Origin of the sequence: Pirellula sp. SH-Sr6A (genome assembly GCF_001610875.1) — a bacterium.
Classification (GTDB): domain Bacteria; phylum Planctomycetota; class Planctomycetia; order Pirellulales; family Pirellulaceae; genus JBKCUI01.
The window spans coordinates 976945-1034615 of sequence record NZ_CP011272.1 but is presented as its reverse complement, the minus strand read 5'-3'; the positions used below and the strand labels follow the sequence as shown (position 1 = coordinate 1034615).

At 54.3% G+C, this 57671-nt stretch carries 44 protein-coding genes (1 of these 44 running past the window's edge); 17 read left to right on the top strand and 27 right to left on the bottom strand.

The genetic code is table 11. From position 1 onward, the window contains the following. Positions 1 to 228 precede the first annotated feature (228 nt). The gene (locus tag VN12_RS03790; protein WP_146675581.1) at positions 229 to 525 is read right to left on the bottom strand and encodes a hypothetical protein; all 297 of its coding nucleotides are present in this window, start codon (positions 523 to 525) and stop codon (positions 229 to 231) included. A 112-nt stretch (positions 526 to 637) separates the two neighbouring features. Here VN12_RS03790 and VN12_RS26370 point away from each other — a divergent pair, with 112 nt between their 5' ends. Both VN12_RS26370 and VN12_RS03785 read left to right on the top strand, forming a co-directional pair. Next, a complete protein-coding gene (locus VN12_RS26370) occupies positions 638 to 919 on the top strand; it encodes a transposase (RefSeq protein ID WP_240491315.1) in 282 nt (93 codons plus the stop codon). Between the two features lie 26 nt (positions 920 to 945). Beyond that, positions 946 to 1821 (top strand): IS3 family transposase, encoded by an 876-nt coding sequence (locus VN12_RS03785; protein WP_240491314.1) that lies wholly within the window; start codon positions 946 to 948, stop codon positions 1819 to 1821. 128 nt (positions 1822 to 1949) lie between these two features. Here VN12_RS03785 and VN12_RS03780 read toward each other — a convergent pair whose 3' ends face one another. From VN12_RS03780 to VN12_RS03770, 3 genes are all read right to left on the bottom strand, one after another. Beyond that, positions 1950 to 2312 carry a hypothetical protein gene (locus tag VN12_RS03780; RefSeq protein WP_146675580.1) on the bottom strand — a complete coding sequence of 121 codons (363 nt, stop codon included), beginning with the start codon at positions 2310 to 2312 and terminating at the stop codon, positions 1950 to 1952. Between the two features lie 1589 nt (positions 2313 to 3901). Further along, the gene (locus tag VN12_RS03775) at positions 3902 to 4579 is read right to left on the bottom strand and encodes a hypothetical protein (RefSeq protein ID WP_146675579.1); all 678 of its coding nucleotides are present in this window, start codon (positions 4577 to 4579) and stop codon (positions 3902 to 3904) included. 307 nt (positions 4580 to 4886) lie between these two features. Next, entirely contained in the window at positions 4887 to 5237 is a 351-nt protein-coding gene (locus tag VN12_RS03770; RefSeq protein ID WP_146675578.1) for a hypothetical protein, read from the bottom strand. 163 nt (positions 5238 to 5400) lie between these two features. On the opposite strand from VN12_RS03770, the gene VN12_RS03765 reads away from it, so the two are divergent. The 3 genes from VN12_RS03765 (at position 5401) to ltrA (ending at position 9459) form a co-directional block, all read left to right on the top strand. Beyond that, positions 5401 to 6723, top strand: coding sequence for an IS110 family transposase (locus VN12_RS03765; protein WP_240491313.1), 1323 nt, complete (start codon positions 5401 to 5403; stop codon positions 6721 to 6723). Continuing rightward, positions 6723 to 6848 carry a hypothetical protein gene (locus VN12_RS26585; protein ID WP_256388109.1) on the top strand — a complete coding sequence of 42 codons (126 nt, stop codon included), beginning with the start codon at positions 6723 to 6725 and terminating at the stop codon, positions 6846 to 6848. Before VN12_RS03765 ends, VN12_RS26585 begins: the two co-directional genes overlap by 1 nt. A gap of 1180 nt (positions 6849 to 8028) precedes the next feature. Then, positions 8029 to 9459 (top strand): group II intron reverse transcriptase/maturase, encoded by a 1431-nt coding sequence (gene ltrA, locus VN12_RS03760; RefSeq protein ID WP_240491312.1) that lies wholly within the window; start codon positions 8029 to 8031, stop codon positions 9457 to 9459. Between the two features lie 96 nt (positions 9460 to 9555). On the opposite strand, the gene VN12_RS03755 is transcribed toward ltrA, so the two are convergent. The 8 genes from VN12_RS03755 to VN12_RS03720 all read right to left on the bottom strand — a co-directional run bounded on the left by VN12_RS03755 (position 9556) and on the right by VN12_RS03720 (position 19679). Continuing rightward, a complete protein-coding gene (locus tag VN12_RS03755) occupies positions 9556 to 9945 on the bottom strand; it encodes a hypothetical protein (RefSeq protein WP_146675577.1) in 390 nt (129 codons plus the stop codon). Positions 9946 to 10068: 123 nt separating this feature from the next. Continuing rightward, positions 10069 to 10311: a hypothetical protein gene (locus VN12_RS03750; protein WP_146675576.1), complete on the bottom strand. Its 243-nt coding sequence runs from the start codon at positions 10309 to 10311 to the stop codon at positions 10069 to 10071. Between the two features lie 407 nt (positions 10312 to 10718). Continuing rightward, positions 10719 to 11135: an Imm63 family immunity protein gene (locus tag VN12_RS25650; RefSeq protein WP_168164201.1), complete on the bottom strand. Its 417-nt coding sequence runs from the start codon at positions 11133 to 11135 to the stop codon at positions 10719 to 10721. A gap of 861 nt (positions 11136 to 11996) precedes the next feature. Continuing rightward, on the bottom strand, positions 11997 to 12215 hold the full coding sequence (locus tag VN12_RS03740) for a hypothetical protein (protein ID WP_146675574.1): 219 nt from the start codon (positions 12213 to 12215) through the stop codon (positions 11997 to 11999). Between the two features lie 176 nt (positions 12216 to 12391). Further along, a complete protein-coding gene (locus VN12_RS03735; RefSeq protein ID WP_146675573.1) occupies positions 12392 to 12628 on the bottom strand; it encodes a hypothetical protein in 237 nt (78 codons plus the stop codon). 551 nt (positions 12629 to 13179) lie between these two features. After that, on the bottom strand, positions 13180 to 13872 hold the full coding sequence (locus VN12_RS03730) for a hypothetical protein (RefSeq protein ID WP_146675572.1): 693 nt from the start codon (positions 13870 to 13872) through the stop codon (positions 13180 to 13182). A gap of 1550 nt (positions 13873 to 15422) precedes the next feature. After that, on the bottom strand, positions 15423 to 17555 hold the full coding sequence (locus VN12_RS03725) for a hypothetical protein (RefSeq protein WP_146675571.1): 2133 nt from the start codon (positions 17553 to 17555) through the stop codon (positions 15423 to 15425). 459 nt (positions 17556 to 18014) lie between these two features. Continuing rightward, entirely contained in the window at positions 18015 to 19679 is a 1665-nt protein-coding gene (locus tag VN12_RS03720; protein ID WP_146675570.1) for a sigma-70 family RNA polymerase sigma factor, read from the bottom strand. Positions 19680 to 20387: 708 nt separating this feature from the next. On the opposite strand from VN12_RS03720, the gene VN12_RS03715 reads away from it, so the two are divergent. The 3 genes from VN12_RS03715 (at position 20388) to VN12_RS03705 (ending at position 27417) form a co-directional block, all read left to right on the top strand. Continuing rightward, on the top strand, positions 20388 to 22805 hold the full coding sequence (locus VN12_RS03715) for a DUF1588 domain-containing protein (protein WP_146675569.1): 2418 nt from the start codon (positions 20388 to 20390) through the stop codon (positions 22803 to 22805). Next, positions 22802 to 24148, top strand: a complete 1347-nt coding sequence (locus VN12_RS03710) for a DUF1552 domain-containing protein (RefSeq protein WP_146675568.1) — start codon at positions 22802 to 22804, stop codon at positions 24146 to 24148. The genes VN12_RS03715 and VN12_RS03710 overlap by 4 nt, the downstream gene beginning before the upstream one ends. A 62-nt stretch (positions 24149 to 24210) precedes the next feature. Further along, entirely contained in the window at positions 24211 to 27417 is a 3207-nt protein-coding gene (locus VN12_RS03705) for an error-prone DNA polymerase (RefSeq protein WP_146675567.1), read from the top strand. Between the two features lie 98 nt (positions 27418 to 27515). Here VN12_RS03705 and VN12_RS03700 read toward each other — a convergent pair whose 3' ends face one another. From VN12_RS03700 to VN12_RS03690, 3 genes are all read right to left on the bottom strand, one after another. Next, positions 27516 to 28046, bottom strand: a complete 531-nt coding sequence (locus VN12_RS03700; protein ID WP_146675566.1) for a helix-turn-helix transcriptional regulator — start codon at positions 28044 to 28046, stop codon at positions 27516 to 27518. A 285-nt stretch (positions 28047 to 28331) separates the two neighbouring features. Continuing rightward, positions 28332 to 29288 carry an AAA family ATPase gene (locus VN12_RS03695; RefSeq protein ID WP_146675565.1) on the bottom strand — a complete coding sequence of 319 codons (957 nt, stop codon included), beginning with the start codon at positions 29286 to 29288 and terminating at the stop codon, positions 28332 to 28334. A gap of 37 nt (positions 29289 to 29325) precedes the next feature. Then, entirely contained in the window at positions 29326 to 29820 is a 495-nt protein-coding gene (locus VN12_RS03690) for an acetolactate synthase (protein ID WP_146675564.1), read from the bottom strand. Positions 29821 to 29979: 159 nt separating this feature from the next. Between VN12_RS03690 and VN12_RS03685 the strand changes: the two genes are divergently transcribed. Next, the gene (locus tag VN12_RS03685) at positions 29980 to 31188 is read left to right on the top strand and encodes a glycosyltransferase family 2 protein (protein WP_146675563.1); all 1209 of its coding nucleotides are present in this window, start codon (positions 29980 to 29982) and stop codon (positions 31186 to 31188) included. Between the two features lie 204 nt (positions 31189 to 31392). Here the strand turns inward: VN12_RS03685 and VN12_RS03680 are convergent, their stop codons facing one another. The 5 genes from VN12_RS03680 to VN12_RS03660 form a co-directional block, all read right to left on the bottom strand. After that, a complete protein-coding gene (locus VN12_RS03680; protein ID WP_146675562.1) occupies positions 31393 to 32406 on the bottom strand; it encodes a YheT family hydrolase in 1014 nt (337 codons plus the stop codon). After that, positions 32403 to 33266 (bottom strand): type III pantothenate kinase, encoded by an 864-nt coding sequence (locus tag VN12_RS03675; RefSeq protein ID WP_146675561.1) that lies wholly within the window; start codon positions 33264 to 33266, stop codon positions 32403 to 32405. The genes VN12_RS03680 and VN12_RS03675 overlap by 4 nt, the downstream gene beginning before the upstream one ends. Beyond that, a complete protein-coding gene (gene obgE, locus VN12_RS03670) occupies positions 33263 to 34270 on the bottom strand; it encodes a GTPase ObgE (protein ID WP_146675560.1) in 1008 nt (335 codons plus the stop codon). The genes VN12_RS03675 and obgE overlap by 4 nt, the downstream gene beginning before the upstream one ends. Positions 34271 to 34502: 232 nt before the next feature. Beyond that, positions 34503 to 34757 carry a 50S ribosomal protein L27 gene (rpmA, locus tag VN12_RS03665; protein ID WP_146675559.1) on the bottom strand — a complete coding sequence of 85 codons (255 nt, stop codon included), beginning with the start codon at positions 34755 to 34757 and terminating at the stop codon, positions 34503 to 34505. Positions 34758 to 34827: 70 nt separating this feature from the next. After that, on the bottom strand, positions 34828 to 35808 hold the full coding sequence (locus VN12_RS03660; RefSeq protein ID WP_146675558.1) for a hypothetical protein: 981 nt from the start codon (positions 35806 to 35808) through the stop codon (positions 34828 to 34830). Positions 35809 to 35983: 175 nt separating this feature from the next. On the opposite strand from VN12_RS03660, the gene VN12_RS03655 reads away from it, so the two are divergent. Further along, positions 35984 to 36808, top strand: a complete 825-nt coding sequence (locus VN12_RS03655; RefSeq protein WP_146675557.1) for an alpha/beta fold hydrolase — start codon at positions 35984 to 35986, stop codon at positions 36806 to 36808. A gap of 4 nt (positions 36809 to 36812) precedes the next feature. Here VN12_RS03655 and VN12_RS03650 read toward each other — a convergent pair whose 3' ends face one another. Then, complete coding sequence (locus tag VN12_RS03650) at positions 36813 to 37991, bottom strand: cysteine desulfurase family protein (RefSeq protein WP_146675556.1); 1179 nt, start codon at positions 37989 to 37991, stop codon at positions 36813 to 36815. 205 nt (positions 37992 to 38196) lie between these two features. Between VN12_RS03650 and dnaB the strand changes: the two genes are divergently transcribed. The 3 genes from dnaB (at position 38197) to fliG (ending at position 41405) form a co-directional block, all read left to right on the top strand. Then, positions 38197 to 39666 carry a replicative DNA helicase gene (dnaB, locus tag VN12_RS03645; RefSeq protein ID WP_146675555.1) on the top strand — a complete coding sequence of 490 codons (1470 nt, stop codon included), beginning with the start codon at positions 38197 to 38199 and terminating at the stop codon, positions 39664 to 39666. A 51-nt stretch (positions 39667 to 39717) separates the two neighbouring features. Further along, positions 39718 to 40230, top strand: coding sequence for a 6-pyruvoyl trahydropterin synthase family protein (locus VN12_RS03640; RefSeq protein WP_146675554.1), 513 nt, complete (start codon positions 39718 to 39720; stop codon positions 40228 to 40230). A 152-nt stretch (positions 40231 to 40382) separates the two neighbouring features. After that, positions 40383 to 41405: a flagellar motor switch protein FliG gene (fliG, locus tag VN12_RS03635; RefSeq protein WP_146675553.1), complete on the top strand. Its 1023-nt coding sequence runs from the start codon at positions 40383 to 40385 to the stop codon at positions 41403 to 41405. Here the strand turns inward: fliG and VN12_RS03630 are convergent. From VN12_RS03630 to VN12_RS03620, 3 genes are all read right to left on the bottom strand, one after another. Further along, on the bottom strand, positions 41402 to 42217 hold the full coding sequence (locus VN12_RS03630) for a segregation and condensation protein A (protein ID WP_146675552.1): 816 nt from the start codon (positions 42215 to 42217) through the stop codon (positions 41402 to 41404). The genes fliG and VN12_RS03630 overlap by 4 nt on opposite strands. 29 nt (positions 42218 to 42246) lie before the next feature. Further along, positions 42247 to 43749, bottom strand: a complete 1503-nt coding sequence (locus VN12_RS03625; protein ID WP_168164200.1) for an outer membrane protein assembly factor — start codon at positions 43747 to 43749, stop codon at positions 42247 to 42249. 105 nt (positions 43750 to 43854) lie between these two features. Further along, positions 43855 to 45225: an outer membrane protein assembly factor gene (locus tag VN12_RS03620; protein WP_146675550.1), complete on the bottom strand. Its 1371-nt coding sequence runs from the start codon at positions 45223 to 45225 to the stop codon at positions 43855 to 43857. Positions 45226 to 45450: 225 nt separating this feature from the next. On the opposite strand from VN12_RS03620, the gene VN12_RS03615 reads away from it, so the two are divergent. Further along, the gene (locus tag VN12_RS03615; protein WP_146675549.1) at positions 45451 to 48822 is read left to right on the top strand and encodes a PVC-type heme-binding CxxCH protein; all 3372 of its coding nucleotides are present in this window, start codon (positions 45451 to 45453) and stop codon (positions 48820 to 48822) included. A gap of 500 nt (positions 48823 to 49322) precedes the next feature. Here VN12_RS03615 and VN12_RS03610 read toward each other — a convergent pair whose 3' ends face one another. After that, on the bottom strand, positions 49323 to 50126 hold the full coding sequence (locus VN12_RS03610; protein WP_168164199.1) for a hypothetical protein: 804 nt from the start codon (positions 50124 to 50126) through the stop codon (positions 49323 to 49325). 131 nt (positions 50127 to 50257) lie between these two features. Between VN12_RS03610 and VN12_RS03605 the strand changes: the two genes are divergently transcribed. Beyond that, complete coding sequence (locus tag VN12_RS03605) at positions 50258 to 51622, top strand: dihydroorotase (RefSeq protein ID WP_146675547.1); 1365 nt, start codon at positions 50258 to 50260, stop codon at positions 51620 to 51622. Positions 51623 to 51629: 7 nt separating this feature from the next. Here VN12_RS03605 and argF read toward each other — a convergent pair whose 3' ends face one another. Continuing rightward, a complete protein-coding gene (argF, locus tag VN12_RS03600; protein WP_146675546.1) occupies positions 51630 to 52556 on the bottom strand; it encodes an ornithine carbamoyltransferase in 927 nt (308 codons plus the stop codon). Between the two features lie 6 nt (positions 52557 to 52562). Continuing rightward, positions 52563 to 53432 carry an acetylglutamate kinase gene (gene argB / locus VN12_RS03595; RefSeq protein ID WP_146679780.1) on the bottom strand — a complete coding sequence of 290 codons (870 nt, stop codon included), beginning with the start codon at positions 53430 to 53432 and terminating at the stop codon, positions 52563 to 52565. Between the two features lie 521 nt (positions 53433 to 53953). Between argB and VN12_RS03590 the strand changes: the two genes are divergently transcribed. Further along, positions 53954 to 56224: a hypothetical protein gene (locus tag VN12_RS03590; RefSeq protein WP_146675545.1), complete on the top strand. Its 2271-nt coding sequence runs from the start codon at positions 53954 to 53956 to the stop codon at positions 56222 to 56224. Positions 56225 to 56257: 33 nt separating this feature from the next. Then, positions 56258 to 57671, top strand: partial view of a secretin N-terminal domain-containing protein gene (locus VN12_RS03580; protein WP_205855178.1) — the beginning only. 1805 nt of this gene lie beyond the right edge of the window; only the first 1414 of its 3219 coding nucleotides appear in the window; it begins with the start codon at positions 56258 to 56260; the stop codon falls past the right edge of the window.

Here is a 57671-nt window from a genome sequence, read left to right as displayed (position 1 = left end):
GTAGCTGCGTCAACGCGAGTCAAAGCGGCCGAGCGAGCACTTGGCTGCAATTCAATTGGTACGCCCGGCACGGGCGTTGGTTTGTGGGTACAAGCCCCTTTGCGAGATAGGAGACTTGGGAAGATTAGTATACCAAATGACCACTACGAAAGTGCAAGCATGTGCGATAGTGTGGGGAGGGTGCCCGGCATTGGGCATTCTTACCCGACTACATGCTTTCCTCGTATGCTAATAGTTTACGGTTTTGGTTTTCCTGGCCATCAGAATCGCAAAGTCAATCAAGCAACCGAATGCGGCTCCTACGATCACAAAAACAGCACCAGTCAGAATTGATCCGAGCATGACAGCAGACCCAAAGCTAGCGAATTCCGGAGTTGGAGGCGGTTGAGTTAGTTCCGCGTAAAGTCCAATTGAAAACTGAAACACAACAAGAACGATTGCGAAAACAATTGCCATACGTTTCGTCCACAGCCAAACGTGTCGATTCACTTCCGCAGGTAAGGGGTTCGCGTCTACGATCGGCATGGAATGAGATTGGGCATTGATTCGTAAAGGTAACGACTGCCATTGGAGTGCTCCCCAAAAGTTGATCCATGAGTTATGAAAGTCTATCGCCGCAAACGGCAGGAGGACTTTGATGACGAGAAAGCGAAATCGGCATTCGGCCGACCAGATTGTGAAGAAACTACGAGACTCTGATGCAATGCTCGCTGCGGGCAAGAGTGTCGGCGAGGTACTACAGGCCCTCGAGATCAGCGAACCGACCTTGTCGCGTTGGAGATCCCAATACGGGGGCATGAAGAGCGAGGAAGCCAAGCGGCTGAAGCAACTTGAGGATGAAAACCAACGACTGAAGAAGTTGGTTGCCGAGCAAGCACTGGACATCCAAATGCTGAAGGAGATCACTAGGGGAAACTGACCAGCCCCGAGTCACGACGAGCCGCCGTGGAACAGCTCCAAGCGAAGTTCTCTGTATCGGAACGTCGTGCCTGTCGAGTGCTCGATCAACCGCGATCGACGCAGCGATTTGTGGGGCAGCCCAAGGATGATGATGCGCGGCTGACGAAGAAGATATTGGATTATGTCCGTGAGCGACCACGCTGGGGTTACCGTCGTATCACACAGTTGTTGCGTCGCAGTGGTGAACTGATCAATGTGAAGCGAGTCTATCGCCTTTGGAAAGCAGCAGGCTTGAAAGTACCAAGAAAAAGCAGACTAAAGCGAGCCACTGGGGAAAAGGCAAACGCTTGTCACTTGCAGCCTGCGGGCTGTAAGAACGACATTTGGAGCTGGGACTTCGTTCAAGCCTCGACGGTTGGTGGCAAGACGATTCGCTTCTTGAACATCGTTGACGAATACACTCGGGTGTGCCTGAGCATCAAGGCAAGCCGGAGCATTACCAGTGAGGATGCAATTGACACGTTGGCGGAGCTATTCGCCATGCATGGAGTACCTAAGCGGATTCGAAGTGATAACGGCCCAGAGTTCATATCAGCGGCGATCAAGCGTTGGTTGTCGTCGCTGGGGATCGAGGTGCTGTACATCGAGCCTGGTTCACCTTGGCAAAACGGAGTCTGCGAGAGCTTCAACAGCAAACTACGAGATGAATACCTGAGCCAGACCGAACTGTTGAGCGAACAAGATGCACGACTCAAGGCGAGGGCTTGGCAAAACGACTTCAACGAGAAGCGTCCGCACAGTTCGCTGGGCTACTTAACCCCCTCGGAGTTCGCGCGTCGTTGTGGAGCTTCGCCTTCGCTCGCTGCGCTCGCTCCAGCGAACCACCACAACGAGATGGCTACGCCATTACCAACTACCTAACCAAACCTTTCATAACTCCTGGTACAGAAAACTGGGGCACTCCACCATCACCGGGCTCGAGATGAAAGGCAACCACTGCCAGACCGCGTTTTCGAGTGCTCAGTGTGCATGACTCTATTTTCTGAATTTTACGGGTTGCTGGTTTCAAGTTCTACGGGTTCTGCCAACCATCTTAGCAATGCGCCGCCTTCGTAGGTCTCAATACTGACAGAATCGAATTTCCGAAGCTGATCGATCGCTGCCGCATCGCCATCGCGTTCCGCGGTACGGATCACGGCAGAGACGAAACGCTTCACTGCTCCGGAGTATCGGATCGAGCTGTCAAACGAAGTGCTAATTCCAGTTGCTGCAGCAGAGATACCTGCCACCATAATGAAAAGCAGAGGAGCAGCTACCCTGCGAAGCCATGGCTTGTTCGATGCCTCGCCCACTATCCACATCACTACGAGTGCAACCGTTAGCAATAGTATGAGTATAGGCAATTCTGGCATCACATTTGCTGACTGTTGTTTTCAAATACCTGCATCACCGAACACGACAGTTGACTCGACGCAAGTCAAATCGGCAGAACTGGGGCTTCGATTGCAACCCATTGTCTACGCCCGGCACGAGCGTTGGATGATGGGGTTCAAATCCCCTTTGCGAGATAGGGCACTTGAGGAGATCAGTATACCAAATGACCGCTACAAAAATGTAAGAATGTACGGGGGTTTGGGGAGAGTGCCAGGCAACGGGCATCCTCACCCGATTTGGATCGCAACCGGGTGGCGATTGGAACGGGCAGCGATCCTTGTCGCGTTGTGAAAGCGAAATAGCACCATTCTCTGTTAAGCGGTATGCTCGATCAAGTCCGGATCCAGTGCCGGCAATCCAGGAATTTGAAGTCATGAAGCGAAGATAGTATCTCCAGCCCATTTCGATAAAGACGTAATCGGTAGTGCAATTAGGTTGACGCGAAATGGATGTCATCAGGTAGTGAACCCACCGCTGATCATGTGCTGGCAGAGATTCGAAGTCGACGGGTACACAATCACGGACTAATGGTGTGGCCTGCGATCCGAACATCGCTCCGTTTTGCATGAACGCACAGTCACAGTGCGGGCAGAGGCATTTAACCTTTCTAGAAGAAAATCGACTATTACATTGAGGGCATGTTACGTAACGCATCTACTCGAACCGGATGTGAGAGTTTGGATCTTCGTTTGTCGGATAACGTCCGCGCTCAACGAGATGCGAGTGTTAACGTAATTGAAAAAAAGGCAAATTATACATTTGCGGTGCAACGCCGTGATCGTCGCTCCAGGTTAGACTCACCAAGGTAACATTTGCAAAGGTCTCTCGGCAAGTCTTGCCAACATCCGGTAACCAGGAAGCTCACGTCCCGATACCAACTGCATCCATGGAAGCAGCAACAGGAGAACCGTAGAAAAGGAGGCGGTGATAGTCAAGCGGTTGTTTGTCAGATTACTTGGAGCATATGTCGCTCGGAAGCGGTCGACGATCATCAATGAAGCCATAAGCACGAAGTTTGCAGCAGGAAAAACAAAAAGCATCGTCACCATTAGGAAGAAGAGGCCTGCGGACAGAGCCGATAGCACGAGTGAAGTAGTCGTTGTGATCTTGAAAGCGGAACCTCCGCGAACTGGAGATCTCGTGGACTTTGGGGAAGCGTATGGATTCACGTACTAGCCAATCTCGACGAGCGAAAAGGATCACTCACGTCGAGCGGGGAAAGCATGGGCTGCTCGAGACGTTGAATGCTTCCGCTGGTTAGCTCATGCCTGCGCTGAACCGACAGGCTCGTGTATGGTTCGATCCCTTAGGAACGTCAGGTAGATGATGAGCGAATGGTACGAGTGAGCGATCAACTCTAACCTAGACCGCATTCTATCAGATCAATTGATCGATTGCACATCAGCCCATGGGACACCGCAGAATTGGGGCAAACCTACAGAGAACAAGTATGGACGTCGCTAGGATGTAAAGTTCAGCGTCTTGAGAAAGCAGGAACACTAATCTCCACTCATTCGCACTAATCAAAAACCGCGACCATCTTGCTGCTTTTCCTTATTAGTGGTGATTAGTGACGATTAGTGTTCTGCTCCCATGCAATCCTAGGAGTTGCCGTCTGTTCGGGATCCAACTCGTTCATCGTCGAGAACAACGGCTTGCGGGATCCAACACGCTCCGGCCACTGGCGATTGATGTTGGCGTAGTAGCTCTTGAGTACAGGGCTCGTCCAAGTCTCGTTGTCGAAGTGCTTGCCTGGAGTTTCGTACTCTTCCTGAACCTTCAGCAGATCGGGCTCGCCGTGCTCATCGATCCATCCGTACTTCCGGGCGATTTGTTCCCGAGGGGCATTGGCAACGTCGACAAGGTACTTCACCGGCTTGGGTATTGACTGGTTCACCGGCATGAATGCCGCTTCGACTCGCTCCCATGCTTCCCACATCGCAACGCTTCCTCGCGGGCTATCAGCTTGCACCGCTGCGGCTCGCATCCAACGAGCAAACTTCAGTGCGAAGTCGTCGAGAGCCATCACAACGCGTTTGGCTTTATCTTCGACCTCGCGTCCGTCGTCAGCCGATGCGTCAATCAATCGCTGCCACTCGAATCGGAGAGATTCGCTGATTCCCTTCACGACTCCACCGTCGAAAGCAATGTTGGGGGTATCGGCCTGGCTCCATGCTTGCAGGGCCTTTTGCGTTCGCTTGAACTGGTCAGAGAGTTCTTTGAGATAGATCTTGGCTTTGGACACGTCGAGGGTACTCCAGGGATTCCACGGTAACTTGGTGAATCAGCCGGTCTATCCTGAGAATCCATCCCTATTGGTCAATAGCAAGGTTTGAACCTCGTGGACTCCAGTCAAAGGGAGTGACTTTTCAGACCGCCAGAAGGATCAATCCATTGCCTCAAGACTGGGAACACGCAGCATGTTTAACGACCCGCGGAAGTCCTTAATTGAACCACTTAATGCCGCTCCATAGGCTCGGTGGTGTGGGGAGGGTGCCCGGCAACGGGCATCCTTACCCGATTCTGTCACGATTGTACTGCACAAACGACCGTCACTCGAGTATAGCTACGTCGTATCGAACGACAGAAGCCGCATGCAAGTAGTGTTTGATGGCAGAAACGATCGCGTAGTCACGGTTACTGCCGTATCCAGATACTTTTAGCAATGAGCAATTCTCTACTGGTACCATTTGCAATCTGTATTTCACGAAGCCCTCAAGAATGTAGTCTCTGAAGTCAGTACCAGCGCTTAGCTGCTCCGGATCGCATTCTCCAACTGAAGTTGCGGAATAGCCAAAACTCAAAGAACCGTCTTCATTGCAAGCGACCAACTTCGCAGCCACATCGTCGATTGTCTCGTGGATCGTGATGTGGGCGAGGAGTTGCGCAGTGCTCTCAGTCATGCCCACGCCTCGATGACTTCAGTGACAGAAAGAATCCATGTAAGTCCTGGGTTTGGGGCGGGAGCCATTCGAATAAAATCTGGCGACTCAGACCCGTGATCTTTGGTCGCTGTAACGACCGTTGTCACATTCTTCCACCCCCAAACCCATGGAGCTAACCAACATGTTGATTCTCGCTCTCGACCTCGGCAAATTCAAGACAATGTGCTGCTTTTTCAACACCAAAACACGCAAAGCTGAATTCCAAGTCGCTGCGACTGAACGCGATTATCTTGCCAAAGTCTTCGCGTCACGCAAAGTCGACCTTGTCGTCATGGAAGCTTGCGGCCCCTCCGGTTGGATCAATGACCTGGCCATCAGCCAGGGACTCAAAACTCTTGTTTGCTCAACCAACGAAGACGCTTGGAAGTGGTCCAACGTCAAACGCAAGACCGACAAAGACGATGCCCTCAAGCTCGCTCGAATGGCCTCGATGAACGAACTTAAGGCTGTGCACATGCCGTCTGAGAAACTTCGAGAATTCCGCTCCTTGGTCAAATATCGCAAGACGCTCGATCATCGCATCTGCAAGATGAAGTGTGCTATCCGCGCGTGGTTCGTTAATCATGGTATCACCATCGACTCGGGCGAGAAGGCCTGGAACACTGGCCGGAAGCGTATCGATTCATTCCGCAAGCCGCTATCGGAATGCGAAGACAAGGAACTGTGGCGAGCCGAACTTGATATCGAACTTACGCAGCTCGATGCACTCACCGCTCAGCATGACCTGGTGGTCAAGAAGCTTGAAGCAATCGGTAAGAACGATAAACGAATCGGACGTATCATGACGATCCCCGGCGTTGGACCAAGAACCGCTGAGATCTTGGTCGCTTGCATCGACGATCCGCATCGCTTCTCTAGCGGCCGCGAAGTGTCTGCCTATTTCGGGCTCGTACCACGCCAATATCAATCCGGTGAGACCGACCGAAACGGTCGCATTACCAAGCGAGGCAACCCATTAGCTCGAACCATCCTGGTCGAATGCGCATGGGCATCGCTGCGATACAATCCATGGGCCAAGTCCATCTACGAGCGAGTCTGCGGCAAGCAACGCACTCGCAAAAAGAAAGCTGCTGTGGCACTTGCCCGCAAGATAGCGGTCTTAGCCTGGGCACTGATGCGAGACGACAAAGACTGGGATCCGAAGCGCATGATTGACGTCACGGAGTCCTTCGGTCGCATGTCGCCTACCCTCAAAGCCACACTCTCCGAGATGAAGCCCAAGGAGAACAGTGACCAACGCAAGAGTCGCCTCCGACGCGAAGCTCGAGCCATTAGAGAGGCTGCGGCTGAGAAAAACGCCAAGGCCAGGCCGGTGAAAACCAAAGCCAAAACGATTGCAAAATCAGACAAGCCACGCAAGACAGCAGCAACCAAGTCTAGTGCAATTAGCAAACAAACACCAACCAAACCACGGCGAGCAAGAAAGCCCGTACCGGCTGCCTGATGCGTTTGACATCGGAGAACGAATGCGCCTTGCTCGCCAATTTACAAAACGAATCATTGGACAACCAGTATCGCGGGCTGATCATTCAGATCGGAGAACGAATTGGACCATGGATTCAACAATAACCCGACAACACCATTTTAACCACGGAGCCAGTGTAACCAGCGATTAACAGACAGCCATCAAGGAGAAGACCTACCCAATCGACTCAACACCCATCAAAACTGACACTGACGGTTCCATTAGGACATGAGCTTCGGCTCACGGAATCGTCAAACACGTCGCCCTAAAGAATGTGTCGTCGAACGGAAGGTAGCTTGCTGCTCACAGAAGCCTCCAGGCAAGCTATAGCCACTGCGGAACAACATCGAATCAAAGATGCTTGAACCGTGTATGGATAACTGAGGGGACGCTACCTGCATCAGCAGGCGCACAAGACCGAAGAGCGTTTACACCTCGAATAGTCGTTTAATCAACATCCTTGTATCGCAGTCACAATCGCCAGGGCCAAGCTCCCTCAAAGCTCTCCAACAAAGGCACCGGTGCCCTCCGCTGCGCCGCTTGTCATTCGCCATACGCTCCGCATGCGCTGCGCCGGGGTGAGCGACCGACAAGCGGCTCCGACGAAGGCACCTACCGGGAACTCTCATGATGTAAAAACAAAAATCCAAAAATCGTGGCGACCGCCACTTGCAAACCCAGGACTTCATAGTCGGCGGCGGTAACCCAGCCGCCGCGTTTGATGTTGATTTAAGTAGCGACACTATCGGCGGCTTGGGTTCACCGCTTGGGTACGCCCGGCACGGGCGTTGGTTAATGGGGTTCAAGTCCCCTGTGCGAGATAGGACACTTGAGGAGATCAGTATACCAAATGACCACTACGAAAGTGCAAGCACACGGTGAGGGCAACTGCGGAAGGGCAACCGACCGTGGGAAGGAAGCCTGCGAATGTATGGGTAAGTATCGAGTCTGTCGATTGCCATCAGTGCATCATTCCCCACTCGAGTGCATTCACACCAAATCTGCGAGGCTACGAACAGAAACATCCTACAAGGCCGGATCAGCGGGCGAGCAAGCACAACATTGCGAAGCCCAATGCCTATCGGTTGATCAGGTAAAGGATGAGCTTGTGCAGAGGAAACCAATGCTCTTATCCGGGGAGATCTATACAGCTCCAGGGAGTAAGTCATCTCGAAGACTGAAAGCCAGGAACGACGCTACGAAAGCAGCGCCGGGCTGTATAGAAGTCAGCAGAGGCCGTAGTACTGACCTTCCAACGCCAATGGAAGCAGGAAGGGCCGAACAATGAAGAACAAGGAAGAGCCATCAATCGACTTGCCGCGAGGGAACCACTCCATGCCAGGAGATCCGAGTTTACCGGAATCCGTACGCATGGAGACCGCAGGTTCAACAGTCCGAACGGATGATGCCGCGACAGCGTCCATTGAGAAACCAGCCTTGAGTTTATTCCCAATGTCTCTCATGGAGGCATTAGTCGAAAACTCCAACATCGAACTGGCTTGGAAGAACGTGAAGGCGAACCGCGGGGCCTCTGGTCCCGACGGGATCACCATCACTGAATTCCCAGCTTGGTTTCGTCCCCGTTGGCATGCCATTCGACAACAGCTTCTCGATGGCACTTGTCAACCGAATCCGGTTCGACGAGTTTCCATCGACAAACCCGATGGCGGCAAACGGTTACTGGGTATCCCAAACCTAGTAGACCGGTTGATCCAACAAGCCATAGTACAAATCCTAACTCCGTTGTTCGATCCGAGCTTTTCGGAATCGAGCTTCGGCTTTCGACCGAAACGCTCTGCTCACGGAGCAGCCAAGCAAGTCCGACGCACCATTCGTCGCGGCTATCGTTACGCCGTGGATATGGATTTATCCAAATTCTTTGACCGCGTGGGGCATGATCTACTCATGTCTCGTGTGGCAAGAAAGGTCCATGACAAAGCGATGCTGCAACTGATTGGTCGTTACTTGCGAGCAGGCGTGATAGTCGATGGGCAACTTCATGCAACAACCGAAGGAACACCGCAAGGTGGCCCTGCTTCTCCCCTCCTGGCAAACATCCTCTTGGATGACTTGGATAAGGAACTAGAGCAACGGGGACTCCGCTTTGTTCGCTACACTGACGACTTCGTGATCTTCACGAGATCCAAGCGGAGCGCCGAACGGGTTTTCGAATCGGTACACCGTTATCTTACACGCAAGCTTCACCTAGTCGTTAACCTGGAAAAGAGCCGAATCGTGTCCGTAGATCAACTCGAGTACCTTGGATTTATCTTCACGGGACTTCGAGCCACGATCAACGTCTCAGCCCAATCCATTCACAAGTTCAAGCATCGTATTCGCGAGATCACTGGGCGCAGCCGAGGGATTTCGATGGCGCACCGCTTGAAAGAACTTGCACGTTATGTGCGCGGATGGATGGGTTACTTCGCCCTTGCCTCGCAACTGAAACTGTTCGCAAGCTTGGAACAGTGGATTCGCAGGCGCATTCGATGTTGTTACTGGAAACGTTGGCGACGAGTTCGCACGCGCATCCGAAACCTCGTTGCACTGGGGGGCCCGCGACGGCAAGCGATTCGACATGGTAAAAGCCGTAAAGGTCCTTGGCATATGTCGAAGACCATAGCGAGCGGTGTAGGACTAACGAATGCGTGGTTAGCGGCCCAAGGGGTTTTAAGCATGAAGACATTATGGGCAGAGCTTGCTCATCTTCGTTGAACCGCCGTATGCGGACCCGCACGTACGGTGGTGTGGGGAGGGTGCCCGGCAACGGGCATCCTTACCCGATTACGTTGTGTTTCGGCTATCGTCCGCTTATGAAATTTCTTCAATGCTAGATTGAGGAAGCATCTTACGAAGTCGCTCGACGCCCTGCCGCGTTAAAGCAGTATTGTACAGTTTGATCTGCGGAATATCCTTAAGTCCTGCCAGTTTATCGATGGTTTTGTCGTTGTATCTCGGGCCATTCATTTGAGCAGAAATGATCTCTCCAAAGTCGTCCGTCTCAACCAGTATTCCCAAGTCAGCGAGCTTCTTGTCGTCATCACTGTCGATCTGAAGTTCTTTCAAATGTGCGTATAGAAATGCACCACAATGTGGGCATACGGTGTCTCCTAGCGGTGTGCACGACGACACGATCATCTGTTTTCCGCAAACGGTGCAGTTAAACGGAAAGCCTTCGGATGTTCTAGTGGAGGTCTCCATTTCGAGCTCGCGAGTCGCGTCTCCTCTTCAACGTAACGACCACCATCACCGAGCATCCGTCAGTGAGGTCTCCAAAATCAAAAACGCCCGATCGGATGCTTCGGTGCATGTGTGTGTTCGCCACTATCCTAAATCGGTCCAATACCGGATCGCATCCATATCCCGATGTACACCGTAACGATACCGATTTTCATCCGGGCATATTAAGCAATTAGGAAGCGCGCGATTTAATTTCTCCAATCCATCTTCGGTTACAAGCGTATCGTGGAGCGACAGCATTCGCAATTGGGAAATCCCCATCAAGATGCTCGCGGCTGCGTCCGAAATGCGCGTATGCCAGAGAAAGATGTACTCAAGTTTCGGCATTCTTGTCAAGCATCGAACACCCTCATCAGTTATGTTCGTGCCACCCAAATCCATCGCTTCACAGTTCCTAAAATGACTCATTGCTGCGAGATCATCGTCGTCTACTGGAAGGCATCTAACGTAGACAGATTGGACAGTTGCACCTAGCGCTCGCAATGTCTGAAACGAGTACGTTCCGCCACGGAATGCAATTCGTAGGCAACCATTGCGCTCCGGTTCCGTCGCAAAGGGCCAAAGAACACGACACTTCCAGCGACGCCAAAATCGAATGCGCAGATGTTCTGGAATCTTTGAGCTCTTGGTAATCATATGGAACCTCACTCAATACGGGCGAACGCTCGAAATCACGCGGTTGCGGCCAAGTGACTCTCCGTCAGGAAACGCGCGCTCCGCAACTCGCTTGCATTTCATTGTTCGTACATTATATCACGAAACGGGTGTTGTTCGAGTACTGTGTCGTATTCGGTTTTCAACCGATTTTCCCAGTCGCGATCGATAGTACCGATCAATTCAATGTGTTTTTGGAAGAACATCCGACGCGAATCCGCATTCGCTTGTCGATGTTCCAATTCAAAACTTGTTGCCATTTCCCGCGTAAGGTCGCGCACAAGCCAGTAGAGAATATCGTCCTCGCACGTGGTGGTTTTCCGTTCATACTCCTCGCCACGTTCCGTTATCACATACGCGAATCCGTTCCCATTGGACTCGATGTGTGGCGAGCCATCATGTTGCGGTGATTCGGCGAATCGCACGTATTCGATTGGCGCATGCAACCGTTGCGCAATCTCAAGGTACGACGATTTCAATGCCGAAAGAGTCTGCATAGTTTGGATGGACGAACTAGTGATTCTCCGGCGCATGCGCCGGAAAAAAAGCCTCCATTGTAGCCAATTTGACTGGCAGAATGGGCTTTGAAACCGATTGAATTGTACCTCACCGTCCAAGGTGTGAAGTTGCTCAATGCCATGGATTATTCCCTTGGAGCGACCGCCGGTTAGTTGTAGGCGCCCCTCATGGGTTTCGGGATGTTGCGGCGGCTCGCTGTACGTCGTGTGGTGTAATGCGACGAAGGTCCTGGGATTACCGAACAGCATCCCGAAAAATCCGGCGCTGAGCCGTCATTCAATGCCTTGTCGTAGTGCAACTCAATTCCAGACGCCGATCCAAGGTTTGATTCGCTATCATTCATGGACGTCATCGACGACGAACGGATTCAAAGCATGAGTTACGTGAGATCGAACCCTGTCAGTCATCTTCCAACTCTCGCGAGTTGGGTAGCCTCGGATGCGAAAGCAGGTTTGGAACTTCGTCGCGGAACGACATGTTGAGGGTTCGACGTACCTTGCGGCAATGTTCGACGATGGGCCGAATGTCGCTTGTATCTACGAACACGAAAAGTCTCCGAAATAAAAAGCGACAATTTACATTAAACCACAAGATACTCGACGAACGCTAGAATTCACGAATTCACAGCACATGATGCAACATTGCCACAGCACGGGCGCGGCCACATGCGCGCAGTTCAATGTGCATGCCCGGCAGTGGCGTGCTTACCCGGCTATCTGACATGATGCGTTGGTGGCGTTAGGCCACTCATTTGCTACGCGATAATTGAGCTAGGAGTTCCGGTGCGATGTTGAAATGCATCTTCGCGTTATCGAACTTTGCTCCTCTTTTGCAGGGACCTACTCTGCTGCAGTTTCAGGGATTGACTTGCTGATCACCATTGATGAGATAAACATCCCAACGATCAACGGCAGGGCGAAGCACAACACTTGTAGGAACTTGGCGGAACCAGTTGACACTGACTCTGCGATGAATGGAAGTACGAAGGACGCCAATATAGCGATCGACCATATGGCGGCATTCGTTCCGATGAGTTTCTTCTTTTGTCCAGATGTCATGAGAGGGATCCTGGATTGTAATATGAATTGAGAGTAAGTATGTCTATTGGTCGGATATTTAGTAAATACCCGGCCGCATGCACCGGAAAACAACAATGCCATTGTAGCCCAGCTGGCAAATCGAATGGGTGGTGAAACCCGTTGATTTGTGCCCCATTGTACCAATCGCGAAGACGTCAAAAACTGTCAGCCGTCTTCCACATCTCTGGCATTCGGTAATCTCCGATGCGACAGTATGTTTGAAACTCGTCGCGGAACGACATGTTGAGAGTCCGGAGAACCTTGCGGCAATGCTCGACGATGGTTTCGCCGATGCTTGGCGTTCTTCGAAGTTCTGATTCGGTGGTCCCTGCGAGTGATTGCACGCTGATGTAACCAAGGTTGTAGAGTAGATCCGCGGATCGGACATCCAATCCGATCTCGTAGATAGTGGCGTTTGCCTGGAGCTAATTCGCGTTTGGCGCCGACCGTGCGATGAACTCCGCAACAATTGCGGCGCATCGTTCCCAGGCTGGACTGCGTTCCCTCAACGCGGCACGAATCTTCTCGAGCGCTTGATCACGTAATTCTTCACGGACTGCATCCGACACGCGACGCTTGATTTTCATTTGATGGTGGTCCCGAGGTGAGTGGCTCGATCGTAATGATTGTCCTCGCATCCTCATCCCTGGATGAGAAGTACTTCACAACTCTGCTGTCACACACTTGGGCAAGCTACCGCCAAAGATTCAAGAACCACGGAATACACGGAACACACCGAAGGAAGGCCACAGCCATTTCTTACTCCCATTCCGTGTTTTCCGCGCGGTCCGTGGTTGAGAATCACCGTCGTGATTTAAGGAAATGATCTTCACCCGACTCGGCAATAGTTCGCGGTAGTCTTACGGTTACCTTCTCGAGCGACTTTGCACTTTAACACGTGAACTTGTTGTCAGGTAGCATTTCAAAAACGTCGCACTCCCAGTCAATAGCCAATTGTGCCTGGTGGCGAGGGCGGTTCTGTGATGTACGAAGGCACTTCGGACTGTGTGTGCACAGTTGCCGAGTTTGGAAGCGAATGACGCTCAAGCAAAATCGGGTCTGCGCCGTTATCCTGCAATTCCCAAATTTCAGTGACGTTTTTCACGACATGTTGCCCAATCCCTCCATTGATCTCTATATCTTTGCCATACGATGCAGTAACACCGAGCCTGCGTTTCCCATTGACAAGGTCGGTTACTTCGATCCCCACATCCCACAGACCTTGCGAGTCTAGAGCGATACCATTTTGCGTGAGATAAGCTTCACGATCTGCCTTCCGATCGCGGATAAAAATTAGATCTGCTTGTCGATTCGGTATTTGGTCCATTACCGACTTCAGAACGCCAACCTTATCCATGGTTCCGAAAAACTGCGATCCTTGCCAGAAGTCCGTCGAAGTTGGTTCCCCTAGTCCATACACATAGAATGGCGTGTCGAGCCTTGGTTGTTTTTCCTCTTGTTGATTCGAAACTGCACGGGCAAGCGAATCAGCTATCGCACGACTTGCCTCACTTCGTTCGCTAGCGAGTTTAGGTGGATTCTCTGACGTGGACAAAGTTGAGGAATTGTCGTCCTGGTTACAGCCGACTAATGCCGTTGAAGACAACAGCATTAGGATGTTAGTGAGTTTCTTCATTGGGAATTTCCCGTTTTCCATAGATCCGGGGTTCGTGCCTGGACGCAAGTCAGCCAGGTTTTTGGGTGGCACTTGGTCAGTTGTGCGTTAACTCATGCCTGCTCTGAACCGACAGGCTCGAGGATGGATCGATCCCTGAGGAACGTCAGGAAGATGATGAGCGAATAGTACGAGTGAGCGAACAACTCTAACCTAGACCGCATTCTATCAGATCATTTTATCGATTGCACATTAGCCCATGGGAAACCGCAGAATTGAGTCAAACGTACAGAGAACAAGCATGGACATTGCTTCAATTTAAAGTTCAGCGTTTTGAGAAAGCAGGAACACTAATCTCCACTCATTCGCACTAATCAAAAGCCGCGCCCATCTTGTTGCTTTTCCTTATTCGTGGTGATTAGCGACGATTAGTGTTCTGCTGCCATCCAATCCCAGAGATGGATTGGTCGCGAAGCCACAGGTTATCGATCACATGTTCGACGTAGCACACGATTGTTTGGAACTCGACGTTAGATCTCGAACGGCCTGTCGCAACTCTGCTGAGCGAACGAAAAGGATCACTCACGTCGAGCGAGGAAGGCATGGACCGCCTGAGGCCGGTTGATCGAGACGTTGAGTGCAACCGCTGCGTTAACTCATGTCTGCTCTGAATCGATAGGCTCGAGGATGGATCGATCCCTGAGAAACGTCAGGCAATGATGAACGAATGGTACGAGTGAGAAAACCGATTGCACATCAACCCAGTGGACACAGCAGAAATGAGTGCAACGTAAAGAGAACAAGCATGGACATTGCTTCAATTTAAAGTTCAGCGTCTTGAGAAAGCGGGAACACTAATCTTCACTCATTCGCACTAATCGAAAGCCGCGACCATCTTGCTGCTTTTCCTTATTAGTGGTGATTAGTGACGATTAGTGTTCTGCTGCCATCCAATCCCAGAGATGGATTGGTCGCGAAGCCACAGGTTATCGATCACATGTTCGACGTAGCACACGATTGTTTGGAACTCAACGTTAGATCTCGAACGACCTGTCGCAACTCTGCTGAGCGAACGAAAAGGATCACTCACGTCGAGCGAGGAAGGCATGGACCGCCTGAGGCCGGTTGATCGAGACGTTGAGCGCAACCGCTGCGTTAACTCATGTCTGCTCTGAATCGATAGGCTCGAGGATGGATCGATCCCTGAGGAACGTCAGGAAGATGATGAGCGAATAGTACGAGTGAGAAAACGCCTCGAACCTTGACCGCATTCGGTCTGATCATTTCATCGATTGCACATCAACCCGTGGGGAACCGCAGAAATCAGTCAAACGGTCAGAGAATAACGGCGACGTTGCTAGAATGTAAAGTTCAGCGTTCTGAGAAAGCAGGAACACTAATCTTCACTCATTCGCACTAATCGAAAACCGCGACCATCTTGCTGCTTTTCCTTATTAGTGGTGATTAGTGACGATAAGTGTTCTGCTCCCATCCAATCCCAGGAATGGATGGGTCGCGAAGCCATAGGTTAGCTTCAGCCAACCCCTTCCCCACAATGCCCGGGGGGAGCTTTACTTCACTTGTGGAGCTTTGTAAGGCTCTGGGCAGAGGGTGTCATTGGCTTGGTTCCCATCACCGTGGCTAAGCTTGAGACAGGCGCTGCCCTTCCAGGAGAGCCCGCCGGGCATTGGAACTTTGACGAGGACCCAATCGTTAGGCGCTAGCGGACCGATGGTAACGGGAGGGCCTAGGGGAGCGTTTCCGGATTGCGCATCCCCGACGCTTTCTATTACGGCAGTTCGTCCACCCACTGAAGTCATCGAGCCTACGTTGCGTATTTTGCCAACAATAACGATGTCACCGAAACCGGACGACCACGGGGTTTGCCCCTCGATCAGTCTCTTTAAGTTCTGGTTGTCACTTTGGGGGACCGTCCCCTCGATACGACCGAGAATCGCCGCCGTTTGTTGTGGCGTGATCGTCGGTTGCGATGGGCAACGAAAAAAGTAGCTCAAGAGGTTTGCGCGGTCCGGTGTGAATACCCAGGGCGGTCCCCCTTTCGGGTTGGGGACGGTCGCGGTCGGGTATCCCGGATCACACACCTTGCCTGGCCACTTCGCGCCCCAATAGTCGGCACCAGGATCGGGAGGCGTATCCGAAAATCCGTCCCCATCCATTGCTTGTTCGGTCAACGTTCCGCTTTTGTTTCGATTCGGATCGTAAATAAAGTCAGCGATTAATTTATCCACGTTCGCTGCCGTGATTTTGGACGGGTCATCTCCGTAAACCAATTGGCTGCCGTCCCCTGGGAAGGTGTGGAAGAGCTGACCGAGGAAGTGCCCCATCTCGTGGCAGAGTCCCGGCGGGTCAATACCGTTTGTCGGCAGCCAAATGTGGGTACCGCCATTGGCTGCCCAGCCATTGGGAGTCTTAGCGTCGGGGCCAAATGCAGAGAATAGGACGATCTTTCGATGAAGCGATGGGCTGGCCGCATGGGCTGCTGCGTTCTTATCGTGATCGACCAGATCCCACGAATTGATTTTCGTGTTCTTCAACTCCTCCCAATCTTTCTCTGGGTCAAAAACAATTCGCAATTGCGCTGGCTCGAACACTTTGTTCGCCATCGCAACGCCTTGTTGTATTTGTGCCTTCGTCATGGTGGAGTGGCGTTGGCCATCATTGTCGGCGCAGGCGACAACGTGAAGCCGCAGGAGCCACTTGGCCGATTTGTAGTTGTCGAGGGTGCCAAAGAGCTCGACTGCCGCCAGATCATTCGAAGGTGTAGGTGGCGAATAAGGATGTCCCACATTCGAAGCATCAACGAGATCGCGGAGATGGTTGTGCAGATTTGCTGCCACTTCGTGATGCATCGCAGAGGCGTGATTTGGGTCGAGCGATAGCGCATTCATTTCAGCGAGTAATGCCTCGAGACGCCTCTGCGACTGGACCTCGATTTTGGCACCCGACGCAAGAGATCGGAGTTCATGGAACGGGAATGTTTTGTGAAGGCGAGCGGCTCCGGGAATCGTGAATTCGTTTCTCTGAAGCAAATCCAATGCAGCGATCACATCGCGTTTCTCTGTCCCGGTCGGACGCGGAGCTCGCGAAATTAGGCACGGTATGGACCCTGACGCCGTGTGTTCTTTCGCGATTTGCGGGAGTCTCGCTGCTGCGTTTTCTCTCGCTCCGCCCACTCGGTCGGGCATCCTCACCTTGGGTGGCTCTTGAGGTTTCTCTATGGTCCGAGGTTTCAGCGTCCGATCCAGCGCTCTTTTCGCTTCTTCCTGAACGGCACCCTGCTTTGGTAACGAGGCAACCAAGGATTGAAGTCCCGAATGCGTCGTCTTGAACGTCGAAAGACTCGAGACGGAAGAATAGCGGCGATTTTGTTGGAAGCCATCGAAATCGTTTAGAATCCTACGCAGCCTATCCGCCGACCCTCCGTCTAAATCGCTAGGAGCCCGAGATGCAAGCCTTTTGAGTTCTTCTAGATGGAGTAGTTCTCTAACGTTGGGCGTCGCATTCGAGCGAGCGAGTTCGGTTTCCAAGTTGGTAACACTTTGAACAAGAGACGTCGCTGCCTGCTCTCTCGGAAGAATAGGTGGTCTTATTTGGGCCGATGCGTACTCGGCCTGCGGTACCGCCCATGCAAACATGCCCAGCATGCAGAGCTTGCAAATCTGCATGTGACGACGACGTTTCATAACTCTCATTGTTATCCTCCGAACATTGGAATGGGTACTTGCCACAATTGATATGTTCGAAGGCTATCTGACAATCGAGTAATCAGACCTGAGTCTGACTGGCGTTTTCCACCACCCCATAAAGAAGCGAGGTAACGAGGTCCGTCGCTGATTGAACAAGGTGTGATTTTGCAAACTCTAGTGGATCAAGCGTTCGATCCTCACCCGCGCTCGGCGGATTGCAGCGCTAATCCCGCTCGTCTCTATCGTCACGAAGTATCTTCAATGCCTTGAGCGATGGGTGTTATGCACTCGCCGACGGAATCTCGGGTGTTTCACGGAAGGGTTTCTGGAATACTTCGCAACAAAAAAACCGCACCCATGGTTTGGTGCGGTTCTATGGTTTGATGGCAGGAAAAAGAGGGGGGCATGGCTCGCCCCCCTTGCTGCTCGCTCGGAAGCGAGCGGCGGAACGACCTGTCATTCTGGAGCGTCAATCTTCGCTTGGCTCGCTGCTTGACGCAACTTGGTCAAAGCCCTGGCTTCCAACTGTCGAACTCGCTCCTTGGTCACTCCCATCGCTTCACCGACTTCTTTGAGCGTCAGAGGTTCAAAGCGGTGATCCAAACCGAAACGTCGCACGATGATCTGCTGTTCCCGCTGATCCAATGTGTGCAGAATCTTTTGAATCTGATCCGTTCGGACCGCTTGGTCGATCTCCAACGCGAAGTTGTCAGCCCGTTGATCTTGCTGGAAGTCGAAGACTTCTTCAGAACTGGTGCGGAACCTATCTTGGTGCTTGAACTCATCCGGGATGGTTCTTGCAAAATTCTTCATGATCGCCCACGAAGCGTAGGTGCTGAACTTGTTCCCTCGCGAGTAGTCAAACTTCTCTGCGGCTCGGATCAACGACATGTTTCCATCGCTGATCAATCCGAAGAAATCGTCGTGCGGGGCCAAGTGCCGTTTGGCGATCGATACGACGAGTCGCAAGTTCGATTGTACGATCTTGTTTTTCACGTCGACCGATTTTTCGTAAAGCGCCTCGATCTGTTCCATCACAGCGACCGCTGGCGATTTCACGTCCAGAGACTCGCGCAGCTTGCTCGCAGCATGCTTCAAGTAGTTCATCTTTCGGAAGAGATGGTACTCTTGCTCACGTGTTAGCAAGGGGACCTCGTATAGGGATGCCAAGTAAGCTGGCAAGCCCGATGGGGCTTTCACTTTCCGCGGTGTTTCCAAGGCTGCTGGCAGATCGGCCACCATCTCGTCGACCATCGAAGCTTCTTCGAAGACCGGATTGGCGATGTAGTCCAACGGCAGCTCCATGATTTTTGCAGCGCGTTGCTCGTTCAGAATACGAACGATGCTTCCGCGTGTTCTACGATAGCGCTTGGCCAAAATCACGGTCGATACACCTCGGTGATGCTGTTGGTAAATGGCTCGTTTGTCTTCCTCGGAAAGAACCTCGCGTTGTTCTGGGAACACCGCCATGGTTGGGAATTGCTGATCAAACTTCTTGATCGTGTATCGGATCGTTTCGGTCGATCGATTCACTTCCCGCCCAACAGTTCGTGCGACTTCGGACAAATTCGCTCCGGTCGCGGCGATGCGGCGGGCGCGGTCGATGATGTCATCTCTTTCCGCGTCGGTGAGTTGGCTGAACCGTTCACCGCGCTTCACACGCGTTTTATTCTGCGAAACAAATCGCTCCACGCTGGAGTGAAGGAAGCCAACTCGTTTGCGACCATCGGCCAAAAATCGTCGGGATACCAAACCTTGGTCACGCCATCGCGAGATGGTTTTGGTCGAGACATTGAACATTTTGCTCAAGTCCTCGACCGTGTGGACTGGCTCGGAAGCTTCCTCGACGCGAAGATTCATCGAATCGGTGATGTCCTCGACAAAGAGTCGCAGATCATGGAGCGCATCATTCCCCTTGATCAAGCGGTAGCCCGTGCTGTCAGGTCGCACTTCGGTAACGCGATAGAATAGGAAATCGAAAGGATACTCGCGCTGAGGATCCAGCTCGGTTAAAAGCTGCTCGGCGCGGTCCGCTTGCTCGATTCGCTTCCCGCGTGGGGCGAACTTGATCTGCTGGTCGCGAAGCTCTCGAAGTTGTGCGATTCGATAGTCACTATTCATTTTTTATGCTCCCTGCTGCGATGTCGATTTCGTTCGATCCCTGCGGCTCCCAACCGCCTCGCTCGACGTCGCTGAAAGGGTCCAAGCTCAGTCGTTGAGCTTATTGTACCCGATACCCAAGTACCTATTACTCTGTACCCAACTGTCGTTGCGAGCGGCTGCATGCCTTACAACCATTTCTTCGCCCCGACCTGTGACTCCCCTGGTCACCGATCGCTTGTCCCCGAAAGATTTCTTGGAATCTATTCAGACGCAGTGAGATGACCCGGGGTTCACACCCATTGTTAACCAGTCTGCTCGACTGATTGACAGCGGTGAAGAACCGCAACTAGCGGGCCATTTCGGTCGAAATTTGGCTGTGCGCTTTTTTTCGGCTTGGTTCGGACAAGATTTGTCCAGTGCCGGTACCTTTTGCGCCGTGTCTGTCTCCTTCCGTTGACGCAACTCCCCGGCTCTCCCTATTTTCCACCGGTGCTGGTGTGTCTTTTGGAAATGCAATTCGTGCAAAGAATTGCAAAATGAGATCGCAATTCCTCTTGGTTTCGGACGAATGCGGATTCTGGCTAATTCCCTTGGGCTAGTCCTCTTTGTAAAATGGCGTAGGTCCTCACCCCACGAGGCACTCCCACCCCTAAATTGGCAGTTCGGCCACCCGTTTTGGCATGCCTTCCCACCCTTCGGCAGCAATGTCATCTTTTTTGAGAAGCTATGTGTCGCATTTTGAGATTGCTAGCAAGGACTTCCGCACTTGGCCCCTCAGCCGCACTGTTCGCTTCAGTCGCAATGTTCGCTTCGGCCGCATTGTTCGCGATCGTACTCGCGCAGGTGGGTGTCCGCGCCCTCGCGCAAGAGGTCGATGCGGTGAGAATGGAAAAGGGGAGAGCGATCTATGCCGCGCAGTGTGCCAGTTGTCATGGCGAACGGGGGGAGGGGGTATCTGGAGCCTATCCGAACGCGCTGACCGGTGATTTTACCATCAGTGAGATCGCCAAGGTCGTCGATGAAACCATGCCGGAGGGGGAGCCAGAGAAATGCAAAGGGGAGGATGCCCAAGCGGTCGCTGCCTACATGCACGCTGCTTTCTACAGTCTCGAAGCGCAAGCGAAACTCAATCCCCCTCGCATTGCGTTTGCCAGGCTCACGGCGAACCAATTGCGGAACAGTCTATCGGATCTCTACGGACGGTTCTCCGGGTTTTCGGATCTCAAAACGGAACGAGGGGTTCGAGCTCAATATTTCGATGGCGACCGGTTCAAAAAGGAAAACGAAAAGATTGCTCGGGTCGACCCGGTGATCGATTTTGACTTTGGAAAAGAGAGTCCTGGAGAAGGCATCGCGGCGGACTCGTTTTACATTTACTGGGAGGGGAGTTTGCTTCCCGAAAAGACCGGTCGATACGAGATCGTGGTAAATAGTTCTTGCTCGTTCAAGATGAACTTTGGGAAGTTGGACCGTATCTTTATCGACAACCATGTGCAATCAGGAGACAAGACGGAGTTTCGACAGTCGATCTATCTGACCGCTGGGCGTCTATACCCTTTCAAGATCGATTTCATTCAACGCAAGCGCAAGACGGAGCTACCACCGGCTCGGATACGGTTGTCTTGGGTTCCGCCAGGAGGAGTGGAGCAAACCATTCCCGACCACCACTTGGTACCCTCCGCTGCTCCGGCCACGTTCTCATTGCAGGCATCGCTACCTGCGGACGATCGAAGCTACGGATTCGAACGAGGATTGGCCGTGAACAAGCAGTGGGATGAGTCAACGACCGCGTCTGCGGTAGAGTTCGCCCAAATCGCCGCTTCGGAACTCTTTCCTCGATACGTTCGCAGCCAAAAGGACAAGCCAAACGACCAACGCCAGGTCCTCAAGGGGTTTCTTGAACAAGTGCTCGCGGTAGCTTTCCGAGGAGCCTTGGAACCCGATTTGGCGAAGCTATACGTGAGCGATCAAGTCGACCAAACGGCAGATGACGCGGAAGCCATTCGGCGTGTTTTGCTACTCGGCTTAAAATCACCTCGCTTTCTGTATCCTCTCGCGGACGTTGACAAGTCAGTCTCCCGTCGGACAGCGAATCGCTTGGCTCTGACCTTGTTTGATTCCCTTCCTGCTGATGATTGGCTTTTAAGGAAGATCGACAAAAACGAGTTGGAGACCGAGGCGCAAGTTCGGGAAGCAGCCAAGCGGATGCTGAACGACTATCGAGCGCGAGCCAAGCTTCTCGATGGCTTTCATGAATGGCTCAATCTGTCGCAGCAAAACGAGATCACCAAGAATCAGGAGCTCTATCCGGGATTCGATGCCGAGCTCGCCATGGAGCTCCGCCAATCCCTTCGTGCGGCAATCGAGGAAATCGTGTGGAGTGATACGAGCGACTACCGGCAGCTCTTTCGTTCCAAATCGGCATACACCACCGCCAAGATCGCATCCTTTTATGGGGAGGAGTGGGCCCCGTTCGATTCCAACAAGAAGGGGCTGCAGAAAACCGCCAGGGATTCGGAGCGAAGGCTGGGGGTACTGACCCATCCGCTGTTGATGAGTCAATTGGCTTATCACGACACCACCTCGCCGATTCACCGCGGCGTGTTTTTGATACGATTCATGCTTGGACGGACGCTTCGGCCGCCCAATGAAGCGTTTTCCCCTCTCAGTCCCGATTTGCACCCCAATCTCACCACCCGCGAGCGGGTAGCCCTCCAGACGAGCCCCCAGAATTGCCAGGCGTGTCACGAGAAGATCAACGCTCTGGGGTTCGCGTTGGAAAACTACGATGCGGTGGGGCGATTCCGAGCGACCGAAGGGGAAAAGCCAATCGACGCAACAGGATCCTATCGCAGCCGCGATGATTTGCCGATAACGTTCCAAGGAGCCTCGGAACTGGCCCAGTACTTGGCGGATTCACCGGATGCCCACCGCGCGTTTGTCAACAAGCTGTTCCAGCACTTGGTCAAGCAACCGCCCGATGCGTACGGGCTCGATACGTTGAAAAAGTTAACGGACCAGTTCCGTCAAAACGGTTACAATATCCGCGACTTGGTCGTCGAGATCGCCGTTGTCGCGTCGCGGATACACGCCACCCCCCTCCCTGCCAATCCCACCTCAGTCGCTTTGAAAGGTCAACCATGAAACGCTTCACCAGCAGACGAGAATTTCTTGTCAACACCGGCGTTAGCGCTGCCGCCGCTAACTTCCTTTTCAGCTTGCCAAGTTTGGGTTGGGCCGCATCTTCGGGGACTCCCACGAAGAAGCGCATGGTTTTCATTTTCAGCCCCAACGGTGTGATCCCGGACCATTTCTGGCCTACCCAATTGGGCGCAGACTTCGACTTGAAAAGAATCCTGCAGCCTTTGGCCGATTTCAAAAACCGCATGCTGACGTTGCACGGCGTCTGCAATCGCATCAAGGGGGATGGGGACGGTCACATGCGCGGGATCGGCTGCCTTCTGACGGGTATTGAGCTGTTTCCTGGGGACGTTCAAGGGGGATCCGATACCCCTGCAGGCTGGTCGAAGGGGATTTCAATTGATCAGCATATTAAGAACCACCTGCAGTCCAACCCTGAGACGCAAACCCGGTTCGGATCGCTCGAGTTCGGTGTGATGGTACCTGAGCGAGCGGATACTTGGACGCGCATGTCCTACGCGGGCCCCAACCAACCGGTGGCGCCCATCGATAATCCGTATTTGATGTTCGACAAGCTTTATGGTCAGACAAAGAACCGAGAGCTTCTCGCCAGCGTTCTCGACGAGTTGACCGCCGATTTTCAGAAGGTGCAGCAGCTTGTTAGCTCAGAGGATCGCCGGCTGCTTAACGATCACTTGGATATGGTGCGCGAACTAGAAGTCGAACTCAAAACCGAGTTGGCTCAAGCGACGAAAGTCGACAAGGTGGGGCATGCTGTTCCGAGCCTTCCCGCCAACGTCGAAGAAGTCAACAATAACATTCCGCAGATTTGCAAGATGCAGATGGACATGCTCGTCAGCAGTTTCGTTGCAGATTTTGCTCGCGTCGCGACGTTTCAGATAACCAATTCGGTAGGCGAGCCCAAAATGCGATGGCTGGATATTGAGGAGGGGCACCACCATTTGTCGCACGAGCCCGATAGCAACGAAGAGTCCTACGAGAAGCTGATCAAGATCAACACGTGGTATTGCGAGCAAGTCGCCTATTTGGCGAAGAGGCTCTCGGAAACTCCTGAGCCAGACGGACAAGGAAGCTTGCTCGACAACACGACTTTGGTTTGGACCAACGAGCTTGGTAAAGGAAACTCGCATACGCGAAATAACATTCCATTCGTGCTTGTGGGAGAAGGCTGTGGATTCTCCATGGGCAGAGCTGTCGATTACAAGGGAGGGGTTCCTCACAATCGATTGTTGATGAGCTTCAGCGAGTCGATGGGTATTCCGGTGAAGAGTTTTGGAAATCCTGACTATTGCGGAGAAGGTCCGCTCGGCGATTTGTTCGCGTAGGAAGTTTGCAAAACGCGATCGCTTAACTTTTCGGTGTTGCCTAGGTTTGATATGTTGTCAACATGCAGACCTATGTGGAGCTTCACACCAAATCGAATTTCTCTTTCTTAGAGGGTGCTTCGCATCCTCATGAACTGGTCGAGCAATCCGCCGCGCTGGGCTATGGTGGGATTGCGATCACCGACCGTAATTCCTTGGCGGGAGTCGTGCGGGGCTTCACAGCGGCTCGCGGTGCAGGGATTCCGTTCTACGTCGGATGCGAAATCCACCCCATCGATGCCCCTCCATTCGTGGTTTGGCCGCAGAATAGAGCCGGATATGGTTCCCTGTGTCGTTTGATCACGGCCGGATGCGGAAGAGCTGCTAAAGGGGAATGCGAGATCGCATGGAACGATTTGCAGATGATCGCCGCAAACAATCTTGTCGCGATTCTTCCCCGCGTGCCTCCGGTGGGCCGAGCTTCCGGAATGGAGCGAGTGCTCGAAGTAGACCAAGCGTCCGGTGTGCGATCTCAACCCGGTGCCCGCCAATGGTCTGAGCATTTGAGAGCTGCGAGGGATCTGTTTCAAGATCGACTCTACCTCGCTTGCCCGCTGCATCGAGGGGGCGACGACGCTGCGATTTTGGAGAGATTAGTGCGACAATCGGCGACCCTTTCGGTCCCCTTGCTCGCGACGGGAGATGTTCTCTATCACATTCCCGAGCGGATGATCCTGCAAGACTGTTTGACTGCAATCGCTACGGGTACCACGGTGGATGCGGTTGCCGCGAGTCGCCCCAGCAATGCCCAAAGGACCCTGCGAACCCTACCGGAGCTTCATCATCTTTATCGGGATTGTCCTCAAGCATTGGAGAACACGCTGGAGGTGGCGTCGCGCATTGAATTTCGACTGGATCAATTGAGGTATGAGTATCCGCTTGAAGTGGCACCGGAGGGGCTGACGCCGATCGAGTATCTCAAACGCTTGGCATGGCGAGGAGCCAAGCAGCGCTACCCGGAGGGAGTGCCCGAGAAAATCATTAAGATGCTTCGTTATGAGTTCGATATCATCGAAGATTTGAAGTACGAACCTTATTTTTTGACCGTGTGGGACTTGGTTCGTTTCGCACGATCGCGCAACATTCTTTGCCAAGGTCGAGGATCGGCTGCTAACAGCGCCGTTTGTTATTGCCTCGGAGTGACCAGTGTAGATCCCTCCCGATACGATCTGCTCTTTGAACGTTTTATTAGCAGAGAGCGGAATGAAGCCCCCGATATCGACATCGATTTCGAGCATCAGCGGCGGGAAGAAGTGATTCAATATGTCTACCAGAAGTACGGGCGTGATCGAGCGGGAATGACGGCAGCGGTGACGACCTATCGAACGCGCTCGGCGATCCGCGATTGCGGGAAAGCGATCGGTCTATCGCTCGATTGCATCGACCGGCTCGCCAAGATTGTCGAGGGACGCGGGGCGGAAACCAGCTTCTCCGATCGATGCATGACTGCGGGGGTCGATCCGGAGTCCGACATCGGCAAACGATTTCAGTACTTGGTTCAATCGATATTGGGTTTTCCTCGTCATCTCTCTCAGCACACTGGCGGCATGGTCATGACCTCCGGAGTATTGTGCGAGCTCTGTCCGATTGAGAATGCCGCCATGCCCGACCGGACCATCATTCAATGGGACAAGGACGATCTCGACGAGTTGGGCATCCTCAAGGTCGATTGCTTGGCATTGGGGATGCTCTCGGCCATTCACCGAAGTTTGGATTTGATACAAGTCCACTATGGGCATTCGCTGAGTTTAGCCACGATTCCACCTGAGGATCCTACCGTCTACGACATGATATGCGATGCCGATACATTGGGAGTTTTTCAGATTGAGAGCCGTGCTCAAATGAGCATGTTGCCCCGGCTTCGTCCTCGTTGCTTTTACGACTTGGTGATCGAAGTGGCTATCGTGCGGCCCGGGCCAATTCAAGGCCAAATGGTCCATCCTTATCTGACGGCGAGGAGAACAGGCATTCAGCCCGAATACCCGTCGGAGGGGATCGCGGCAGTTCTTCGAAAGACGATGGGCGTGCCCATTTTTCAAGAGCAGGCGATGCGCTTGGCAGTCGTCGCGGCGGGCTTCACTCCTGGGGAGGCGGATCAATTGCGCCGTGCGATGGCCGCTTGGAGACGTCCCGGTGTCATCGATAACTTTCGCAAGAAGCTTATCGATGGAATGCGTGCGCAAGGTCTCGATGAAGTCTTCGCAGAACGAGTGTTCAATCAGCTGCGTGGATTTGGGGAGTATGGGTTTCCCGAATCGCATGCGGCCAGCTTTGCATTGCTCGTGTATGCGTCTTGCTGGATCAAGCATCATTACCCGGAAGTCTTTTGCTGTGCGATGCTCAACAGCCAACCGTTAGGGTTTTACGCACCAGCCCAACTCGTGCAAGACGCCATTCGCCATGGAGTTGAAGTCCTGGGTGCTGATGTAAACCATAGCGATTGGGACTGCACGCTGGAGTTGCGACCTTCGCAAAGTTTAGGGGCAGAAAGCGAATTCCCGAAACGAGCGTTGCGACTGGGGTTGAGAACCCTACGTTCGTTGAAGCAAATCGACGCCGAGTCCATCCTTACGGATCGGACGAATCGAGGTCGGTTTCAGGACCAAGCCCAGTTGGTGGGACGAACCAAGCTATCGCAAGCGACGATTAGCCTCCTCGCTGACGCGGGTGCCCTCGAATCCTTGTCGGGCGATCGAAGGGCCGCTTATTGGCAGTCCTTGTCGCGAGAAAAGTCCAATCACGAAACGCCTCTCTTCGCGCATGCGGATGTGGATCGCGACGAGGAGATTCCCGACGCGTTGCGTCCTATGAGTCCTTTAGAGGAAGTCTACGCTGACTACTTAAGAACAGGTTTGTCTCTCAAGGGCCATCCCATGCAGTTCTTTCGTTCTCGGCTTCAAGCGAAACGTGTAACGACCGCCGTCGAACTGCAAACGACTCGTCACGGTCGGTTCGTTCGTGTAGCAGGTTTGATCTTATTGCGTCAACGACCTGGAACGGCCAAGGGGATCACGTTCGTCACGATGGAGGACGAGACCGGTTCGATCAATTTGGTGCTTAAACCGGAGGTATGGCAGGAGCACTACTTGCTGTGTAAGCAGTCGAATGCTTGGCTCGTTCACGGCGTGCTTGAGAACCGAGAGGGAGTCATTCACGTATTGGTGGCAAGGATCGAAGATCTTCAATCCGTCGTGGGGAATGTCGACTTGCGTTCGAGGGACTTCAAATAAAAAGGCCAGCTCGAGAGCTGGCCTTGATGAGGACATATTGTTTCGAAGTATCCAAAAAATAATGAATTATGGCTGCTGGAAACAAATAGAACGTCCCGTCAATCGATACCCAAGTTGTAAAGGTCGATTGGGTTCTCTGCTATCTTTCCAACTTGATCTGCACTGCGACGAGTGCCGTAGCTGGGCCAACCCCCAATCGTTTCCAACTCAGGCATCATTCCGACCAGTTGCTCACGAAGCATCATCACTAGTCGAGCAACACGGGGCGAAGAAGAAACCTCGGATAATGCGACCACCGTCTTCATCAGCTTGACCATGGACGCACGAGTTTGAGTCTCATCGGACAACTCATCATCGTGGTCTTGGAGCAAGTTTTGAATGGGCACATCGAGCGCTTGCTGCCACAGATAAAGGTCGCTTAGCTTCATATCGCAACTGGGGAGTTCCTGTTGTTTGAGAACAGAAACATCGATGCCAGTGCGGCGAGAAACCGTTCGTAGCGACACGCCTTGCTGTTGGCGAACGTCAGCGATTCGATGAAGGGGCATCCCCTTCCGTATCCGTCGGACTCTCCGCTCCTCGAATTCGAAATCCTCGTCGGACTCCGAATTCTGCGTCACGGATGCCATCTGCGAAAATCCTCCTTTCCAAAGAAATCAGACTTGCAGTTGAATTAGGCAACATTGCCTTCTTTCTATCAAACTATTCTCAAAACCAAATTACAAGTACCCACCCGGGAAAATGAGATTTTCGTGTGAAGATTTACTGCGGTCTAAAAGAGTTTTTTTCCTACGCGGAAAACTCCAGTTCTCATCCTAGGGAGAATTCAACCCCACTGAAGGCAGCGAACATATCCCGACCTCTGGCCTCGGTGCGAGCGCTGATGGGGGGAGGAACAGTCCGTTTGGGAAGCGTTAGCTGCGTCCTTCTTCGAGTGTCGGAACAGCGATTTCCGCGACGAGTTGGTCGAGGATGATTTCGCTCGTGCGCCGTCGCAATCGAGACTCTGGTTTGAGGATGAGTCGATGGGCGAGGACGGGGGCGATAACTTTTTTGATGTCGTCGGGTTGGACATAGGTTCGGCCGCGAATAGCAGCCATGGCTTGCGAAGCGCGAAACAGTGCGATGCTCGCCCGAGGTCCGCCCCCCAGGGCCAGTTCTTCATGCGAACGAGTTTCGTGAACGATCTGCACTAGGTACTGCCGTACCTTGGGATCCACGTAGACTTGTTTGACATCCTCCTGAGCCTGCACGACGTCAGCGGCGGATACAACGTGCGAAAGGGATTGAATCGGGGACGATTTCTCCAGGAGCTGAAGCATGCGCAGCTCTTCCTCCATGGAGGGGTAGCCGAGGGAGAACTTCATAAAGAATCGATCGAGCTGCGCTTCGGGGAGGGGGAAAGTTCCTTCGTGATCGATTGGGTTTTGCGTTGCGATGACCAAGAACGGGTTAGGGAGTCGATAGGTTACACCATCGACGGTAACACTCGATTCGGCCATGGCCTCTAGCAGGCTCGATTGGGCACGCGGGGTGGTGCGGTTGATTTCATCCGCCAGAAGAATATTGGTGAAAAGCGGACCCTTTCGAAACTCGAAATCTCCCGTTTTCTGATTGAAGATCGATGCGCCGGTGATATCGCTCGGCAGCAAATCGGGCGTGCATTGAACCCGTTTGAATTCGCCTCCAACGCTTGCGGCGAGAGCTCGCGCGAGCATCGTCTTGGCGACACCGGGAACGTCTTCGAGGAGGATATGCCCGCCGGAAAACCAAGAAACCAGCGACAGTACCAATTGCTTCCGTTTACCTACGATCGCTTTCTCGATATTCGCGATGATCTTCTTCGAACAATCATGCACATGCTGCGTCATCAAGCACCTAGGGGAGTCAGAAAGGGTTTGGTTTCACTTACCCCATACTATCCAGCAGATCCCCTTCGGTGATCATGCGGAAACCTTTTCTTGCCAAGGTTTCCAAGGCTTGTTCGGTGTTGTCGACCATAATGGCAACCGCGGGTTCGCCATGAGGGCGGAAGATGAGCGGATAAGCCTGAATGATGTTGATTTCGGCTTGCAGGAGCGCTGAGCAAATCTGCAAAAGGGGTTGTCCTCCCTCGGGTAGTTCGACCCCGATCAGATCCGATTCGATGATGGCGAGTCCAGCCCGTTCCAAAATCTCCCTCCCCCGCTCCGGATGGCTCACCAAGAACCTTACAAAAGCACACTCGGCCGAGTCGCTGATCGACAAGGCGACGATGCGAATACCCGTTCCTTCAAATCGTCTTACGACTTCGAGCAATTGCCCGACGCGGTTTTCGAGGAAGACCGTAAACTGACGGATCGTTGGATAGTCCCGTCCTCGCATGGTTTCAAAAGAAGTCGAGGATCCATCTCCCGAACTCATAGCGTTACTTTCCTAGGTGGAGTGTTGGGGGTAGAACTTGGTGCGACCCGGCGTGAATAACCCGGTGGTGGCGATTTGCAGGCTTCGATAGAACCTTTATGGGAGCACGAACCTCGCCAAAGTGTACCAAATATAATTGGAGAATGAACGGCAACCTTCATGACAGATTCCAACGACGGACCCGATCGCGATCGTTTGCTGGAACTCTCGATCGTCATGCCTTGCTTGAACGAAGCCGACACGGTTGCAACCTGTGTCGAAAAGTCGCTGCGCACGATGCGAGAGTATGGCATCCGCGGAGAGGTTGTTGTCGCGGATAACGGAAGCACTGATGGGTCGATCGAATTGGCCTTGGGTGCAGGCGCGAGAGTCATTCACGTGAAGCGTCGTGGATACGGCGCCGCGTTGATGGGGGGCATTGCGGAGGCTCGGGGGCAGTTTGTGTTGATGGGGGATGCAGACGACAGTTACGACTTCACTACTCTTCCCATTTTCTATGAGAAATTAGCCGCGGGTGCGGATTTGGTGCAGGGATGCAGACTTCCCTCTGGTGGAGGTACGGTGATGCGGGGTGCTATGCCTCCGCTCCACCGTTGGCTGGGAAACCCACTTCTCACCAAGCTGGTCCAATGGATGTTCAAGACCAGAATCCAGGATGTCTATTGCGGTCTTCGAGCCTTTCGAAAGACCTGGCAACAAGGACTTGAACAGCGATGCACGGGAATGGAGTTTGCGACTGAGATGATTATCAAGTCCGCATTGTTTGGGGGCCGCGTGGAACAGGTCCCTGTGACGCTTCATCCGGATGGCCGCATTCACCAACGCTCCCATCTGCGAACGTTCCGCGATGGCTGGCGTACGCTTCGATTCTTTCTCTTGCTTTGCCCCCGCTGGACCTTTTTCTTTCCTGGCATCTCCATGGTTCTTGTCGGAGTGCTGTTGGGAGCACTGGCGCTTCCTCAGATTCGATGGATCGGGATTGCGTTCGATGTGCATACCCTCCTCGTCGGAGTCCTAGCGATCTTGGTCGGTTCGCAATGGATTTGGTGTGGCGTTCTCGCCAAATCGTTCGCAATCAGCGAAGGGATCTTACCCGCATCGGAAGGCCGTGCGTCCTTGGAGGAACAAGAAGAGAGGGACAAGTCTTCCCATTTAGAACGCTTACTCCTCGTCGCTGGGGTGATGGCTTTATGCGGTATCGCGCTCGTGGGGTGGACCGCTTTGGAATGGTACCGGTCCGATTTCGGTCCACTCGACTACGCGACTACTATGCGGCGAGTGATCCCGGGAGTGGGATTGATCGCGATGGCAGCGCAGTTCGCGGCGTCCAGTTTCTTGCTGAGTGTGCTCCGCCTCTCCAGGCTTTAGCCGGAACCGGGCTCTCGAAACGGAAGCGAATCCGATGGTGGTTTTGCCCTGAATCTGTACTGCGACGGGGTGATCAGTTAACGGGGTGATCAGTTAACGGGGTGATCAGTTAACGGGGTGATCAGTTAACGGGGTGATCAGGACAACCCAGGATGCCACTACTCGTAACAAAGCGAGCCAGCGGTTCTCGGACAAGTTCCATGTTTAGGATTGTTCGTCGGTCGCCAATTCCTTTGCGATCCATCCATCGGCCCAGCGTTCGATCCGCGAGGGATTTCCTGGGTTGCGCTTTCGATGTAGATAGCCGACATGGCCTCCACGGCGGGTCACGCGCACGGTGGTCGAACCAGACCACTTTGCATCTTGAAATATTCTATAGGGAACAATTGGATCGTGAGCATCGAGTAGCACCACGGTCCGAGTTCGAATCTGGCTCAGCTCCGGCTTGGTCGAACCCGCTTCATAATAAGCGTTTGCGCTAGGGAAGCCTGCAAGGGGAGCGGTAACGGACTCGTCGAACCTTCGGATCGAACGAAAGTCCGCCGTTCGAAAGCGAGCTTCCCACTCGGGCCATCGCGCTGCTCGGATCTTGCTCTGCACTTTGAGTGATCGCAGAAAATACTTCGCGTAAATCCGATTAACACCCGTCTCCATGTGCTCGCAGCAGGCAGCCAAGTCGATGGGTGGAGCCACGGCGATCGCTTTGACAATTTTGACGCGAGTGCCGTTCGGATCGCATAACTCCGACGCATGGTCGATCAGCATTCGTAACAACAGGTTCCCCCCGAGTGAGACGCCGACGCCTCGCCAATTGGAGATCGCGAGCCGTTCCGAAAGTTGCTGGATTCCCGACCACAAGAGTCCCGCACAGGCGCCGTGAGGGGGAAGTGGTGTAACCTCAAACGAATCCCCTGCTCCAGGTAGATCGAATCGGAAGACCCGAAACCCCATTTGGAGCAATTGATCCGTCAAATGAGTCATGTAGGTTCCGCGATGCGATGACCCGAGACCATGAAAGAGAAATACGGCATCATTGCGAGGGGCAAGTGTGGAAACCGGCGTATTCTCGTATGCCAGCAACTCCCCCCAAGGATCGATCGATAATCGGTGGACGATAGGTGCGGCAAGACTCGCTTTCGGTTTGTAAAAGCCTGTAAGCAGCGTTTGGAGATGGCCGCTTCTCAAAAACCAGGGAGGTCGGAAGTCTTCCGGATTCATGGCGTACGACCCGTGGCGATGCGATGGAGACCGCGGAGCACTAGATGCTCTTGATAAACGACAGGCGGCTCGACGTAGGGAACCAATAGATTGCCATCCCCTCCGGTGATCATCACCGTGGCATCCCGCCACTCGGGTTGAGAGCGATAGGCTTGAACCAAGTGGCGCGCGCCCCCCACCAACGATGCATGCACACCCGCTGCGATGGCCTCTAACGTGTTTCGACCCGGTAATGTCGGAGACTTGGTAACCAAGTGATTGCCGATCCACGGCAATTGGTCCGTCCCAGCTGCCAGGAACTGGAGAGAAAGCCCTAGCCCAGGGAGTATCGCCCCGCCCCGGAAGACGCCGTCTCTCGAAACAGCATCGACTGTCAATGCCGTCCCTGCTTGGGCGACGATGACACTTCGAGTTGGGGTGACATCGGACGCCTTCCCATCATTGGCGCGTGTCCAACCTTCCCATGACGACAAAATACGATCGATTCCCGTGCGATCGGGATGCTCGACATCGAGTTCCATAGGTACATCGCGGTGCGTGATGACTCGCAATTCAGCGGACGAGCAAATGGTCATTGCCGCATCGCGGAGCAACGAGAATGCACCTTGATGCACCGAAGAAATGTACCAAGTCGACTCGCACGGTGCATCGATGTGTTCCACCAGCCATCTGAACGCGGACAGATCAGTGGAGTCACACCACAATTGGTTGGGAGCGGACTGTTGCTGTGGCGTCGACTTGTGGCGTGTGTTCAAGTTCGCGGGCCAGGAGAGCCGAACCACATTTGAAAGATCCCAATCGCCCCGGTCTGAACATCGCAGAGCGCGAACCCCGCTGTTGCCGATGTCGACGAGAATCATTTCGCGAGGAGCTTCTGGCTAGCGAGAAGATCGGCGACGCGTGAAACCAAGATATTTAGACCGCTCCCAGTCACGGCGCTGACGAGCAGTACATCGTCTCGCCCTGTCGTCTCCTTCAGCTTGGCCTGCACTTCGTCCGAGCCTGGCAGTTCCGATTTGGTAACGACAATGATCTCGGGACGAGCCGCCAACTCCTCGCTGTATTCCTCAAGTTCCTTGCGAATGGCCAAGTAGTTCTCGATCGGGTCGGTTTGGTCCATGGGCATCGGTTCGACGAGATGGACTAAAATTCCAGCGCGCATAATGTGTCGCAGAAAATCGTGTCCCAGGCCGTGACCTTGGGCTGCCCCTTCGATCAAGCCCGGGATGTCGGCCATGACGAACGTTCGTTCGATGTCGACGGAAACCATCCCCAAATTCGGGAACTTGGTCGTAAACGGATAGTCCGCGATTTCCGGACGGGCGCGGGAGAGGCGGCTGAGCATGGTGCTCTTTCCCGCGTTGGGCTTGCCGATCAAACCAACGTCGGCAATCGATTTGAGCTCCAAGATGATTCGTCGCACCTCCCCTTGGCCGCCGTCGGTCGTTTCGCGGGGAGCTTGATTGGTGGAGGATTTGAAGTGGGTATTTCCCCAACCGCCGCGGCCGCCGCGAGCGGCAATGATCTCGTCTCCGTCGTTGACCAAATCGCGGATGATGATTCCCGAGGCTTTGTCAATGATTACCGTTCCAGGTGGGACGGCGAGGATCAAATCTTGGCCGTTGCGACCGTGGCAATTGGCGCCGAGTCCTGGGGCACCATTTTCCGCACGCCAATGGCGCTGGTGCGCGAATTCCACGAGCGAGTTGACGCCGGAGCGTGCTCGGATGACGACACTCCCGCCGTCCCCGCCGTCTCCGCCGTAGGGGCCGCCTCGAGGCACATGTTTCTCGCGGCGGAACGCCATGCAGCCATTGCCCCCTCGGCCTGCGATCACCTCGACTTCGACTCGATCCACGAACATGGATTTCAACCTTAAGAAGAATTGCCTGGGGTTGCTCCCCAAAACGAAATACGACGAGCGAATTGCTCGTCGTATTGCTGTGGTTGTTCAACGCATCGCGCTGCTAGGTCGATATTTCTATCCGGCAAGGCGGCATCCCGCAGGGGGAGCATTCGCTCCGCCACCCTGCTGGTGATCGGAACCTGCTGGTGATCGGAAACGAAACAAGCCAGTTGAAATCGACGCGGAAAAACTAGGAAGCGACAGCAGGTTGGACGTTGATGCGGCGTCCTTCTTGGTCGAAGTAAACATTTCCTTCGATCAAGGAAAAAATCGTGAAGTCATTCCCCATGCTTACATTTCGGCCGGGGTGCCACTTCGTACCTACCTGGCGGATCAAGATGTTGCCTGGAAACACCTTTTCTCCACCAAACTTCTTCACTCCACGACGTTGGGCGTTCGAGTCGCGACCGTTGCGAGTGGAGCCCTGACCTTTTTTGTGTGCCATCGATCTACCTAATCTTCAATCAAAAAAAAGTGTGCCGACAACGCATTCCATGTTGCGCGGGGTGGGGATTTTAGCGGTAGATCCACTGGTAATCAAGCCGTTCTTCGAGATTGAACTGCTTCAAATGGTACTCGAGACGGGCAGGGTCTTCGAACGCAGGAATCCCAAGGCGAATCAAGTCCTTGTACTCTTCGATTCCATCTCCCGCACGCCAGTGGTAGATACGGAGCGTCTTTCGCTCATAACGCATCTCTCCGCTGGAATCTGTCTTCATTTTGAAGGCATTCGACAAACCGCGAACGTCCACTGCAAAAAAGTCGACGCGAGGGTCAATGTCGGTCCATATTGCCACACCCCACACGGCGTCGTCTGGGGAATCGGACTGCTTGATTTCCTGCTGCGCCATCTGGATGTGATCAAGCAATGGCTTGCCCACTCGCTCTTTGGTCTCGATGGCTGCTTTTGCAGTGGGAAGGATTTGAGCGTCCATGGCGAAATTCCGTTCCTTGCTCACCAGCGTGAAGCGAGGCAGAAAGCGGACGGCCTGCGATTTGACCGTGGCAGGGGACCCAGGGATTTCGCTGCTCTCATCCATATCGGCCCGCAAATCGCGACCTGGATATCGGACGGAGTAGACCATGTACCAAGCTACTTTGCGTTGCAGGACGCCATTGGCGCCGGGAATATCGACGAGGATGACGCGAACCGGCTTGAACGAAAACTCCAGGTACCAAACGTCGTGCCGGAAGGTGATGTTTCGAGATTTCTCGAGAAGTGTTTCGGCGGCCGATGCGAAGAAGGGCTTGTTCTCAGGAAACTCGGGGGCCGTCCAAGCCAACTCCGGGTGCTTTTCGACGAAGTCCAGGTCGAATGTTCCTGCGATTGTGTCGGTGGCATTCTCATCCGGCGGAACAACCGTCATAACCCCTTCGGCCAGTTTCCGGGGGGGAAGTGGCTTTGGGACGGAGGCGAGAACTTCCTGAGCGGAGGCGGTTGCGTGCATCCAGGCGGTTGCGACCATCGCCACTAACAAAAAGCAACGAAAAACCATCGATTTCACGCTTGATCGAGTCCTGGACGGATGGGGAAAAGTTTGCACAGCGGCGAGCGACCGCGTCTCGAAGACGAGAAGACTACTGGGAGTATAATCCGGGGGAACGAACAGCGGAAAAGAAAACTCATTTCCGACCACTTTTTTGAACGCTCGAACCCGGGAACCGCTTGCGATGATACACGACGAATGGATGGACATTTCTTCTTCCTCTGGCGCGTGCCGACGCCTTCGAGTTCGAATCGCAGGGGGAGGCACGCCGATCCTTTTGCTTCATGGCTACCCGCTCGATAGCCGAATGTGGATCCCGCTCATCGAACGCATCCAAGACCGATTTCTCTGTATCGCTCCCGATCTCCGGGGGTTCGGCGAATCCGCCGAGGAGCGATTCGGCTTCGAGCTGGCGGACTTGGCAAGCGACGCGCACGCTCTCGTGCAACGGATCGCCGCGGAAACCGCACCGATCGTTTGCGGACTTTCCATGGGAGGCTACGTCGCCATGCGCTATATGGCGATGTTTGGCGACCAAGTCGAACGTGTCGTTCTGACCAATACTCGCGGGAACGCCGACGATGCAGAGGCTCAGAAAATCCGGCGAGAAACCGCTTCGAAGGCACTTCGCGAAGGGACAGAACCAACCGTTGCGCCGATGTTGCAAAAACTTCTGTCGTCTCGTAGTTTTGCAACGCGCCCCGATTTGGTGGAATCCATTCGAGGAATGATGTTTTCCACCCGTCCGTCTACGGTCGCTTGGGCACTGATGGCGATGGCCAATCGCCCCGATTCGATGGAGGAACTTTCCCGCTGGCCGTGCCCCGTTCTTTGCATCGCAGGGCAGGAAGACCCGATCACACCTCCCGATGCTTTGCAGCGCATCGCATCTCGGATCGATGGGGCTCCGTATCGAATCGATCCCCACAGTGCTCACTTGACTCCGATGGAGTCGCCTGATTGGTTTGCTGAACAATTGGTCGCGTTTTGTTCGCCCACGCGAGCCTGATCGTTTACGCGCCAAATCTCCACTTCGCGGTGGTCTGTTTCCGAAGCGATGCGACAACATCCACGAGAACTTCGATGGTACGGTCGATTTCCGCTTTGGTATTCTCCGTGGAAACGCTGAATCGAATACCTCCTTTGACAACCTGATCAGGAAGGTGCATGGCTTGCAGGACATGCGATGGTTGGCTCGATCCGCTCGCGCAGGCGGAGCCGGTGCTGCATGCGATTCCTTTGAGATCGAGAGCCACTTGCAAGGCCTGGCGATCCACTCCGGGAAACGAAACGCTCAACGTGTGAGGCAATCGTTTTGCCTCGCGCCCCACCACGACGGACTCCTCGATGCTTCGAACGATACCAGCCTCCAACCGATCTCGAAGCATGCTCAACTTTTCCGCGCGAGCGCCCACGCTGAGAGCCTCTTCGACTGTCGCCGCAAACGCATCGCATAGGATGGGAGCTTCGGTACCTGGGCGAAGCCCCAATTGCTGAAATCCACCGAACATTTGAGGTGCGATTTGGATTCCGTGCCGCAGGATCAAGCCCCCGATTCCGACCGGGCCATGGATCTTGTGAGCGGTGACGGTCATCGCATCTGCCTTCCAGGCTTCAAAGCAGATGGGGACCTTGCCGAGCATTTGCACGGCATCGCAATGGAACAAAACTCGATGCTCTTGGCACAGCGCAGCGACGGATTCGATAGGTTGGAGGACGCCGGTTTCGTTGTTCGCGGCCATCACCGATACCACGGACACGGGAGATGAAGAATCGGCCGTCAGCATTCGGCGGAGCGCCTCCAAATCGACGAGACCTTCCCTGGTTACTGGGATCGTTTCGGTGCTCCGTCCAAGCTGTCGCAGGCGATCGGCCGCCCCCAAGACGCTCGGGTGCTCGATGGCGGAGACGAGGATCCGACCGGGGCGAAGCTCGCTCAACCCGAACAATGCAAGGTTATTGGCTTCTGTTCCTCCGCTGGTGAAGAGCAGTTGGTCTGCTCCCATCCCAGCCGTCCGAGCGCCTAATCCTGCGAGGATTCGATCGCGAGCCGCTTCGACGAGCGATCGAGCCCGCCTACCGGCCGCATGCTGGCTGCTGGGATTGGCAATCCTCTCCAAGGATAGGACGCGCATCCGCTCCGCGATGGCGGGGGCCAAAAAGCTGGTCGCGTTGTTGTCCAAATAGATCATGCCGGCACGAGGGTTTGGAGAGGAAGCGACCGCATTGAAAGGGGGAATCGACCGAGTCGGGGTCAAGCCGCTTTATGTAGGCATTGTCCCGTCGCGATCCTACTAAATCTAGTTCACCTTCGCGATTCTACCCCGTTTCGCTAGAATGCCAGCCTTTCTCTCTCGGCAACGATGGATTGTTCCCTCTTTTCGCAAGCATATGAAGATGACATCGCCGCAAAAAAGGAACCGCAACGATGGCGGCAAAGGTGGTCCCCCCCAGGATCAGCCCCACATCCTCGATCGTTCGCCTCCTTTCGATTTGGCTGCCGAAATGGGTGTTTTGGGGAGCTTGATCCTCAATCCCGATTTGACCAATGATCTTACGTTGGTTCTTCGTGCGGACGATTTTTACGACGACGCGAATCGGAAACTCTATGCAGCGATGATCGGTTTGTTCGAGGCCGGGCGGAAGATGGACGTCACGCTGCTCGTCAATGAACTGAAGGCCGCCGGGGACTTTGAGCTCGTGGGCGGGGCTGCCTATTTGGCCAAACTGGCCAACAGCGTTCCGAACGCGGCCCACGCGATCTACTATGCCGAGATCGTCCGGACCAAGGCGACGCTACGACGATTGATCGACGCATCGACGTCCATCCTCAAAGATGCGTACGATGAGACCTTTGACGCAAAAGAACTGGTATCGCAGGCGGAGCAGAGGATTTTTCAAATCCAGGACGAGCGAAACGCCAACTCCGCCGCGCCTGTGAGCGAAGTGTTGCGCACGGCCATGAACCGGATCGATATGCGGATGCAGGGGCATCAGCTGAACACCGGGGTTATGACCCACTTCACGGACTTCGATCAGATGACAGGTGGACTCCACGATGGGGAGCTGATCATCTTGGCTGCTCGCCCTGCAATGGGTAAGACGGCCTTTGCGATGAACATCGCAGAGCAAGTCGCCATGAAGGACAATGCGCCGACCCTCTTTGTTAGTTTGGAAATGGCGGCGGTCGAGTTGGTCGATCGTTTGCTTTGCTCGGTTGCCAAAGTGAACGGTTCGCGGCTGCGGGTCGGGACGATTTCGCAGGACGATCAAAAGAGACTTATTTCCAGCGCGGCCAAAATCGCAACATCCCCTCTCTATATCGACGATGCACCGAGCCGAACGGTGAGCGAAATCGCGGCTGTCGCCCGACGGATCACCCAGCAAGAGCTTCGCAAGACCGGGGGTCGCAAGCTAGGGCTTATCGTCATCGACTACCTGCAGCTCATCGAACCGGATAACCCGAAGGATCCGCGGCAAGAGCAAGTCGCCAAAATCGCGCGTCGCCTCAAGATGTTAGCCCGGGAACAACACGTGCCCATCCTCTGTTTGTCCCAGCTCAACCGTCAATCAGAAGAGAGCAAGGATCACAAACCCAAGCTAAGCCATCTGCGGGAGTCGGGTGCGATCGAGCAAGACGCGGACGTCGTCATGTTTGTGCACCGCGAAGGGTATTACCATCGCGGTGAAGATGCCGAACAGTACGCAGGCCAGGCAGAGATTATCATCGCCAAGCAGCGAAACGGTCCGGTGGGTGATGTCGAGCTGATCTGGGAAAAGGACTTTACGCGGTTCCTTAATAAGGCACCGGAGCGGCATGAGGAGTTCAACAGCTACAGTGACTTCTCAACTCCTGGTGGCTACTAAGTCCGGAACGGCACCTTACGACATTCCCACGAATCACCCGAGAGCAGCATTATGAGCAGCGGTCACAGCGGAACCTTTCGAGTCCTCTTGCAGAAAGAGCAACTGGTCTTTTCCTCCGCGCACTTCATCACTTTTGCCGGCGACATTTGCGAATGTCTGCATGGTCACAATTATGGATTGCGAGGCGAGGTTCAGGGTAAGCTCGACGAAAACCGCTATGTCATCGACTTCATCGCGTTTCGCGACACGCTGGCCAAAATCGTGAAGCGACTGGATCACCATATGCTGCTACCGACACGGCACTCCATGATCTCCGTCCAGGAAGACGGGGACGAGGTCGTCGTCCGCTTTCGAGCCAAGCGGTGGGTTTTCCCCGCTGAAGATTGCATTCTGCTCCCGATCGTGAATACCACCGCAGAAGAGATTGCGGAATGGATCGGTCGAGAGTTGCTCTCCGAGTTGTATTCCAAGATAGGGGATAGGCTCGACTGGCTGGAGATCGGAGTGGACGAAAACAATGGGCAGTGGGGGTACTGTCGATTGCCATGGTCACGCGTTTCTTAACGGATTTGAGTCCAACGAGACAAACTGTGCAGGTTGCAATGGGATCGGCCGAATCGAGGAGATGGGCCGACCTTTCTTGACTTCAGGATGGCGAAGAAGGGTCGATGGTCCGCAAAGCGTTTGCGTTCCACCTTCCAAGCATCTTGAGCCACATGCTAAAGTCCTCACCTGTGCAACTCGCCGAAGAGGGTATTCAAAAAGCCGCGGTTCTCCTCATGGCACTTGAGGAAGACGATGCAGCCATGCTGTTGTCGAAGATGCCATCCAAATACGTGGAGGCCGTCTCGCTCGCCATTGCTCAGATCGACGATATTCCGGGCCAAGTGCAGGAAGAAGTAATCGCCGAATTTTTTGGTGGTGCCCCGAGCTCTTTGATTCATGCGTGCGGCGGATTGGAACGGGCGAAAACGCTGGTGAGGAAGGCGTTCGGCAAAGATGCTGCCGACATGCTGGCCGTCTTGCAGCAGACCATCGAATCCCTGCCGTTTGCATTCCTGCAAAAGGCGGATCCGCAAAACATTCTCACCTTTATCATGGACGAGCACCCGCAAACGATCGCGGTGGTGATCTGCCACGTCCCCGCTGCAACCGGGGCGGGAATATTGAACGGGTTGCCTCAGCAGAAGCAATTGGCTGTCATCCGTCGCATCGCTCAAATGGGGCAGACGAGTCCCGAAGCGATCGCGGACATCGAACGTGCCCTCGAGTTTCGAATGTCTATGGTTATGAACCAGTCATTCCAAAAAGCCGGGGGGGTGCCTGCGGTGGCCGAAATCCTCAACGTCACAGATCGGGCGACCGAACGCATGGTCTTGGAGAACCTCTCCAAGGACAGTCCGGAACTGGTGGAAGAGATCCGACGATTGATGTTCGTCTTCGAAGACATTCAGAAGTTGGCCGACAAAGATATTCAGACCTTGCTCAAGAACGTCGAGACCAATCAATGGGCGATGGCCCTCAAGGGAGCGAGCCCGCAGCTCCAGGAGAAGGTCATGAAGAACATGTCGCAGAGAGCAGCAGAGATCCTCAAGGAGGAAATCGGGTTCCTTGGTCGCGTCAAGCTCAGCGATGTCGAATCGGTTCAGCAAAAGATTGTCGATATCGTTCGCGGTCTCGAGGAAGCAGGCCAATTGCAGCGACCGGGCAGCGATGGAGAAGAGGAGTTCGTCGCCTAGCGAGGCATGACAGGCATGTTGGAGTTGGCAACTGCTTCGGCCTCCAAGTTATCGACCGCAGCGACTTGCAGGACCTCCTCAAAGGTTGGTCCCGCTACCAGCAGCAATGGGGTGTCGGCGTCTCGTTGTTGCGCCAAAAGCCCGTGGTGGCGCGTCAACTCGAGCGTCGCAAGGAACATGGCAACCAACCCGCTTTTGTGCATGCCCAGATCGAACAGATTTTGCAATTCGACCTCACCATGATCCCGGACCAAACCATGGATCCGTTCCATGTAAACATGGATGGGCGTGTTGTCGTAGGTTAGTTTGTGCTCCGGGGCTTTCTGTTTTGCTTTGAGTATTCGACCGAACGCGCTGACCAGATCCCACACCTCGACCTTTGCGATCGGAACGTCTGCGGCATCCAATCGTCTGGGCGGTAAGTCGTTCGCAAGCCGCGGGAATCGCAATTGCCATTGGCGACTTTGTTCGTCGAGCAAACTCGCCACGTCTCGAAACCGCTTGTATTGAACCAGGCGATCGACCAGGTTTTCGACGCCATCACCGGTCTCCTGCATCGACAGAATTTGCGGCGCCTCTTCTTCGTCGTTCGGTAAGACAGCCTTGGCCTTCATCTCGATCAATTGGCTCGTAATGTCGATGAATTCACCGACTTCATCGAGATCGAGTTCTTGCAGGATCGAAACATAGTCAAGGTACTGAGCAGTAATGCGGGACAGAGAGATTTCCTCCAGCGGGAGCTCTTCCCGCCGGATGAGATAGAGGAGCAAATCGATCGGTCCGTGGTAGGCTGGCAAGTCGATTCCGAACACCGTGCTATCTCTCCGGTCCTTTGCAGTCGTTACCGAGTCATGCCCATCGAGAACGAAAAGACTTGTCGCGAGTCCGAGTCGGCATAAGCCACCGGTACCGCGAAATCGAACGCGAGAGGAGCGGGTCCCAAGGCGGGGACAGCCACTCGGAATCCAACCCCAGGTGCAACCCGGAAGTTATCCCAGTCCAACTCGATGTCTTGTTCAATCGTCCCGTAATCCACAAAGGTAACCATGCGCAGCATGTCATCCGCAGTGATGGGGAACATGTATTCAAAGGAGCCTAAGAACTGAAAACGACCCCCGAGCTGTACGCCTTGCTCAACAGGTCCTGCCCCACGGAAATCAAACCCGCGGAGCGTCGAGTAACCCCCTGCGAAAAAGTTCTCGAAAACAGGGGTGTCGGAGCCAGAGAAGCCCAAGCGAACGGCGGACGTGAACGTATGACGTCCCGTTCGGTCGGGGCGCTCTCGAACCAGAAAGTACTTGCTCCAGTTGACTTGCCCTCGCGGGAAGTCGAATTCACCGAAGTTCTGATCGTAAATCATCTCAAAGAGATGACCTTCTGTCGGCATGAAAGGGCTATCGCGAGTGCTATGCGTCAGACGAACACGCCCCGTGTACAAATCGTTGCTACCGAGAACTCGATTGAGCGCAGGAACCGTATTGACGGCTGGATCGAATATCTTGACATCTTGTCCGGTCAGTTCCGTCGTTAGAGAGAGATCGGGGGAGATTTCATAACCGAGACCAACTCGGCCACCGAGTCTTTGCTCGGACCAATCCTGGAAGAATCGAGTGAAATAGAATCCCCCCACCGAAAGGCTGAAGGGGGAATACCCAAACAAATTCGGCTCTGTCCAGTTCACGGTATAGCGTTGCACGTTGTTACCCGGCATCAGCTCAACACGAAAGTTTTGACCGGCACCGCGAAAGGCACCATTGAAAAACCCCGTACGGGAGTTTGGCCAAGCTCGAATGTCAAAGTTGCGCTCCTCGAGGATGATCTGGGCTGCAACGCCCAAGTCACTGTTTACCGATCCACCGAGGGAGAATCGGCCGGTTTGCCCCTCCTGGACATAAACGTCCACAGGTACATCACGAATAGAAGGGTTGTAACCAAAGGGAGCTCCTTGCAGAAAAGTAGTATTCGGTTCGAGTTGCCAAGGCTGGTTCAGCGGTGGCAGTGGCTGATTCATGGGGCCTGGGGCGGAGAGAGGCTGGTTAAAACGATTGTTGTCGGCGGGGATGAATCCCGTCTGCGGAGAGTAGGATTGTTGAGGAATGGGAGCTGGATAAGCGGTCGTGGTTGGAACTGGGGCCACCACTCCGTTGGGGAGCGTTGTGTAGGGCGAGCCGACAGGTGCACCGGGGTTTTGCCCGAAACCAGGTGGTGCACCGTAGTTCCCAGTGGAGGGAACCGGATAATTGCCATAGCCAGGAGCGGGGGACTGAGCGAGGAGGGGCGTGGCACTAGAGATTCCGACGATGCCAGCAATCGACCATCGCAACAGTCGCTGCCATGACGGCATTTTTGCGGATCGAGAAGAATGATATGGAAGCATGGTTAACGCTTTGGAGTGCGGTCCGGTGATTCGTCGAAAGGGAATGGCAATCAGTGCTTGGGCAGGCGGTGCTTATTTGTCTAAGTCAACGTCTTCGGGGGGTTCTACCTTGATCGTCGGCACGATGCCTTGCGAGGGATCGTTGTTGAAGATCGAGGAGAATCGAAGGCGACGTGTAGCATCCTCGACACCTTTGCTGTTGATGATGCTGCCCGGCCGAACATTCGCGAGTGGATGAAGAACGACGCGTTCCTTGGTGTAATCGCCTTCGATATGCACCCGCACATCGCTAATACGATAGATATCACCTTCACCTACGTTGTAGATGATGTCGACTTCGTTATTCAGCTGATAGACAAGCTCGCCGACGACATCGCAAAAGTAATGTCCCTGCGTCCCATACAGATCGCGGATGAATCGTTCATCAGCGGCTTTGTTGTCCAGCTGAAAGGGCTCTCCTTGCTTCGCTGACATGTAGGGCATCAATTCTGAGGGTTGGTAACGCTTCGTACCGCTGATGGCCACCGAGCGAATCTTGTATCGAACCCCTTCGTAGATCACGAAGGTGAGATCGACCCATTTTCCACTGTTGTCGTATTCCTTTCGAACATCCACACGTGCGTCAAAGTAGCCGAGCCGTCGGTAATATGCGGTCAATGTTTGGCGGTCGTTTTCAATCTTCAGATCCGACGCGCGATTGAACATCCATTTGGTCAGTCCGCCCCGCGCATCCTTGGATGAGATCTTTGCTTTGAGAAGCTCGCTGCTAAAGTCTTTGTTTCCTGCGAAGCCGATGGAATTGAAACGTTCGATGGGCCCTTCATTGATGACGAACTCCACGTCCCGTTCGCCTGGAAGCAAACCGGATACCACTTGGATATCGACTTGGTTCATCCCTTTGTCTTGGTAGTACTCGATCAGGTTGGTGCGTGCCGAATTGATCGCGATGGGGTCGAGCGGCTCTCCTTTGGCGATCCCTGCATGCTTGATCAAGGCGGCGTCGTCGACGCTCTGATTGCCTGTGAAGAGTACGGATTTGATGATCGGTCGTTCTTGAACGATCAGCTTCATGTGCACTCCACCGGACTCTTCGGTGAAGTAGGGTTCAATTCTCTTGAACAACCCGGTGCGATAAAGGGCGGCGATGTCGCGTTGAAAGGTCTCCGTGTCAAATACCCGGTCCTGCCTCGATTGCATGACGGCGAGGATCGCGTTTTCCGATACCGATTTGTTCCCCTCGATCTTGACCGACAGAATTACCGATCCGTTTTTGGCCTCTCGAGCGCGCGGACCGCCTGATTCGAAAACCCGGTCCTCAAATTTGGGCTCGCTAAACGCCGGAGCGGGATCGTTGCCAGGCCCCCCTCCCATTTGTGCATAGGTGGTGCTAATCAATGCGATTGACAGCGAAGCGGTGGCTGCGATTTGGAAAAGTGGCTTCATGACAATCTCCCTGTAAGGCGCTCGGGTGGGGAATACTTCTGTTGCTGAATACAGAATCTCGGGGGGAGGATGCAAGGTGCAGACGAGCTGTCTTTAGGCATTCTTCGAATTTTGGTTACAATTAGCACCCGCAAGCCCGTGGAAGTAGCGAAAACCATTTCGCTAACCTGCCAGGTTTGCTGAATCGCCTCTCCCTCTCCATCTTTCCTAGTCACCCCCTCTGCAATGACAGCAAATATTCGATTCTGTGCTTGGTTCCTCGCAGGTCTCCTCTCCACCGCCCACGCGGCGGACCGCTTTGTACCCGCTGAGCCCGCGACGCCTCTGCCTGAGTTTGGGCTTACGATTCGTTCCACTCCACACCGAACTCCGGCCGAGGAACAAGCAGGGTTTCACGTACCCGAGGGGTTCGTCGTCGATTTGATCGCTTCCGAGCCCGATATTTCGAAACCTCTGAATATGGCATTTGACGCCAAGGGGAGACTTTGGGTTACTCAGACGAAACACTACCCTTTTCCGGTCAAAGAGGGGGAGCCGGCGAGCGATTCGATCGTGGTCTTAGAGGATTCGGACCGCGATGGTGCGTTTGAGACCAAGCGATTGTTCGCTTCAGAGCTGAATATTCCCATTGGGATTTTGCCTGTCGACGATGGCGTCATCTGCTTTTCCATTCCCAACCTTTGGTATCTGCGAGACACCGATGGCGATGGCGTATGCGATGATCGAAAGATCCTTTACGGGCCGTTCGACACGAGCCGCGATACGCACGGGATGGTGAACTCGCTTCGCGATGGAAGGGATGGCTGGATCTACGCATGCCATGGTTTCAATAACCAATCCAATGTGGCCGGTCGCGATGGCCACCGTGTGAGCATGACATCGGGAAATATCTTTCGATTCCGCCTCGATGGAAGTCGTATCGAGCTTTATAGCCAGGGGCAAGTCAATCCGTTCGGCATGACCCAAGACCGTTACGGGAACTGGTTCAGCGCCGATTGCCATAGCAAACCTATCACACAGCTTCTCTATGGCGGATGCAATCCCAGCTTCGGTCGGCCTGATGATGGTCTTGGGTTCGTTCCGCCCATGATGGATCACTTGCATGGGAGCACCGCTATCGCGGGTTTGGCGCACACAAAGGATTCCAAGTTCCCGATGGAAATGACCGACCAGTTCCTGAGTGGAAACGTCATGACGTGCCGGATCAATCGAAATCAGATTACCTACCGAGGGGCAACGGCCCATGCGACCGAATTGCCGGACTTGTTAACGAGCGATGATTCCTGGTTTCGCCCCGTCGACCTCGTTTTCGGTCCTGATGGCCACTTGTACATCGCCGACTTCTACAACAAAGTCATCGGTCATTACGAAGTTCCGCTCGATCACCCCGATCGCGATCGAAACAGCGGTCGTATTTGGCGTGTGAGATGGACTGGTGATTCTCCTGCCGCGCCAGCAGACTCGAAGTTAACCGCTAGCGAGGATCCAAGTCTGCGATGGAGCGACCTGGAAAACCTCGATGTGACGAAGACAATCGACGCCATGCAATGGCTCGCATCCGTGCAACAACTTTCTAGTCAGGAAGTCCCCGTCGAAGGCCTGCAAGCCCTGCTTCGTACCGCCGCAAAGGTGAGCCAGTTGGAGGACCCAATATTGCAACAGACGCATGCGATCGCCCTTCGCCGCGCGATACTCTCCCTGGCCGACTCCAACCCCGTTGCGGTAAAAACGATTCTTATTGATTCAAGCCACACGTCTCAAGGTCTGCAATCGCCGGTGCTTCGTGTCTTGATTCGCGTTCTGCCGGCTTGCAGAACAACACGATGCACGGAATGGGCGATCGATCTACTAGAGAGTGGGGTAGTCAACAAGAAGGGAAGATCGGAAGAGGACGAAGGCGTGATTCGAGCTACGGTCGAAAAATTGGCGGATGTCGTCGACGACGCGACCATGGATCGTTATCTGCAATTGCTCCGACGCATGGAATCCTCTCCCAATCCTCTCTCGTTCGCGGAGCGACTCGTCGGGATCGGTGCTCGCCAACAACAATCGCGAGGCAGCCTGTCTCCCAAGCTCGTGGAGGCAGGTCATTTCGCCATGAATGAGATAGTCCAAGAGCTAAATCGTACGAACGCATCCGCGGGTCGAGCCGCACCCATTCGAGAATGGGTAGCCGTGTCGAAAGGCAACGACGATCGGAGGCCTTGGGGGGTCGAGGTGCGTCAGGTCAAAGTTATGTCGCCGACCGGCAAGGAATCGCAAGAAGCGATGCCGCTGTTCAGCAGCTTTCCGTTGGGGGAAAACTACACAGGCAGTTGGTCGACAGAACCGTTTACTCCTGGTGGACCTATCGAGCTGTCCGTGGCAGGTCACAACGGATTACCCTCCAAGCCCGATACAGGGAAGAACTACGTTCGACTTCTCGCGTGGGCACCCGAACTCAACACTTACCAAGAAGTTGCCAGAGCTTTTCCACCTCGAAGCGATATCGCGGCAACTGTTCGTTGGGGGACGGAATTGTTCGAAGGTAAATCGGTCGTCCTCGAAGTCGTCGATGGTGACAATGGCGGCAGCTACGCGTGGATCGCAATTGGGAACTTCTCGGACCCCTCGCTTCAGCTCCGGAGCGACCCAAGCGAGCTCAAAGTGCTTCGGACAATGTTCAACCTCTTCGGTGTCCCCACCGAATCGAAGGCTGTGTCGCAGTTCATCGCATCCGAGGGGCTCTCCGAGTATGCCCGTTTTGCCATCCTTCGACCGATGCTTTTGCAAGTCTCCCCGATTGAAACAGAACTGACGGACCTCGCTGCGGAGTCGCAGTGCTGGGACATTGTCCGTCTTCTTACTATTCCCAAGTCACCTCAAGATGCAGGATCCCTGCGACAGTGGGCAGCGGAATGGGAGCAACAAGCCGTAGTCCTGTTGAAGCGGATGAGCGCGGCAGGGCAGACACGCCTGGTGCGCCGACTCTCCCGATATCGCGACGCAGCGATCCGATTTACGACTTGGACTAAGCAAGGTGCTCTTTCCGTGGATGCCCTGGGCGCTCTTCCCGAGAGCTGGTGGGGTGGTCTGAGCGAAGAGGAGCAGGAGGGGTTGGCTTCATTCCGCGCTTCGCTCGCCGCCCGTGTGGATAAAAGCAAACTGATCGAATCCAAATTGGCGGAGATGGGCAGTGAAACCCCCAATCGTGAAGTAGGGATTCGCGTTTTTACGGACAAGTGCTCGCAATGCCACAAGCTTGGGACGATCGGAAACGTCGTCGGTCCGCAGCTGGAAGGAATCGGTAATCGCGGATTAGAGCGTCTTTGCGAAGACATCCTTTGGCCCGATCGCAATGTCGACGAGGCCTTTCGCGTGACGCTCGTTCGAATGGAAGACGGCGTTACCCATACAGGGCTCATCACGGACCGAACGGATGACACAATTAACCTCGTGGATCAAACCGGGAAGAAGGTGGCAATTCCCACGTCCGAGGTCGAGCAAGAAAAGCGGAGCGAACTTTCGCTTATGCCGAGCAACATGGAGCAAACCATGACGACCCACGAATTGGCCTCTCTCCTGAACTTCCTCCAATCGGCCGCCAAGAAGCAGTGAGCTGGGAGGATGAAACGGGGACAGGGCTCCGGTCCCGCGCCTGAACCGATCGGATCGCCCAGGCAAGGCCCTCGCATTCAGGTGCGAGGTCGGGCTCTCGGTCTAGAAACGAAAAAGCCCCAAAGCACCTAACTGGTCACGCCCGAAATCCAGTTAAGCACAATGGGGCAAGGTTGTGTCAGCGTCAGACAGGTCACGCCCGAGTCCCGTCTGCCACTGACATCGGTATATTAGGCGAGAGTACTCAAAAAGAAAATCGGGGTTGTTGAAAATTTTCAAATTTTTCGTGATCGAATGTTCGGTTGAAATACGGTTAGCCTCATTTGCTTAGTATTTCGATATTCCTGGCGACGTGAGTCCTTCGTCATGCCGCATTCTCCGGGGCGAAATTCTCCGTTTCTTGCGTCGGTTGGCTCCCGCGCCGGCGTCGGAATGCAGAGGATCGGAGCCAGCGGCGGTGTTCAAGGGATCGGGGTGGGGCGGAGTTCCCAGCGCTTCCGTTATTTGTCGCTCTTTGCCCGTTCGGTGGGGCTGGGTTGCTCCAGCGATCGCAGGTGTACTTTCGCGACATCGTACATGTAGCCCGGGTAATCGACGGCGACGCATTTTCGAAGGTACTTGGTCGCCTCCGCGGTATCTCCCTTGGCATCGAAATAGAGACCGAGGTAGAGATAGCCATAGAACTGAACGGACTTGCCACCTTTTTCCGTTACTTTCACTACTTCGTCCGGAGGGAGTTTACCGGCGATCATCTGTTGAACTTGCATGAGGGGTTCTCGGCGATCCAACCCGGACAGCAGGATTTCTCGACTGGCATTCTCGACGTTCGTGATTTTGGCGGCGCACAGGAAGTGCCAAAAGGCGTTTTCCACGTCGTTGGGGTTGACGGTACGGTGGACCTCAAACTGCTCTTTGCCTTCGCGATAGCGTTTTGCGTAATACAACGAAATGCCGCGTTGCCATAGATATGGTTTCGACTCGGGCTGAAGTTCGATCACTTTGTCGAAATCAGCGAGAGAGAGATCCACTTTGCCGGTGCGAAAGTAGAGCGAGCCTCGTGCGAGGAACAGTTGTTCGTCGACGGGCGATTTGCGAATAGCCGAATTGAGCTCGTCCAGGAGTTCATTGGTCGCTCCTGATTGGATCGCTTTTTCGATCCGATTGCTCCAATCTTGAGCAAGGTGTCGGTATTTCGGGGGGGCTTGTGTCAGGGTAAGGGCCATAGTCCCCAGAACGATCGCTCCGAACACAACCAATCCACCGAGCATGGGCCGATCGGCCATCCTATCCGCTTGAACGCGCAAGGTGATTCTCCTGGCTTGAAAAGTCATCGCGACGCGAAGGACAGACCCTCCCGCGAAGCGGACCTAGATTGTACAGTTTTCAAAAGTGTCGCGTCGAGTTCTCTCCCACAATAATCCATCGCGGAGATCCCATGGTCCGTAGGCAGCTTATCCGTTCGGCAAAGGTCGTGTTTCCAACCGGAGTTGCCGAAGCCAATGTTCTGATCGAAAACGGGACGATCGCTAGCGTGGATGCCCCCCCCACAACCTCCGCAGATCAAATTATCGATGCGGCGGGACTGGTTCTGTTTCCGGGATTGATCGATGACCAAGTTCACTTTCGCGAACCGGGCTTAACGCACAAAGAAGATTTGAAGACGGCGAGCCAAGCGTGCGTTGCTGGCGGGGTCACTTCGTTTTTGGAGATGCCGAACACCAAGCCTGCGGCGACGACGCAAGAAAGGATCGAAGAAAAGTACGCGATCGCATCTGCGAAATCGATCGCGAATTACGGCTTCTACATTGGAGCAACGAGTGAGAACATCGAGGAACTGAAAAAGGCAACCGGGGTGCCCGGTATCAAAATCTTTATCGGTTCCAGCACGGGGGATCTCCTCGTCGATGACCAAGACGCGTTGGAGCGTATCTTCGCAGAGACGACGCTCCCCATTTGCGCGCACTGCGAAGACGAAAGCACCGTGCGAGCGAATGCCGAGCGGCTCAAGGGGACAGACCGAGTCCGTGATCATTCGTTGATCCGCGACCACCAAGCTGCCATCATCGCGACCCGCCGTGCACTGGATCTTGCTTATCGGCATCGCCATCGTTTCCACGTTCTGCACGTGAGCACAGCCGCTGAGCTGGAGTGCATCCGAGACCACCGCCAACTCATCACTGCGGAACTATGCCCTCATCATTGGGAGTTTTGCGTCGAAGATTATCAGCAACTGGGAAGCCTCATACAGATGAATCCCTCAATCAAGAACCGCGAAGACACCGTGGCGTTATGGCAAGCCTTGCGGGATGGGGTGTTGCAGGTTGTCGCCACGGATCATGCGCCCCACACGCTGGAGGAAAAGCAGAAGCCCTATCCCGCTTCCCCGAGCGGTTTGCCGGCGGTAGAGAACTACTTTGCGCTCTTGCTGGATCGCGCCTCGCGAGGCCTCTGCACATGGGAAGAGATTGCACGATGGACCAGCGATGCTCCCGCTCGTGTTTGGGGGATACTTGGAAAAGGGCGGATCGAAGTCGGTTATGATGCCGATTTGGTCTTGGTCGATCCGAATCTCGCGAAGACCATTCGCAACGAAGAGCAGTTCACCAAGAGCAAATGGAGTCCTTGGGCCGGCAGAACACTTCGAGGATGGCCTGTGAAAACTTGGGTTGGCGGCGAGCTTGCGTTCGATACCGGTCGGGTCGTGCGAACCGAACCCGCGAAAAGACTTGCATTCGATCCGAGCCTAGGTGGCTACTGGAACACGCCTGATGGCGTCGGCCCCAATAGCCATAAACAATAGGCTGCACCTAGGTAATCATTCCGTTCATTCTCGCTAGCCAAACGAGAAGTCCTTTTTGGACGTGCATCCTGTTTCCGGCTTGAGGAAAGACGAGACTGCTTGCGGAGTCGATCACGTCGTCGGAGATTTCTTGTCCTCGGCGAGCGGGGAGGCAATGCAAGACTTTGCAGTGGGCAGGCGCTTTCGACATCAAGGTCTTGTTGATTTGATAGGGACGGAAGGCGGCGTTGCGCACGGCGGCCTCGGCTTCTTGTCCCATGCTCGTCCAGACATCCGTGTAGAGAAAGTCCGCGTCGCGAACGTAATGGTCGATATCGGTTCCTTGTTCAAAGTCCAGCCAGCCAGCGTGCTCCTTCACCTTTTCAATGTAGGACGATTGGATGTGGTATTCTTTGGGCCCGACGAGGCGAAAGCGAATACGCCCCATGGAGCAAACGTTCAAAAGCGACCGTGCGACGTTATTGCCGTCGCCGACGAATGTGATTTGTTTTCCTTCGATCTCGGGGATCGTCTCTCGCAGGGTCATGTAATCCGCTAACGCTTGGCAGGGGTGAGCATGGTCGGTGAGTCCGTTGATGACGGGGAGAACGTTGTGGCTCGCCAGTTCATCGACGGTCGATTGCGAGATAGCGCGGCAAACGATGAAGTCGCAGTACTCGGCGAGGACTCGAACGAAATCGGCGATCGACTCCCGTTCTCGCCATCCCACATCGCTGGTGAGATAGAGAGCGGTCCCGCCTAGCTGTGCCATGCCCGCTTCAAAGCTGACGCGGGTCCGCAAGCTCGCCTTCTCGAAGATCATCGCCAAGGTGCGGTTCTTCAGATGCTCGACGCGGTCGCCCGTTCGAAGTTGGTGTTTGAGTTCGCCCGCCAGCGCGATGATTTGGTGAAATTCGTCGAGAGTGAGATCGAAGAGCGATCGAATATGCTTCATGATCAACTACGTTGGGGAAATGCGCGTAGCAGGGGATTGGCGACTCTGAACGATTTCCGTTCCGACGCCAGCGGTGGTGTAGATTTCTAAAAGAAGGGAATGGCGCAGTTGCCCATCGATGATGTGCACTTTGCCTACGCCGCGGTGAAGAGTCGAGATGCATGCCTCGACTTTGGGAATCATCCCCCCCGCGATGACGCCGTCGGCGATCAATTGCTGGGCTTCCGCGGCGGTCAAGGAATGAATAACGCTCTCGGGATCGTCTTTGACTCGTCGGACGCCGTTCACGTCGCTGATGAATATCAGCTTTTCCGCACCCAGCGCTTCGGCAACGGCCATCGCGGCGGTGTCCGCGTTGACATTGTATTTCTGGCCGTTCTCGTCGATGCACATCGAAGGAATCACAGGAATCTGTTCGGTATAGGTCAACGCTTCGATGGTCTGTCGATCGACGCGAGTGACATGGCCGACATAGCCCAGATCGATGGGTTCGGAACCCGGTTCGTCCAAAAGAAGCTTCTCGCCGAAGAGGACGTTGGTGGTGCGAAAATTCAAATTCATGGCGCGCCCGCCGAGCCGCTCGATCTCCGCCGTCAATTGCTCGTTCAATTCATAAGCCAGCGTTTGTTCAACAATCTCCAACGTCTTGGCATCTGTATAGCGCCGACCCTGGATCCAGACCGGCTCTATCGACGCCTTCTCCATCGCCTTGTTGATCGACGGGCCGCCACCGTGGACCACCACCGGACGCATCCCCACCGACTCCATGAAGATGATGTCCAGCAAGGTATGTCGCATTGCGTCGTCATTGCCCATCAGCGATCCACCCAGTTTGATCACCGTCGTTTTGCCGCGGAATCTGCGGATCCACCCCATCGCTTCGATCAAGGTGTCCGCTTTCGCAATCGCTTCGTGAGGTGCTTTCACTGCCGGTTCCTAATCATGAACATTCACTTCTGCCGTTTTCAAAACGGGAGATCCACAAACACTCAGTCGGAAAATCAAGATCGCCGATTCGAACAAAATCCGGATCGGCGACACGTTCTTTTTCTTTTTGCATTTCGAACTGATTGGTCCCGGCGAAACAACGGCAAAAACATGCCGCGGCGAGCCCGGGGTCCAAGCCCCCAATCGCTGTCGTCGAATGGCGGAAAACCCAGCATTTTAGGCCCCCTCGACGCCCATTGTCAATCGGGGGCAAACAGGTCGCGTCTTAACCTCCAACTCGCATGCTTGTCCGCAAATCGTCTTGCCCGAGTCTTGTGATACCAAAAAAGTCACGTTTTTTTCTCCGTTTGTTGAACGGATCGTCCCCCGGATCGTCACTATTGAAGTCAGTAGCCCATCCTTCCCCCCCAACTTGTGTGTACGCGGCGCCCGTAGAATGAGCTGAACTGATGCGACTGACTCTTCGAACTCTTCTTGCTTATCGCGACGGAGTCCTGGATCCGAAAGATAGCCAGGTTTTGGAAAGCAAATTGAGAGAGAGCCCCACGGCTCGTCATATCTCTCAACGGATCGACCAAAGTTTGCGGAATCCGAAGTTGGCTCCAATCCCAATCGATGCGAAGGAACCTGGGTTCGACGCTAATCAGATCGCGGAGTACCTGGACGATACGCTTCCCACCGAAGAGATTCCGGATCTCGAGCGACGGTGTTTGGAAAACAATGCGTTGTTGAGTGAAGTAGGAAGTTGCCACTCGATCTTGGCCAAGGCGTTAACGCAGACGGTCGAAATCCCGGACCAATTGCGTGAGCGAATCCATGTCCTGCCAACCCAGCCGGATGCGTCCCCCGGTCGATTGCGGATCGAACGAGTCGATGTGGGAACAAATTCGCTTCGTAGCGATCCCGGGTCCGGTCAGAATTCCAACGCGAGCAGCAGGTCGAGGGTAGAGGCAATCTCCCCTGCTACCATGCGAACGGCGCCCGCGGATTCGCGGGGTTCAGGAATCGAATTGAGCGAAGGGCTCGGACATCAAGTACCCGAGTATCTTCTCGGGAGTGATCGAAGTTGGTTGAGGAATGCGTTGGCGGTCGCTGGCCTGCTCGGAGGTTTAGCCGTCGTTGGCATCTTGGCGTTGGGCCCGACTGACCGGCTTGCCCAAATGTTAAAGCCTCACGCGGCATCGACGGAGCAAAGCGACACACCGCCCGTCCTGATCGACTCTGCTACCGATACGACCGCCGCACTGGACACTTCCTCGGCGAACTTGAACCCATCTTCGACCGATACTGGCAACCCTTCCGATAACCAACCTAGCAACCAATCCGGCGTGGATCCGAAGGTCCAGCCCCCTGCTGGGACCGACACATCTCCATCGGTCAGTCCGACGCCCGAATCTCAGAATGAACCCCCTACGGCCGAAAAGGGATCGCCGGTTAGCGTCGACGGTGCCAATCCCGCTCTGACCGAGGAGGGAGCGAGCCAGCCATTGAGGGAGGCGATTCAATGGCTTCCTGCATCGGCCGAATCATCCGAAGCGATCGTGATGGTTCAATTTCCCTCGGAGAAGAAGGAGGAGTGGATCGTCGCCAAAGGGGGGATGCAACCGCAGGGAGGGTGGTGGGTCATTCCAACCGCACAGCGCACCGAGTTCCGACTGCCTGGTGGAATCCGCGCAATGATTTGTGGCGAAACCGAATTGCGAGATGCGTCGACCTTCGAACCCAATGGAACGAGTGAAAATTCACACGTCGCTGCTTCGGTTCCGTATGGACGGCTTATCCTTTTTCCAGCCCCTGGGCATACCAAATTGGACATCGCTACGCCGATCGGTGTTCTCAAAGTTGACTTCGCTGACAAAGACTCCAGTTGTGCCTTGGAGATTCGCCATGCGTGGAGAGACTGGGTTCCCCCCTCGAACCTACCTCGAGAAGTTCCGACCGCGTTTGCAACGGCTCTCGCCGAATCAATTCAAACTCAATGCGTTATCGAGTTGATCGGATTGCAAGGCTCGTTTCAAGCCTCGTTAGACGCATCGAATGGACTTCCCGCTGGTCAACCAATAGCCGTGGAGGTTGGAGACCGCGTTGTTCTATTCCCCTCCAAACCTGCCATGGTTGGCCCACTGGATCTCACCCCCGATTGGTTGCGGTCGAGTGTGGAACGTCCGATCGATCAACATGCTGCTCGAGATATCTCCAAAGGATTGGCGACCGGGGAAGGCTCTTCGTTGGAGTTGATTCGGCAGCTGACAAGCCACAGGAAGGGGGAGACTGCCTCGATGGCTACCCGGCTCCTCGCCCAACTCGGGGACTTTTCCGCTCTCTCGGGTCCGAACGGACTGCTGATGAGGAAGGGAGTTTTTGTCCATTCTTCCGCTTGGTTAAATAAAATGCCTTGCTTCGTTCATTCAAAAGAAAGAATCTTGAGTTTGGTCCAGAGTTTTGTTCAGGGGGAACCAGAACGAGCGGAGACGTTGCTCAGGCTGCTCATCCCCTACAGCAACGCTCAGTTGGTGGATGGGGGAGATCGATTTCTGGTGGAGGCTCTCGCCAGCGGACTTCTTGACGAACGCGTCCTAGCGATTACCCAGCTCTCCGATCTGACGGGCAAAACATTTAGTTATCACCCCGAGAAAAACTCAGCGGATTCCATGCAGCAGTGGCGCAAGCTCCTCAGCAGGTCGGAAATTCGCAGGCTTGAATCGACGGTTGGACCTTAAGAACGGGGCCAAACCCTTATCAACCTTTTCCTCATGCCAAATGGACTGATGATGATTGCTGTGCACCGCCCGAACTTTATCCTGGGAATCGTACCGCTTTTTGTCCTTTCGTTTTCTGCGTGGGTGCACGCCCAGCGCAATGTGGTCACGACCCCGTCACCTGGGGGGACCGTCGTCATCCAACAGTCAGGGGGACTACCACCCGGCGCTGTAGTCGTTCCAGAGGGGGCTCCTGGTCAGCCTCCCGGAGGTCCCGCTCCTGGGGGACAGCCACCTGCGATCGGCCCAGACGGAAAGCCCATCCCACCTGGTGGCCCGAATCCTCCGGGTGGGAAAGGTCCGGATGGGAAGGGGCCAGGCGGGCCCTCCGAGCCGATCAAACGGACCAGCACACCTCCCGAACCACCCAACAAGAAAGAGTTTGAAGTTCGACCAGACGAGAAAGGGATGGTTCAATTTCAATTTCGCAATCAGGCTTGGCCCGATTTACTTCGATGGTTGGCCGAAACCTCAAACCTTTCCCTCGATTGGCAAGAGCTTCCCAGCGACTATCTCAATATCGCCACTCAGCGGAAGCAATCGCTCGAGGAAACGCGCGATCAATTCAACCGTCATTTGCTAGCCCGGGGCTTCACGATGTTGGAACTCGACGGGATGATCCAAGTCGTCAAGACTGCGGGGATCAACGTCTCGCTCGTTCCAAAAGTACCACCGGAAGCCCTTGAGTCCTTACCACCCAACCGGTTCGTTCGAACATCGTTTGCCTTGACGACGTTGATAGCGAAGGAAGCGGCTCTCGAATTCAAACCGTTGGTGAGCGCGAATGGGACGCTGAATCCACTCGACTCTACCAATCGGCTGGAGGCCATGGACTCCGCCGGCAATCTGTTCGAGATCTATCGCATTCTTCAAGAAGAGCAGTCGGACGAAGCGCAGGAGAGTCTCGCGCGCGAGTTCGAACTCGAATTTGTCCGTGCCGCCGACGCGCGTGAACAGATCATTAGTTTTCTCGGATTGGAAAACAAAACGAATCGCGCTGCATCTGGCAGATTGAGCCCGCAAGAATTGATGATGCAGCAGCAGGAAATGCAAATGCGGATGCAGATGCAACAACAGCAGCAGCAACAACAAGGAGGGAAACCACCCGCTTCCGCTGCAAGCAACGAGATCTATGTCGTCGCCAACGCGCGGCGCAACAGCGTGATCGCACACGCCCCACCGGACAAGATGGCAGTTATCGCGGCATTTCTGAGACGAATTGATGTGCCAAACGAAAATTCCGCCAGCCTCCAGAGCATCGAGACGCGGATGAAGATCTACCGGCTCATGAGTCTGGACCCAAAACAATTCGTCACGTCGATCATGGCGATGGACGCATTGGAACCCACCACCAAACTGGAGGTGGACGAAAAGAATCGAGCGATCATTGCTTATGCCTCCCTGAGCG

What these genes read in the sequence shown, in the direction of transcription:
- VN12_RS03790 (WP_146675581.1), bottom strand. Translation starts at nt 525, where the DNA reads ATGCCGATCGTAGACGCGAACCCCTTACCTGCGGAAGTGAATCGACAC.
- VN12_RS03695 (WP_146675565.1), bottom strand. Translation starts at nt 29,288, where the DNA reads ATGACGCAGCATGTGCATGATTGTTCGAAGAAGATCATCGCGAATATC.
- VN12_RS03605 (WP_146675547.1), top strand. Translation starts at nt 50,258, where the DNA reads ATGGTCCGTAGGCAGCTTATCCGTTCGGCAAAGGTCGTGTTTCCAACC.
- VN12_RS03650 (WP_146675556.1), bottom strand. Translation starts at nt 37,991, where the DNA reads ATGATCTATTTGGACAACAACGCGACCAGCTTTTTGGCCCCCGCCATC.
- VN12_RS26585 (WP_256388109.1), top strand. Translation starts at nt 6,723, where the DNA reads ATGCGTTTGACATCGGAGAACGAATGCGCCTTGCTCGCCAATTTACAA.
- VN12_RS03765 (WP_240491313.1), top strand. Translation starts at nt 5,401, where the DNA reads ATGTTGATTCTCGCTCTCGACCTCGGCAAATTCAAGACAATGTGCTGC.
- VN12_RS03680 (WP_146675562.1), bottom strand. Translation starts at nt 32,406, where the DNA reads ATGAATCCGGAAGACTTCCGACCTCCCTGGTTTTTGAGAAGCGGCCAT.
- VN12_RS25650 (WP_168164201.1), bottom strand. Translation starts at nt 11,135, where the DNA reads ATGCAGACTCTTTCGGCATTGAAATCGTCGTACCTTGAGATTGCGCAA.
- obgE (WP_146675560.1), bottom strand. Translation starts at nt 34,270, where the DNA reads ATGTTCGTGGATCGAGTCGAAGTCGAGGTGATCGCAGGCCGAGGGGGC.
- argB (WP_146679780.1), bottom strand. Translation starts at nt 53,432, where the DNA reads ATGGGGTGGATCCGCAGATTCCGCGGCAAAACGACGGTGATCAAACTG.
- VN12_RS03750 (WP_146675576.1), bottom strand. Translation starts at nt 10,311, where the DNA reads ATGCCGAAACTTGAGTACATCTTTCTCTGGCATACGCGCATTTCGGAC.
- VN12_RS03715 (WP_146675569.1), top strand. Translation starts at nt 20,388, where the DNA reads ATGTGTCGCATTTTGAGATTGCTAGCAAGGACTTCCGCACTTGGCCCC.
- VN12_RS03710 (WP_146675568.1), top strand. Translation starts at nt 22,802, where the DNA reads ATGAAACGCTTCACCAGCAGACGAGAATTTCTTGTCAACACCGGCGTT.
- VN12_RS03700 (WP_146675566.1), bottom strand. Translation starts at nt 28,046, where the DNA reads ATGGCATCCGTGACGCAGAATTCGGAGTCCGACGAGGATTTCGAATTC.
- VN12_RS03655 (WP_146675557.1), top strand. Translation starts at nt 35,984, where the DNA reads ATGATACACGACGAATGGATGGACATTTCTTCTTCCTCTGGCGCGTGC.
- VN12_RS03625 (WP_168164200.1), bottom strand. Translation starts at nt 43,749, where the DNA reads ATGCCGTCATGGCAGCGACTGTTGCGATGGTCGATTGCTGGCATCGTC.
- VN12_RS03685 (WP_146675563.1), top strand. Translation starts at nt 29,980, where the DNA reads ATGACAGATTCCAACGACGGACCCGATCGCGATCGTTTGCTGGAACTC.
- fliG (WP_146675553.1), top strand. Translation starts at nt 40,383, where the DNA reads ATGCTAAAGTCCTCACCTGTGCAACTCGCCGAAGAGGGTATTCAAAAA.
- VN12_RS03780 (WP_146675580.1), bottom strand. Translation starts at nt 2,312, where the DNA reads ATGCCAGAATTGCCTATACTCATACTATTGCTAACGGTTGCACTCGTA.
- VN12_RS03755 (WP_146675577.1), bottom strand. Translation starts at nt 9,945, where the DNA reads ATGGAGACCTCCACTAGAACATCCGAAGGCTTTCCGTTTAACTGCACC.
- VN12_RS03620 (WP_146675550.1), bottom strand. Translation starts at nt 45,225, where the DNA reads ATGAAGCCACTTTTCCAAATCGCAGCCACCGCTTCGCTGTCAATCGCA.
- rpmA (WP_146675559.1), bottom strand. Translation starts at nt 34,757, where the DNA reads ATGGCACACAAAAAAGGTCAGGGCTCCACTCGCAACGGTCGCGACTCG.
- dnaB (WP_146675555.1), top strand. Translation starts at nt 38,197, where the DNA reads ATGACATCGCCGCAAAAAAGGAACCGCAACGATGGCGGCAAAGGTGGT.
- VN12_RS03705 (WP_146675567.1), top strand. Translation starts at nt 24,211, where the DNA reads ATGCAGACCTATGTGGAGCTTCACACCAAATCGAATTTCTCTTTCTTA.
- VN12_RS03640 (WP_146675554.1), top strand. Translation starts at nt 39,718, where the DNA reads ATGAGCAGCGGTCACAGCGGAACCTTTCGAGTCCTCTTGCAGAAAGAG.
- VN12_RS03590 (WP_146675545.1), top strand. Translation starts at nt 53,954, where the DNA reads ATGCGACTGACTCTTCGAACTCTTCTTGCTTATCGCGACGGAGTCCTG.
- VN12_RS03690 (WP_146675564.1), bottom strand. Translation starts at nt 29,820, where the DNA reads ATGAGTTCGGGAGATGGATCCTCGACTTCTTTTGAAACCATGCGAGGA.
- VN12_RS03770 (WP_146675578.1), bottom strand. Translation starts at nt 5,237, where the DNA reads ATGACTGAGAGCACTGCGCAACTCCTCGCCCACATCACGATCCACGAG.
- VN12_RS03720 (WP_146675570.1), bottom strand. Translation starts at nt 19,679, where the DNA reads ATGAATAGTGACTATCGAATCGCACAACTTCGAGAGCTTCGCGACCAG.
- VN12_RS26370 (WP_240491315.1), top strand. Translation starts at nt 638, where the DNA reads ATGACGAGAAAGCGAAATCGGCATTCGGCCGACCAGATTGTGAAGAAA.
- VN12_RS03660 (WP_146675558.1), bottom strand. Translation starts at nt 35,808, where the DNA reads ATGGTTTTTCGTTGCTTTTTGTTAGTGGCGATGGTCGCAACCGCCTGG.
- VN12_RS03740 (WP_146675574.1), bottom strand. Translation starts at nt 12,215, where the DNA reads ATGACATCTGGACAAAAGAAGAAACTCATCGGAACGAATGCCGCCATA.
- ltrA (WP_240491312.1), top strand. Translation starts at nt 8,029, where the DNA reads ATGAAGAACAAGGAAGAGCCATCAATCGACTTGCCGCGAGGGAACCAC.
- argF (WP_146675546.1), bottom strand. Translation starts at nt 52,556, where the DNA reads ATGAAGCATATTCGATCGCTCTTCGATCTCACTCTCGACGAATTTCAC.
- VN12_RS03730 (WP_146675572.1), bottom strand. Translation starts at nt 13,872, where the DNA reads ATGAAGAAACTCACTAACATCCTAATGCTGTTGTCTTCAACGGCATTA.
- VN12_RS03675 (WP_146675561.1), bottom strand. Translation starts at nt 33,266, where the DNA reads ATGATTCTCGTCGACATCGGCAACAGCGGGGTTCGCGCTCTGCGATGT.
- VN12_RS03725 (WP_146675571.1), bottom strand. Translation starts at nt 17,555, where the DNA reads ATGAAACGTCGTCGTCACATGCAGATTTGCAAGCTCTGCATGCTGGGC.
- VN12_RS03615 (WP_146675549.1), top strand. Translation starts at nt 45,451, where the DNA reads ATGACAGCAAATATTCGATTCTGTGCTTGGTTCCTCGCAGGTCTCCTC.